This window comes from Lactiplantibacillus paraxiangfangensis (assembly GCF_036246185.1).
GTDB lineage: Bacteria > Bacillota > Bacilli > Lactobacillales > Lactobacillaceae > Lactiplantibacillus > Lactiplantibacillus paraxiangfangensis.
This window is the reverse complement of the sequence record NZ_BTPW01000006.1, coordinates 1-57,671: the sequence shown is the minus strand read 5'-3', so window position 1 is coordinate 57,671 and position 57,671 is coordinate 1. Positions and strand designations below refer to the sequence as shown.

The window sequence follows — 57,671 nt, the reverse complement described above, 5'->3', positions numbered from 1 at the left end:
AGTTAGGTTCTTTTTCAAGGATTTCGATAGTGACTTGAAGTTAGTGGTAATGGTTGTAATGGCCTTTTGATTATCCGTGGGGTGCGCTTTAATGATTTTTAGTGATTTAACGTACTTTTTCCCAGTGGGGGTAATCGTGAAGGTCTTAGAAGCTTTGTCGAACGCAACTGTGCCGACACCCTTATAGTTGCTTTGCAACTGTTTGAGAATATTTTCTTCCTTCAACTTAGTGGTGGCAGCGGCCCGTTTTTGGCTGTCTTCATTGAAGATGACTTGTGAGGATCCTAACTTAGCACGACTGCTTTTATTGGTGACTGACGACGAAGAAGCGGCTTTCTTTTTGGCCGTAGTCGATGACTTTTGGTTATAGGGCCAATAAGGTAACTTAACAATCGCGTAGCCGGTCACCAGGGCGCTTAAAACCGCAACCCCGGCTAAAAACTTCCAGCCCCCACCACTTTGACGAGCGGAAATAACTGAAAATAGAGCTAATAAAAAAACAAGAAAGCCAATAATGGCTAAAAATAACATGAGACCAACTCCCGACATTTGAAATAGTATAACTATTATACCATTGAACTATTCGCTCACCGGTATAGAATTGGAAAATAATGTGTAAAGTTCTAAAAACAGCGGAATGGAAGTGGTAGGGTGCCAAACTTATTTTTGCCAAGTCATCCAGAAAATCAAGCGGCAATGGCCGCCTATATGCGTGATCAGTTTGATTTCTTGGGAGTCAAAACTCCCGAGCGTCGTCAACTAACTGCGCCAGTTCAACGGCAAAGCAAACAACTTTCTTCAGAAGAGCTGAGCCAGTGGTTGGCGTTTTACTACCAGCAACCGTACCGCGAATATCAGTACGTCGCAATCGACCTTGCGCTGGCTAATGTTCGGCGACTAACGGCCGAACAGTTTCAATGGTGCGTGCAACAAGTGACCGTTAAGCCGTGGTGGGATAGTGTGGATGCCTGGCGCAAAGTCATAGCGACCTGGATCTTTCAACACTCGGTGTTAGCTGATTTTGGCTCACAATTTTTGACGGCGGACGACTTATGGGTGCGTCGGGTTGGGATAACGCTTCAGTTAGGTCAAAAGGGTGCCACCGATAAAAATTATTTACGACGTGCAATCGAGCTAAATCATGCCGACAACGCCTTCTTTATTCAAAAGGCGATTGGCTGGGCACTCAGAGACTATGCGAAAACGGACCCAGCGTGGGTCAAAGCGACCTTAGCCACGGTGTCTTTATCCAAATTGGCCCAACGGGAAGCCCAAAAACATCTAAAAAAATAGCCAACCCGTAAATGGGTTGACTTTAAATCGTCAGACTAATAGAGCATGTCGCGATATAAACCGACAACTTTACCTAAAATTGAAACGTCATTTAAGATGATTGGGGCCATCGTGTCGTTTTCTGGTTGCAACCGGTAATGGTCAGCTTCCTTGAAGAATCGTTTACACGTGGCTTCGTTTTCGTCGGTCATCGCAATGACAATGTCGCCGTTATCAGCGGAACTTTGACGACGAATAATGACTTGGTCGCCGTTTAAAATTCCGATGTTGATCATACTTTCACCACGGATGGTTAGCATGAAGAGGTCCCCGCCAAAAGATTCTAAGTCCTTTGGAATTGGGAAGTAGTCGGTGGCATCTTGAACGGCTAAGATTGGTTGGCCGGCGGTAACCGTTCCGAGTACCGGAATTTGATGGGGCGTCGTTTCAACGCCGAGGGCTTCAAAACCGGCGGCTGTAACTTCAATTGCCCGGGGCTTCGTTGGGTCCTTTTCAATGAACCCTTTCTTTTCTAGTCGTGCAATGTGACCATGAACGGTTGAAGTCGAAGACAAGTCAACGGCTTCGCCAATTTCACGGACGGTTGGCGGATATCCTTTTTCATTGACGCGTTCATAAATAAAACGAAGAACGGCCATTTGTTTGCTTTCCGATGTTTTACTCATCTTGGCACCTCATTTAATATTTTCTTTAATGATTTGTCCCAATTGTAGCATAGCTTTTCGACGCTTTCAAACAAATGTTCGGTTGACAAATACTTTTAATTGATTTAGGGTCAATTCTCGTGTATTCTATTCTTGTTTTGAAAGGAGCACTTACATTGATTTCAAAAGAATTATTAAATCGAATCAACGAGTTAGCCCACAAAGCGAAGGCTGAGGGTTTAACCGAATTAGAAGAAGTTGAACGTAAGGATTTACGTCAGAAGTACTTAAAGGAATTTCGGGCCGGTTTTCGGCAACAAGTTGAATCGCTACAAGTTTTTGACAAGCAGGGTAAGGAAGTTACACCAGAAAAAGTTCGCAATATTCAACGCGAACGGGGCTTGCGGAATGATTAACCGTTTTCAGGAAAATTTGTTATTCGACAAATTTTCCTTTTCTTTTATTATTAATTTGTGTAGACTAGTTTATTGAAGACTGTAATAAGGGAGGGAACAGGGAATGACTTTATCTACAGGTGTTTGGATCTTAATTGTGGTCCTTGGCATTTTAGTTGGGTTGACTGGTGGTTTCTTTGGTGCGCGTCACTACATGCAAAACTACTTGAAACAAAACCCACCGATTAGTGAAGAAATGCTACGCAGCATGATGATGCAAATGGGTCAACGCCCATCCGAGAAGAAGTTGCACCAGATGTTGAACTCTATGAAGGCTGCTTCACGTAACGATAGCAAATAAGGTCGCTATGTTTAGTTTAGGCTACGGGGTGCTGGAAATTTTCCGGCACTTTTTTTGATTCAACGTAAAAAAGTGCGATTGCTTCTATAAATAAGCACGCACTTTTCTAAAGTTTATAAAAAAGCACGTCCTTATTGGGCGTGCTTTTGAGTCGCTGGATCGACGTATTTGAAGTCAGGATCAATTTGTTGATCGAGACTATCGAAAGCGGCCAGCATTTGCTGTTCAATCGTTTTTTGCCCGGCATCATCGAGCTTTAATTTCCGGTCAACATAAATTGGCTCGCCAAAGCGAACGGTGACTTTTTGGCGGCTGAATAACCGCTTGAAAGTTAGTGGCCCTTGATAAACCGTTGGGACTAGTGGTACGCCAGCCATTTTAGCGATGACCGTCGCGCCACCCTTTAGTTCCTGTGAATGACGTGTCCCGGATGGGAACATGATCAAGGAAAGGCTACCCTTACGTAAAAACTTAACGGGCGTTTTGATTGCGGACGGACCAGGATGATTACGATCAACTGGAAAAGCATTGGCGTGCTTCAAAATATAGCGTAGTACGGGGTTTTTAAAGAGTTCTTCTTTGGCCATAAAACTGAACTTCATGGGACTGCCAGCAAGTGCATAGTACAACGGGTCGAACCAAGTCCGGTGCGGACCCACTAAAATATAAGTGCCCTTTGGCAGATTTTCGCGTCCCTGAAAACGGGGACGACCGTTAATGAGGGTGACGATCAGCCGAACGAGGCCACGCATAAATGAGTAAAACATCACGATCTTCCTTTCGTTAAATAACTGCTCACAGTATGACGAAATTTTTGAAATTCTGCAAGTAGATTATATGGTATGCTTGCAATGATATTTTTAGAGAAGGGGGTCACGTTATGACCCAAGTAGCGTTAAACGCTGGCGAGCGGATTGACCAACTATATAGTAAAAACATTCAAATTATTCAAAGTTCCCAAGTGTTTGCCTTTTCACTTGACGCTGTCTTGTTAGGCGCGTTTGCACAGGTCGCTAAAACCGCCAAGAGTCAGATTGTTGATTTGTGCGCGGGTAACGGTGCAGTCGGTTTGTTTGTTAGCGAACGAACGCATGGCCACATTACCGCGGTTGAGTTACAGCCGCGCTTGGCAGACATGGCACAACGGAGTGTGACGCTCAACAATTTAGAGCAACAGGTCACGGTGTTGAATGAAGATCTATTGAACGTGACGACGCGATTGGCAAAGGATTCGATCGATACCGTCTTGTGCAACCCACCATATTTTAAAAACCAACCAAGTAGTGTCAAAAATCCTAATCCACACTTAGCCATTGCCCGTCACGAACTGACTGCTAACTTAGACCAGATCATGGCGGTGACGAGTGACTTACTGAAAATGAACGGTAAAGCGTACTTTGTGCACCGTCCGGAACGGCTAGATGACTTATTTGCAACGATGGCAGCCCACCGGTTAGCGCCTAAACGGTTGCGGTTTGTACACCCGAAAGCGGACCGAGAAGCCAACATGGTCCTGATTGAAATGATCAAAGATGGCAGAGCCAACGGTGTCCGGGTGGTGCCGCCGGTCGTTGTTTATCAAGCGGATGGCACGTATGGAAAAGAGGTGCACCAGCTCCTCTATGGCAACTAAAACAACTAAAAACTACTATTTCTACGTCCTGTTATGCGCTGACCAGACGCTTTACGGCGGCTTTACGGATAACTTGCAGCGGCGACTCGCCACTCATAACGCGGGGAAGGGCGCCAAGTATACCCGGCCCCGCACCCGGCGACCTTTACAATTAATTTATCATGAAGTTTTCAATGACAAGTCATCTGCCTTGAAAGCTGAATATGCCTTCAAACACCAGTCGAGAGCTGCCAAGTTAAAATACTTGGCACTTCACAATGTGAATATTTAGCAAAGTTTTCATAATTTGTCATACTTTTTCTGACATTTACTGTTATAATATTTAATGTATCAATATATAGGAGGAATTTTTGTAATGAAAATTATTGCATATGCTGTACGTGATGACGAACGTCCTTTCTTCGACACATGGATGAAAGAAAACCCAGACGTTGAAGTTAAATTAGTTCCAGATTTACTTACTGAAGAAACTGCCGAATTAGCTAAAGGCTTTGACGGTGCCGATGTATACCAACAAAAGGATTACACCGCTGCTGTTTTAAACAAGTTAGCTGACGAAGGTGTTAAGAACATTTCTCTTCGTAACGTTGGTGTTGACAACGTGGACGTTCCTACTGTTAAAGCTCGTGGCTTAAACATTTCTAACGTGCCTGCATACTCACCAAATGCGATTGCTGAATTATCAGTTACACAATTGATGCAATTATTACGCCAAACCCCTAAGTTCAACAAGAAGTTGGCTAAACAAGACTTCCGTTGGGCACCAGACATCGCTAAAGAATTAAACACGATGACTGTTGGTGTTGTTGGTACTGGTCGTATCGGCCGTGCCGCTATCGACATCTTCAAGGGCTTCGGTGCTAAAGTTATCGGTTACGATGTTTACCGTAACGCTGAACTTGACAAAGAAGGTATGTACGTTGATACCTTGGACGAATTATACGCCCAAGCTGACGTTATTACTTTACACGTTCCTGCTTTGAAGGATAACTACCACATGTTAAATGCTGACGCATTCAGCAAGATGAAAGATGGTTCATACATCTTGAACTTTGCTCGTGGTACGCTCGTTGATTCAGAAGACTTGATCAAGGCCTTAGACAGTGGCAAAATTGCCGGTGCCGCCCTTGACACTTATGAATACGAAACTAAGATCTTCAACAAGGATCTTGAAGGTCAAACGATTGATGACAAGGTCTTCATGAACTTGTTCAACCGCGACAACGTTTTGATTACACCACATACTGCGTTCTACACGGAACCAGCCGTTCACAACATGGTGCACATCTCAATGGATAACAACAAACAATTCATCGAAACTGGTAAAGCTGACACGCAAGTTAAGTTTGACTAATTTTGATTAAAATTTAGTTGAACGGCACTACTCATGACATTAGTCACGGGTAGTGCCGTTTTTTTTGTTCTAAAACTAGAATAATGGGCAAAAAAATTCCCTAATCACACCAAATGCGGTGGATTAGGGAACGCGGCGTGAATGCCTAAAAATAAATACAGATGGGTAAATATTTCATGGATTACAGCGTTGCTGCTTGGAGTAACGCGAGTAATAATTCGTTGAGCTCTTCAGGGCTCTGAATTATTTGGTCGGGAATCACCGTCGGCTTGACTTGGTCATTTTGCCGGTGGTTGAACCAAAAGGTCTGCCAACCAGCGTGCTTGGCGCTAGTCATGTCGAGTGAGGCGTTATCGCCCACGTAGACGGCTTCGTTGGCTTTGATGCCGACCTGGTGCGCCCAAGTTGTAAAAATCGACGGGTCCGGTTTAGCAATCCCGAGTTCTTCAGAGATGAAGATGTGGTCGGGATGAACGTAGTGCTCAATTTGTAACTGATGCAACTTATGACGTTGAATTTGAGCGGGACCGTTGGTAATGATGCCGATTTCAAAACAGTGACTAAGGCGGGTCAACGTCGCTGGCAAGCCAGCAAACAACTGAATGTTAGATAGCGCATTTTTATACGCCATTTCAAATTGGATTGCCCAATCCGTACTAATGGGTTCCGTGGTCAACTGGGACAGCGCGTAGCGAATCCGCGCGGTTTGCCAAGCTTCAAGACTCAGTGTTTGGTCTTTAACTTGGTCAAAAGTTTGATCATTAAAATCATGGAACCGTTTGAAAACTTGAGCCGCTTCGTCTGCCGACAAGGGCCGCGAAAAAGTTGCGGACAATGCGGCGACGAAGGGAGATTTTTGATCGTACAACGTATCGTCGAGATCAAAAATGATGGCTTTTATCATGTTGAATTGAGCCTCCTATGCGAGATAGTATTTTAACACACTTCGAGCAAATCACAAATTACCGGTAAAATAGCTTGCATGGGGCGTTAATTTTCGTTATACTAATTTTCGGTGTTAAAACCAATTTCACACCCATGGTGATGGTTATGGTAGTGCCCGGGAGGGTTCCGTAACCAAGTGAGGCATGGGGATGAGCAAAACAAATTTTTTGGAGGAACATTTATCATGGCTGTTATTTCTATGAAACAATTGCTTGAAGCCGGTGTCCACTTTGGTCACCAAACTCGTCGCTGGAACCCAAAGATGAAACCATACATCTTTACGGAACGTAACGGGATCTACATCATTGACTTACAAAAGACGGTTAAGATGATCGATTCAGCTTACAACTTCGTTAAGGATGCTGCAGCTGACGATGGTGTTATTTTGTTTGTTGGGACTAAGAAACAAGCCCAAGACTCAATCGAAGAAGAAGCTACCCGTGCTGGTCAATACTACGTTAACCATCGTTGGTTAGGTGGGACTTTGACTAACTGGAACACCATCCAAACTCGGATCAAGCGTCTTAAAGATTTAAAGAAGATGGAAGAAGACGGAACTTTCGAACGTTTACCTAAGAAGGAAGTTTCATTATTGATCAAGCAACGTGCTAAGCTTGAAAAATTCCTTGGCGGTATCGAAGATATGCCTCGGATTCCAGACGTTATCTTTATCGTTGACCCTCGCAAGGAACAAATTGCGGTTAAGGAAGCTCAAAAGTTGAACATTCCGATCGTAGCGATGGTTGATACCAACACTGATCCAGATGACATCGACGTTATCATCCCATCAAACGACGACGCTATTCGTGCCGTACGTTTGATCACTTCTAAGATGGCTGACGCTGTCATTGAAGGTCGTCAAGGTGAAGACGAAGACGTTACTGAAGACTCATTCAAGGGTGCCAAAGACGCAAAGTCTGCTGACTCATTGGAAGATATCGTTGAAGCCGTTGAAGGCGACAATGATAAAAAGTCTGACAAATAATTAATTCGAAATAATTAGGCTGTCTAAAAAATCGCGGACCTCATCGGCCTGATTTTGAGGGCAGCCTTTTATCTAAAATCTACCTACTCAAAGGAGAGTAAACTATGGCAAAGATTTCTGCAGCACAAGTTAAAGAACTCCGTGACAAAACCGGTGTTGGTATGATGGACGCTAAGAAAGCGTTAGTTGAAACTGAAGGCGACATGGAAAAGGCCGTTGACGTTTTACGTGAAAAGGGCGTTGCTAAAGCTGAAAAGAAGAGTGGCCGCGTTGCTGCTGAAGGGATGGCTGCCATTGCTATTAAAGGCAATAAAGCTGCCATCGTGGAAGTTAACTGCGAAACTGACTCCGTTGCTTCAACTGACAAATTCAAGGCATTAGTTGCTGAACTTGCCGACAAGATTGCTACCGAAGAACCAAAGACGGTTGACGAAGCATTAGCTTTGAAGACGGCCAATGGGACTGTTAAAGATGACGTTATCGAAACGACTCAAGTTACTGGTGAAAAGATCAGCTTACGTCGCTTCCACGTGATCGAAAAGGGCGATGACCAAAACTTTGGTTCATACTTGCATAACGGTGGTTTAATCGGTGTTTTAGTTGTCTTAGACGGCGCTGATGAAGCAACTGCTAAAGACGTTGCCATGCACGTTGCTGCGATTAACCCAGAATACGTTAACCGTTCACAAGTGCCTGCTGAAACGTTAGCACACGAAAAAGAAGTCTTGGTTAAGGAAGCCTTAAACGAAGGCAAGCCTGAAAAGATCGTTGAAAAGATGGTTGAAGGCCGTTTGAACAAATGGCTCTCAGAAATCAGCTTAGACGACCAAGAATTTGTTAAGGATTCTGACCAAACCGTTTCACACTTTGTTGAATCAAAGGGTGGTAAGGTCAACACCTTCGTTCGTTTCGAAGTTGGTGAAGGAATCGAAAAGAAGACTGACAACTTCGTCGATGAAGTTATGGGTCAAATTAAAGACTAATTAACATTCAGAGGGGAGATTATGGCAGATTTAGTTTTTGCCATAATCTCTTTTTTTTGTAAAACAAACTATTTTTTATCCGTGAATCCGTGCGATGCTATAACGGCTATTGATAATATGGTAGAATGGATACAGATAATCTCGAGGAGGACAAAACGATGTCGGAAGTTAAATACAAGCGTGTGATCCTAAAACTTAGTGGTGAAGCCTTAGCTGGTAAAAAAGGTTTTGGGATTAACCCACCCGTTATTAAAACGGTCGCGGAAGAATTGAAGGACGTCTATGATATGGGCGTACAGATTGCCATCGTTGTTGGTGGTGGTAACATGTGGCGTGGCGAAGCTGGTGCCCAAATGGGTATGGAGCGAGCACAAGCTGATTACATCGGTATGCTTGCAACCATTATGAACGCCTTAGCACTTCAAGATAACTTGGAATCAATCGGGGTTCCAACCCGGGTCCAAACTTCAATTGAAATGCGGCAAATTGCTGAACCATATATTCGTCGGAAGGCAATGCGGCACTTAGAAAAACGTCGGATTGTCATCTTTGCTGGTGGGACGGGTAGCCCGTACTTCTCAACTGACACCACGGCTGCTTTGCGCGCTGCTGAAATTAATGCGGACGCAATCCTAATGGCTAAAAATGGGGTTGACGGGGTTTACTCAGCTGACCCTAACAAGGATAAGAGTGCCGTTAAGTTCGACACCTTAACTCACCTTGATATTATCAACAAGGGCTTACAAGTTATGGATACGACCGCTAGTTCATTATCAATGGATAATGATATTCCAGTCGTTGTCTTCAACTTGAACAAGCCAGGCAATATTCGGAAAGTCGTTGCCGGTGAACACATCGGGACGACAGTCAGGGGGAAATAACATGGCAGTGACAGAACCAATCTTAAAAGATGCACAACAACGGATGAAAAAAGCAGAAGAAGCCCTTCAACGGGAACTCGGTAATATTCGGGCCGGACGTGCGAACGCTTCATTACTGAACCGAATCTCCGCAGACTATTACGGCACACAGACACCTTTGAATCAGATGGCGTCAATTACCGTTCCAGAACCACGGGTCTTAATGGTGACACCATTCGACAAGAGCGCTTTGAAGGAAATCGAAAAAGCTATCTTGGCGTCTGACTTAGGGATTAGCCCAGCTAACGATGGTTCCGCTATTCGCTTAGTTATTCCACAATTAACGGAAGAACGGCGTAAGGAACTTGCTAAGGACGTTAAGGCTGAAGGTGAACGTGCTAAGGTTGCCGTTCGGAATGTTCGACGTGATGCAATGGAAGCCTTGAAAAAGGGCCACAAAGACGGCAATTTTACCGATGACCAGTTACATCAGCTAGAAGATCAGACGCAAAAGATTACTGATCAAGCTGGTAAAGACGTTGATGGCATCGTCGCAGATAAAGAAAAAGAAGTTTTAGCAGGCTAGTAAAGCTTACTAATTCGTTAAGGCTTGAAGAAATTCAAGCCTTTTTTTGTTGACTAATAGTTAAACGGGCCGTTTTTTGGTAAAATAGTGCATAGTTAAGCTATTTTTGTGGAGGTGCGATTTGTTCGCTTTTTTTAATAAAAATGATCCCGCAGATGAAACGGACGTGCAACTTGATCCAAATCGAATCCCAGCGCACGTCGCTATCATCATGGACGGGAATGGTCGTTGGGCCAAGGCGCGACATTTACCGCGGATCGCCGGTCATAAGGAAGGCATGAATACCGTCAAGAAAATTACGGTGGCAGCGAGTGATCTCGGTGTGAAGGTACTGACGCTTTACGCTTTTTCGACGGAAAATTGGAAGCGGCCGAGCGATGAAGTTAACTACTTGATGCAACTACCAGTTAGCTTTTTTGATACCTTTGTCCCAGACTTGATCAAGAATAACGTGCGGGTCGCGGTCATGGGCTACACGGACCGGTTACCCGCAGCGACGCAAAAGGCGGTACACGATGCCATTGAAGATACGAAAGATTGTGATGGCATGGTGTTAAACTTTGCGCTGAATTATGGGTCACGCGCAGAAATGGTGACTGGCGTTCAGTCGATTGCGCAGGCCGTTTTAGATGGTCGGTTAAAACCAGAAGAGATTACGGATAAAACGGTTGATCAAGCTTTGATGACGGCGCCGTTAGCCCCGTATAACGATCCAGATCTTTTGATTCGGACTAGTGGCGAGGAACGAATTTCCAACTTTTTACTCTGGCAAATTGCGTACAGTGAACTCGTTTTCACTGATGTTAAGTGGCCAGATTTTACAGCGGCAACCCTGCAAGCGTGCATCGCGGACTTCCAAAGTCGTGATCGCCGGTTTGGCGGGTTGACGGATAAAAAATAGAGGGAGTTTTGTAGATGAAACAACGGGTCATTACAGCGGTAGTTGCCTTAATCTTGTTTATCCCGGTAATCTTTATCGGGGGCATCACGTTAGACATTGTGGCCATGCTTTTAGGTGCGGTTGCGATGAGTGAACTACTGGTTATGCGGAAAAAGTTATTAATCTCGTTTGAAGCGATTGTTAGTATGTTGGCGGTCATGATTCAGATTGCCCCTAACAAGTGGTTTAACGGCTTACCAGATCAACTCAACAAGTCGTACGTCGTTTACTTCTTAGTTATTTTATTATTGTTGCACACGGTTTGGTCACGGAACCGGTTCTCATTTGACGATGCCGGGGTCTTAACGCTAGGCGTGTTATACATCGGGATGGGCTTTAATTACTTCACGGCCGCCCGGGGTGTAAACGTGGAAATGTTACTGTTCCTAATGTTTATCGTTTGGGCAACTGACAGTGGCGCTTACATGGTTGGCCGTAAGCTTGGTAAACATAAAGTGACGCCCATTAGTCCTAATAAGACGTGGGAAGGCTGCATTGGTGGTAGTATCATTGGTGTGATCATTGCCGGTGCCTTTGCCATTGGTTTCCACGTAGGTTACGCGAACGCATTGAGTATGATTGTCATTACGATTATCCTTTCCGTAGTCGGTCAATTAGGTGACTTAGTTGAATCCGCTTTGAAGCGTTACTACGGCGTAAAGGATTCTGGTAAAATCTTACCTGGTCATGGTGGAATCTTAGACCGGTTTGATAGTATGTTGTTAGTTTTCCCAATTGCACACTTATTTGGCCTCTTTTAACGCTGATGGCCCCCAGCAAGCCTGGGAGAAAGGAGCGTATATTTGATAGTTACAATAATTACGTTCATCATCGTTTTTGGAATCCTCGTGATTGTCCACGAGTTTGGCCACTTTTACTTTGCGAAACGCGCCGGCATTTTAGTCCGCGAGTTCTCAGTTGGGATGGGGCCTAAGGCGGTTGCTTTTCGGCGGAATGCCACGACCTATACGTTACGGTTCCTCCCAATTGGTGGGTATGTTCGGATGGCCGGTGTCGCTGACGATGAAGATGAAGAACTTAAACCTGGTACCCCGGTCAGTTTGATGATTGGTGAAGACGGGCTCGTTCATTCAATCAACGCCAGCAAAAAGACGACCTTGTTCAATGGTATTCCGCTTTCCGTGACGGGGAGCGACCTTGAAAAGGAACTCTGGATCGAAGGTTACGAAAATGGTGACGAAAGTGCGGTTAAGCGCTACGCTGTTCATCACGACGCAACCATCGTTGAAAGCGATGGGACCGAAGTCCAAATCGCACCGGTCGACGTTCAGTTCCAATCTGCCAAGCTATGGCAGCGGATGCTGACTAACTTTGCTGGGCCAATGAATAACTTTATTTTGGCGATCATCACTTTTGCCATCCTTGCTTTCATGCAAGGCGGCGTTACCACGGTGACGACGAACGTTGCTAGCACCACGAGCAATTCAGTGGCGCGGCAAGCCGGAATTAAGGCCGGTGATCAAATTACCGCGGTGAACGGTAAGAAGATGACCAGCGCCCAATCCATCTCGATTTTGATTCAAGACAGTCCTAAACAAAAGTTAAACCTCACCGTCAACCGTAACGGCCATAATAAGACCGTTGCGGTGACCCCGGCAGCGAAGACCGTATCCGGTAACCGGATTGGTCAAATCGGGGTCGTGTGGGACACCACGACGAACAAGGGCTTAGGCGCTAAGCTAGCGTACGGGTTTACCGGGTCCTGGGGCATCACAAAACAGATCTTCCAAGTGCTGGGCCGAATGGTGACCCACGGGTTTAGCTTGAACGATTTGGGCGGGCCGGTCGCAATTTTTGCCACGACTTCGCAAGCGGCGAAATCGGGCCTGCGCCAAGTGATTTACCTATTAGCCGTGTTATCGATCAACTTAGGAATTGTGAACCTCTTACCAATTCCGGCCCTCGATGGTGGTAAACTGTTATTGAACATCGTGGAAGGCGTGCGCGGGAAACCGTTGCGGGTCGAAACGGAAAGTGTCATTACCCTGATCGGGTTTGGCCTATTAATGCTGTTAATGATTTTAGTAACTTGGAATGATATTCAACGTTATTTCTTCTAAGCTATTGTTATTGATTAAATTGGAACTATAAGGAGACGTTTAGTAGATGAAACAATCGAAACTGTTAATCCCAACTTTAAAGGAAGTGCCGAATGATGCTGAAGCCCTCAGCCATCAAATGATGTTGCGGGCCGGCTATATTCGCCAGATTTCTGCTGGGATGTACGCTTATTTACCGTTAGCCTACCGGGTTTTAACGAATATTGAAACCATTATTCGTGAAGAAATGGAAAAAATTGATGCGGCCGAGATGCTCGTGCCAGCAGTGATTCCGGCAGAACTTTGGAAGGCGACGGGGCGTTACGAAACGTACGGTCCCGAACTCTTTAAGCTCAAGAACCGGCATGACCGGGACTTTATCTTGGGCCCAACTCACGAAGAAACGTTTACGTCGATTATTCGTGACGAAGTGAAATCGTACAAACGGTTGCCATTAACGTTATATCAAATTCAAGCCAAGTATCGTGATGAAGACCGTCCTCGTTACGGTCTGTTACGGGGCCGGGAATTTATCATGAAGGATGCCTATTCCTTCCACGCGGATGAAAGTTCGCTAGATGATACTTTCCAAGATATGGCGCAAGCCTACCAAAACATCTTTGAACGTTGTGGCTTACAATTCCGTTCCATTATTGGTGACGGTGGGGCCATGGGTGGTAAGGATTCTCGTGAATACTCCGCCATTGCACCGGTCGGAGAAGATACGATCGTTTATTCTGATGCCAGTGACTACGCAGCGAACCTTGAAATGGCACGGAGCCTTTACGTTCCTAAGAAATCGCACGCGTCATTAAAAGACATGGAAAAAATCGACACCCCAGGCGTTGGGACAATCGATGAATTAGCGGACTTCTTGAAGGTTGGCGCTGATCAACTCGTTAAGAGCATCTTGTTTATTGCGGATGATCAGCCCGTCATGGCCCTTGTTCGTGGCGACCACGAAGTCAACGACGTTAAGTTGAAGAACTACTTGGGTGCGGACTTCTTAGATATGGCGACACCAGAACAAGCCCAAGAATACCTTGGCGCAAGCTTTGGGTCACTTGGTCCGGTCAACGTTAGTGACGATGTTAAAATCGTCGCCGACGTTTACGTTAAGGATATGGCCAACATTACGGTCGGCGCGAATGAAGATGGGCATCACTTCACCAACGTTAACCCAGAACGGGACTTCCACGCTGAAGATTACGTGGACATCCGCTTCGCACAGGAAGGTGAATTATCACCAGACGGTGCCGGCGTCCTGAAGTTTACGAAGGGGATCGAAATTGGTCACATCTTCAAGCTTGGGACCCGTTACTCTAAAGACTTGCACGCTGAAGTCTTGGATCAAAACGGTCGTAACATCCCAGTTATCATGGGTTGTTACGGGATTGGTGTTTCACGTTTGTTATCTGCAATTGCAGAACAACGTGCCGATGAAAACGGTTTGATCTGGCCAAAAGCGATTGCACCGTTTGACGTTCACGTCATTCCAGTTAACCCTAAGAAGGCCGACCAAGTCGAAGTTGCTGATCAAGTTGAAAAGCAATTAGAAGACGCTGGTTATAAAGTGTTATACGATGACCGTAAGGAACGTCCCGGGGTTAAATTTGCTGATTCTGATTTGATGGGGATTCCTGCCCGGATCACGATCGGTAAGAAAGCCAGCGAAGGCATTGTGGAGATCAAACTTCGCGCAACTGGCGAAACCTTGGAAGTTAAGACTGAAGAAATTGCGAATAATTTAGCAGTTTTGCTTAAAAATATCGATTAGTCGTAACGGTTCAATCGTTGCATGTTGACTAAAAAATGCGTACACTTAATCATTAGTGGATGCGGAAATCACCTAGTTTCGGCAACTTAGAAACTAGGTGATTTTAGTTAGGTATTGAATCAAAGGAGGAGCACGTGTGAGCTTAAATCAGCAAGAAATGTTTGAGAAACTCCTCGAACAAATTGAGATGCCAACGGGGCCGGACTTTGAAGACGCGGCCGTCACGAAGTTAACGGTTCACCAGGCGTCTAAGGTTTGGGAGTTTCACCTGCATTTCCAACACGTATTGCCATACACACAATTTATGACGTTCCAAAATAAATTGCAGATGGCGTTTAAAGACATTGCCCAGGTCACCATGGCGGTTCAAACCGATGACCAGGAAATCAATTCGCGGGCGTTGGCCGACTATTGGGAATGGATCGTACAAAATAGCGGAATTGCCTCTCCGTTAGTCCAGTCGCTTTGCAATAGCAACGTGCCTTCGTTAGACGATGGCCGGGTCATCCTGTTAGCCGAAAATGAAGTGATTCAGAACTTTTTGACTAATCAGGCCCTCGGTCCAATTGAAAGTACCTATCAACGGCTCGGTTTTCCGAAGTTTTCGATTCATACGATGATTGACGAAACCGCGTCGCAGGCTAAAATACAAGAGTTCCATGCCCAGAAGGCCAAATCTGATCAGGCGTTGGCCCAAAAGGCGGAAGCAGCCATTAAAAAGGCGAATGAAAAACGGGCTAAGCAAGCCGATGCACCGGCGCCAGTGGATGGTCCGGTTCAATTAGGTAAACAGATTAACCCGCAGGAACCGGCTAAGCAACTGGTTCAAATTACCGAAGAAGAGCGCTCAGTGATTGTTGAAGGGTACGTTTTTGACATGGAAGTCCGGACGTTACGCTCACAACGACAACTGTTAATTTTGAAAATTACGGATTATAGTTCGTCAATGGTCGTTAAGAAGTTCTCCCGTAACGCCGATGATGAGGCCCAGTTTGCGGCACTCAGTACCGGGATGTGGGTTCGTGTGCGTGGTTCCGTACAAGAAGATAGCTTCATGCGGGATTTGACGATCAACGCTTATGACATTAACGAGACGAGTCATGCGAGTCGCCAAGATAAAGCTCCAGCTGACGAAAAGCGGGTCGAACTGCACGTGCATTCTAATATGAGTACGATGGACGCGACGAACAGTGTCAGCGACTACGTTAAGCAAGCGGGAAAATGGGGGATGCCGGCGATTGCCATCACCGACCATTCCGGTGCCCAAGCCTTTCCCGAAGCTTTTGCCGCGGGTGAAAAGAATCACGTCAAAATTTTATACGGTGTCGAAGCCAACATGGTCGACGACGGTGTGCCAATTGCTTATAACGACGCACCGGACGACTTAAAAGAATCAACGTACGTGATCTTTGATACTGAAACGACGGGACTATCCGCGATTTACGACCGGGTCATCGAACTTTCAGCGGTGAAGATGGAAAAGGGAAACGTGATCGATCAGTTTGAAGAATTTATTGATCCCGGGTTTCACTTATCCGCACAAACCACTAATTTGACCAGTATCACCGATGAAATGGTGCGGGGCTCGAAATCAGAGGAAGAAGTCTTTCGACTATTCCGTGAATTTTACGGCGACGCCATCATCGTTGGGCATAACGTGACGTTTGATATGGGCTTCATGAATACCGGTTACGCCCGGCACCACATGGAAGCTATTACCAATCCAATCATTGATACGCTAACGCTAGCCCGCTGGTTATACCCGGATTTCCGGCGCTACACGTTGGATTCACTGTCCAAAAAATTCAACGTTAACTTGGAACACCATCACCGGGCGATCTATGATGCGGAATCGACGGGACATTTGAACCACATCTTTTTAAAGGATGCGGAAGAACGTTACGGCGTACAACGGCATAATCAATTGAATGACCATATGAGTGAAAACGGGGCGTATAAACACGCCCGGCCTTTCCACGCGACCCTGTACGCAACGACGCAAGCGGGATTAAAGAACTTGTTTAAAATCGTCTCACTATCCAACGTTCAGTACTTTGCGGGTGTGCCACGGGTCCCACGTAGTGTTTTGAACAAGTATCGCGATGGCATCTTGGTGGGATCTGCTTGTCATAACGGTGAAGTCTTTACGGCGATGATGCAAAAGGGGCGGGCTGAAGCAAAGCAAAAGGCCGGTTACTACGACTTTTTAGAAGTCCAACCTAAGGGCATCTACGCTGACTTGATTGAAAGTGGCTTGATTGCAGATAATAAGCACTTAGAAGAAATTATTAAGAACATGGTTGATTTGGGTCACGAACTCAATATCCCGGTTGCCGCAACTGGGGACGTCCACTACTTGAATAAAGAGGACAAAATCTACCGGACGGTATTGATTAAATCGCAACCAAAGATCGCGTTAGGGCGTAAACGAACGGAATGGCCCGATGCGCACTTCCGCACGACCGATGAAATGCTGAATGATTTCCGTTTCTTAGGCGAAGAGACCGCGCATGAAATTGTGGTGGATACGCCTAGAGCGATTGCGGACCGGTTCGAATACGTTCGTCCCGTGAAGGATAAGTTGTATACGCCACGAATGAAGGGTGCCGAAGCCGAAATCAAGCAATTGACGATGGACCGGGCGCACGCGTGGTATGGCGATCCGTTACCAGAAATTGTTCAGGCGCGGGTGGACAAAGAATTAAAGAGTATCATCGGCAACGGGTTCTCAGTTATTTATCTGATTGCCCAACGACTCGTGTTTAAGAGTAATAAGGACGGGTACTTAGTTGGTTCTCGTGGGTCCGTTGGGTCTAGTATCGTGGCGACGTTGTCCGGGATTACTGAAGTTAACCCGATGCCGCCCCATTACCGGTGTCCAAATTGCCAGTATTCAAAATTTTATACAAATAATGAATTCGGTTCGGGTTACGATTTACCGCCAAAGGACTGCCCTAAGTGTGGCACGAACATGGTGCGGGATGGTCAAAACATTCCTTTCGAAACCTTCTTAGGGTTTTATGGGAATAAGGTGCCCGATATTGATTTGAACTTCTCTGGTGACTACCAACCAATCGCCCATAACTACACCAAGGTCTTGTTCGGTGAAAAGAACGTGTACCGTGCGGGGACGATTGGGACGGTGGCTGACAAGACCGGTTATGGTTACGTTAAGGGCTACGAACGCGATACGGAACAAAACATTCGAACGGCTGAAATTGACCGTTTAGCAAAAGGGATGACCGGCGTTAAACGGACGACCGGACAACATCCGGCCGGAATTATCGTTGTGCCCGACTACATGGACATTTACGATTTTACGCCGGTTCAATATCCAGCCGATGATCAAACGGCGGCTTGGCAAACGACCCACTTTGATTTCCATTCGATCCATGACAATATTTTGAAGATCGATATTTTAGGGCATGATGACCCGACGATGATCCGGATGTTGCAAGATCTGTCGGGAATCAAGCCGGAAAGTATTCCACCGGTCGATCCCAATGTCATGAAGATCTTCTCGAGCCCTGAAGTTTTAGGCGTAACGGAAGATCAAATCTTTTCGAAAACGGGGACCCTTGGGATTCCTGAATTCGGGACCCGGTTCGTCCGGGGAATGTTGGAAGAAACGCACCCGTCGACCTTTAACGAACTACTACAAATTTCGGGACTTTCCCACGGAACCGACGTGTGGTTAGGAAACGCCGAAGAACTGATCAAAGATGGTACGGTCACGTTGGCCGAAGTTATTGGGTGTCGTGATAACATCATGACCGACTTGATCCACTACGGAATGGAATCTGATATGTCCTTCCAAATCATGGAACACGTGCGGAAAGGCCGGGGGATTCCTGATGAGTGGCAACAGGCCATGAAGGATGCCAACGTGCCCGACTGGTATATCGAGTCGTGTTTGAAGATCAAGTACATGTTCCCACGGGCGCATGCCGCGGCTTACATTTTAATGGCGTTGCGGGTGGCTTACTTCAAAGTTTACTTTCCACTGGTTTACTACTCCGCTTACTTCTCCGTTCGGGCTGACGATTTTGACCTGGTTGCAATGGCCAATGGTAAGGACGCTACTAAGGACGCCATGAAAGTGATTACCGATAAGGGGATGGACGCTTCCGCTAAGGAAAAGAACCTTTTGACGGTGTTGGAGCTAGCGAACGAAATGTTGGAACGGGGCTTTAAGTTTAAGATGGTCGATCTTTATAAGTCAGATGCTTCGGACTGGTTAATTGACGGCGATACGTTGATTGCGCCGTTCCGGGCAGTCCCTGGCTTAGGCTTAAACGTTGCCAAACAGATCGTCGCTGCTCGGGCTGACAAGCCGTTCCTATCTAAGGAAGACTTGTCAAAACGGGGTAAGGTTTCCCAAACGTTGATCGACTTTATGACGGAAAACGGTGTTTTAAGTGATTTGCCGGATGAAAACCAATTGTCGTTGTTTTAGCGTAAATGAGCGTTATTTAAGGTTTGAAAAGGACTTTTTAAAAGAAAATTGTAAAAAGATTCTAATTTTTTGCGGATAATTCTCATGAAAATGCCAGTATCAGGGATGGGTTTAAGCCCCGATAGTTGCTAAGATATCGCGTATAAACGGCGTAGAGTTGCGGTTTCATCATAATTGTGATAGTATATGAGTGTAATTTAAAACTCGTTAACGAGTGAGCAGCGATGCTCACTCTTTTTATTGGACTAATCTGAATAGGAGGCGCAATCGTGAGCAATAATGTTGTTGAGACGATTCAGCCGATCGCGGGTGCGATCGTCACTGCTCATCAATTTGAACTCGTTGATGTAGAATTTGTCCGGGAGGGCCAGAGCTGGTACCTGCGGATTTATATCGATAAACCAGGCGGCATTAACATTGAAGAATGTGCGATGGTTAGTGATGAATTAAGTGAAAAGTTAGATACAATGGATCCGGACCCAATCCCCCAAGCCTACTTCTTAGAAGTGTCGTCGCCTGGTGCGGAACGGCCATTAAAAAAAGAAGCCGACTATCAAAATGCTGTCGGCAAGTATGTCCACATCGGTTTGTATCAAAAACAAGACGGTAAAAAAGTTTTTGAAGGTGACTTAAAAGAAGTTACCCCGGATACTTTGACACTGGACTATTTGGATAAGACACGTCACAAGACCGTTACGATTGACCGGAAGCAGATCTCACAAGCCCGCTTAGCGGTGAAGTTCTAAATTGACGAAGGAGTTTACTTATGAGTAAGGAATTATTAGGGGCTTTAGACACCCTTGAATCAGAAAAAGGCATCAAAAAAGAAGTTGTTATCGATGCTTTGGAAGCGGCGTTAGTTTCCGCCTACAAGCGTAACTATGGCCAAGCGCAAAACGTTGAAGTTGACTTTGATCAAGTTAAGGGTAATATTCATGTTTATGCGGTTAAAGAAGTCGTTGAAGACGTCTTTGACTCCCGTTTGGAAGTTAGTTTGCAAGATGCATTAGCCATTAACAAGGCTTACGAAATTGGCGATGACATTCGTTTTGAAGTCACACCTAAAAACTTCGGTCGGATTGCAGCTCAAACGGCTAAACAAGTTATTATGCAGCGGGTTCGTGAAGCGGAACGTGGTATTATCTATGACGAATACAGCCAGTACGAAAATGAAATCGTCACGGGTGAAGTTGAACGTCAAGATAACCGGTTTGTTTACGTTAGTTTAGGAAAAGTTGAAGCGGTTATGGGTCGTTCTGACCAATTACCAGGTGAAACTTACCGAATTCACGACAAAATCAAGGTTTACGTTTCTAAGGTTGAAAATGCGACTAAGGGACCTCAAGTATTCGTCTCACGGACCGCACCAGACTTATTGAAACGATTATTTGAACAAGAAGTTCCTGAAATCTTTGATGGTATCGTTGAAATTGTGTCGATTGCTCGTGAAGCCGGGGACCGTGCCAAGGTTGCTGTTCGATCAAATAACCCTAACGTTGACCCAGTCGGAACCTGTGTGGGTCCTAAGGGGCAACGGGTCCAAACAATCGTTAACGAACTACACGGCGAAAACATGGACATCGTGGAATGGACTGATGATACGGCCGTCTTTATCGCCAACGCGTTAAACCCAGCTGAAGTTTTGGATGTCATCTTCGATCCTGAAAACGAACGCGGTTGTACCGTGGTTGTGCCAGATTACCAATTATCATTAGCTATCGGTAAGCGGGGACAAAACGCACGTTTAGCTGCGAAATTGACTGGTTTTAAGATTGATATTAAATCTGAAACCGAAGCATCTGATATAATGGAAGCAAACCCTGAGAACGTTGCGCAAGCTGAAACGGGAAATGAAGCTCCCGTTGATGATGAGCAAACGGAATCAGAAGTCAGTGACGACGTCGTTAGTGACGCAGCTGATGCTGAAGCAACGTCCGAAGCAGACGAACCAACTTCTGCCGATGACGCCGAATAAGTAAGCAAAGTAACTAAAGGAGGTCTGGGATATGAAAAAAAGAAAAGTGCCGTTACGCAAGGACATCGTAACGGGTGAGATGCATCCCAAGAAAGACTTAGTCCGGGTTGTTAAGAACAAGCAAGATGAGGTGTCCGTTGACGCTACCGGTAAAAAACCGGGACGGGGTGCCTACATTGCCCTTGATGTTAAAGTTGCCAAGCGTGCCCAAAAGGAGAAGACCTTTGATAAGGCCTTTGGAATTAAGGTTGGCGCGGACTTTTACGACGAGTTAGTGGCTTACGTTGATCATCAACAAGCCCGAAAGGAACTCTTCGGTAATGACGCCTAATCAAGCTTGTTTAAACCTGCTGGGCCTATCGCGGCGTGCCAGAAAACAGATTGCTGGTGAGGGGCTGACCCTTGCCGCAATCCGTAACCAATCGGCCAAACTCGTGTTTATCGCGAGTGATGCCGGTCCCACGACTGCCAAGAAATTCCATGATAAGGCCCAATCTTATGATGTTCCAGTGATCGATACCTTTACTAAAGCGGAATTAAGTGCCGCATCAGGCAATCAACGGACGGTAATTGCAATTACCGACCGCGGATTTGCCAGAAAAATGGTCGCGATCATGACAAAGTAAAGGAGGGTGAAGATATGGGGAAAAAGCGAATTTATGAATTAGCGAAGGAGCTCAACGTCCCAAGTAAACAGTTGATCGCGCAAGCACAACAGTTGGGATTCTCCGTCAAAAATCATATGTCGACACTCGGTGACACCGAAGCAAGCCAACTAAAGGGTGCTACTTCGGGCGCCACCCATCCTAATCCTAAAGCTACAACGGCTAGTAACACTGGCCGCGTTGCGCCTAGCGCAGCGAAAACTGTGACACGAACTGCTAATCAGCAGCAATCCAACTCGCGTCATCAACAGAGTGGTGATTCTTTGAATAATAATCGTAATAATAACAATAATCAGAGTCGGTCGAACAATAGTCAAAGTCGTTCCAACAATACAAACCGTTCCAGTAACGGTAGTAGCCGGACGACAAATAGCACCCGGAGTACTAGTAACAACACCAACCGGAGTAGCAATACGAGCCGACCAAATAGTAATAACAGTAACCGGTCAAACAACAGCCAGAACCGTTCTAACAACAGTCAGAATCGGTCGAATAATGGCCAAAACCGGTCCAATAATAGCCAGAACCATTCCAACAATGGTCAAAATCGTTCGAACAACAGCCAGAACCATTCTAATAATGGTCAAAACCGTTCAAACAGTTCACAAAATCGTTCCAGCAACGGTAACAGTAGTAACCGGAGCAGTTTGACAACGAACAGTTCACGTAACGGGAGCGGCCGGTTTGGTGGCGGCTTAGGTAGCAACAACAATAACAACGGTGGCGGTAGCCGTTACCGTGGTAACAACAATAGCCGTCGGCGTAATAACCGCAATAACCGTGGTCGTAACAACAAGAACCAACGGATTCGCCAAGTAAGCAACAAGCCTGTTTCTGTTCGTAAGGATAAGCCGTTACCAGAAACGTTGGTTTACACGGTTGGGATGAACGCACAGGATCTGGGTAAGATTTTGCACCGTGAACCAGCTGAAATTATCAAGAAGTTGTTCATGTTAGGCGTTGCCGTTAACCAAAACCAATCATTGGATAAAGAAACCATCGAAGTCTTAGCGGCTGATTATGGTATCGATGCTCAAGAAAAGGTTCAAGTTGACGTTACCGACTTGGATAAGTTCTTCGACGACGAAAACAAGAACACCGAAAACTTAGAAACCCGGGCACCAGTTGTTACCGTCATGGGTCACGTTGATCATGGTAAGACGACGTTGCTTGATAAGTTACGTCATACGCACGTGACTGCGGGCGAAGCCGGTGGGATCACGCAAGCAATCGGTGCTTATCAAGTTAAGCACGATGGCAAGACAATCACTTTCTTGGATACACCAGGACATGCGGCCTTCACTGAAATGCGGGCGCGTGGTGCTGATATTACTGATATCACCGTGTTAGTTGTTGCGGCCGATGACGGTGTAATGCCACAAACAATCGAAGCGATCAACCATGCGAAGGCGGCTAAAGTGCCAATTATCGTCGCTGTTAACAAGATTGATAAGCCAGGTGCTAACCCGAACCACGTGATGGAACAATTAACCGAATATGGTTTAATTCCTGAAGACTGGGGTGGCGATACGATCTTCGTCCAGATTTCGGCTAAGTTCGGTAAGAACTTAGATGAATTATTGGATATGATCCTACTACAAGCCGAAGTGCTGGAATTAAAGGCTAACCCTAAGCAAAACGCTGCTGGGTCTGTCTTGGAAGCTAGTTTGGATCGTGGTAAGGGGTCAACGGCAACCTTGTTAGTTCAACAAGGGACGATGCACGTTGGTGACCCAATCGTTGTTGGGAATACTTACGGTAAAGTTCGGACCATGACAAATGATCATGGAAAACGAATTAAGGAAGCCGTTCCATCAACCCCAATTGAAATTACTGGGTTAAGTGATGTGCCAGATGCTGGGGATCGGTTCGTAGTCTTTGACGACGAAAAGACCGCTCGTGATGCTGGTGAACAACGTGCTAAGCAAGCCTTAATGGACGAACGGAAACAGACGAACCACGTAACGCTTGATAACCTGTTTGATTCAATGAAACAGGGTGAATTGAAGGAAGTCGACGTTATTATCAAGGCCGACGTTCAAGGTTCCGTTGAAGCGTTAGCTGGGAGTTTACGTAAGATCGAAGTTAAGGGCGTTCGGGTTAACATTATCCATACTGCCGTTGGGGCCATTAACGAAAGTGATGTTGCCTTAGCAGAAGCAAGTAACGCCATTATCATCGGGTTTAACGTTCGACCAACGCCACAGGCTAAGTCACAAGCTGACACTGATGACGTGGACATTCGTTTGCATCAAGTCATCTACAACGCAATCGATGAAATCGAAAGCGCGATGAAGGGGATGCTTGAACCTAAATACGAAGAAAAGATTACTGGTCAAGCCGAAATTCGTGAAATCTACAAGGTTTCTAAGATTGGTACGATCGGTGGTGGGATGGTCACTGATGGTGTCATCCACCGCGAATCTGGTGTTCGGGTTATCCGTGACGGTGTCGTTATTTACGATGGTAAGTTAGCTAGTCTACGTCGTTTCAAGGATGACGTTAAAGAAGTTAAACAGGGCTTTGAACTTGGTTTACGGATTGAAGACTACAACGACATTAAAGTGAACGATGTAATTGAAGCTTATGTCATGAAGGAAGTTCCGATTGAATAAGCACCTTAATTGGGAGGTAAACTAAGATGGCACAACATTATCGAGTTGGTCGGCTAGAACAAGAAATTCAACGCGAAGTCGATGATATTTTGTTAAAGCGTGTCCGTGATCCCCGGGTTGCGGGACTCACCATTACTGGTGTGACCGTAACGGGTGATTTACAGCAAGCCACCATTTACTACAGTATTTTATCTGACAAAGCGTCGGATGGTGAAAAGACGGCAGCTGGCCTGGAAAAGGCAAAGGGCTTAATTCGGAGTGAATTAGGTTCCCGGCTGAGCATCTATAAAACACCAGAACTCATTTTTGAACGGGACCATTCTGTTCAATATGGGAGTCATATCGACGAACTAATCAATAATTTAAAACGTCAGGATTAGCCTGATGACTTTAAGCCGCCACGAACTTTCGTGGCGGCTTTTTTTGTGCTAGTGGTAAACTATTAGGCTTAACTGTTGACAATAAAGTAACAACTAGTTATGATAATGGTTGTGCTTAATAAAACAACAAATAATGGTTTAAAAGAAAGAAGACGTTTAATTATGAAATACGCAATTTCAGCAGCAACTGGTCGTTTTGGTCAAATTGTCATCAATGAACTTTTGAAGACGGTCGCACCGTCCGACGTCATCGCAATTGTCCGGAACCCCGAAAAAGCAGCAAAGGTCCTTCCAACGGCGATTACGGTTCGCCAAGCCGATTACACGGATGAACCTGCGCTAGAACAGGCCCTGGCCGGTGTTGACCGCTTCCTGTTTATTTCATCAGTACCAGGTGGTGCCATTTCACGGGAACAACAACATCAAAACGTCGTTACGGCTGCCAAAGCAGCTAGTGTCGGCTACATTGCCTACACGAGTTTTGCTAAAGCGGACACGGCCAAATCTGCGTTATCCACGGATCACGTTTTTACTGAAAAACTGATCAAGGATAGTGGGATGGCTTATTCATTCCTACGTAACGCTTGGTATTTGGAAAATGAAACGTCTTACTTACAAGCTGGTGCCGCTGGAAAAGATGCCATTTACGCAGCTGGTGATGGCAAGGTCAGCTTTGCATTGGAACGGGAATACGCCGTTGGTGCAGCTAAAGTCTTATTGTTGGCAGATCCAAAGGCAGTCTACGAATTTGGTGGGCAACCACGTTCGTACGCGGACTTAGCCCAAGCAATCAAGCGGGCAACGGGACGCGACGATTTCCAGTTCAAAGCAGTTAGTCCCGCTGAGTATCAACAAGCTCTGATTGCTGGTGGCATGGATGCTAACATGGCGCCAGTGATGGTTAGCATGCAAACAATGATGGCTGATAATGAATTAAACGTCAGTTCTGACGACTTGGCAACGGTCTTAGGCCACCCGTTGACCCCAATTGAAACGGCAATTAAAGAGATCTTAGCGCGGTAACTTATGATTAGCTGTCAACGGCATCTTCGGGTACAATGAATAAAGATTAAAATGGGTTACAGGGGAGGTGCCAGTTGCATGAAATACTCTTATAAATTGAGCGATGCTATTCACGTTTTGGCGTACGTCGCAATTATTGATGATCAAAAGATCACTAGTAACGATATTGCGGCTAGTATTGAAGCTAATGCTAGCGTTGTTCGGCGACTAATGGCTGATTTGAAACGTGCGGGATTGTTGAGCAGTCAAGCTGGATCGGCCCGCCCCCGGTTAGCCAAACCTGCCGATGAAATCACTGTGCAAGACGTTTTTAAAGCCGTTGAAACCAATCACGACCTGTTACATGTGGATCCGCGGACAAACATGGATTGTCCGATTGGTGCTAACATTCAGCAAACGTTGGATAGTCTTTACGACCGGGTCCAGGCCGCAGCGGAAGCAGAAATGGCGCGCCAAACGTTGGCTGATGTGATTAATGGTATTCAGACTCGGCGGGCACAAATTAGTTAGTCAGAAAGCTGTCATCATTTACGGTGATGGCTTTTTGTGCGTTTTCGCAGTGTGGTATACTGAGAAAAGTTATTTTAAAATGAGGAGCAGTCTAAAATTATGCCAAACGGAATTTTACCGCTATATAAACCTCGTGGTCTAACGAGTTTTGACTGCGTGGCTAAAATCAGAAAATTATACCAAACGCGTAAGGTTGGCCATTCGGGTACCTTGGATCCCAATGTCGATGGCGTTTTGCCAATTTGTATTGGCAACGCTACCAAGGCCGTACAGTTTTTAGTGGCTTCAGGAAAACAATACCAAGGAAGCATTACCCTCGGATTTGCAACGACGACCGAGGATCTTGACGGTGATGAGATTGACCGTAAAGCCATTACAACGCCGTTTACGACTGAACAGATCGACGCGGTTCTTCAGCAGATGACCGGTGAACTGACCCAGATTCCACCCATGTTTTCAGCTGTGAAGGTCAACGGTCGGCGGCTGTACGATTACGCCCGTCACGGTGAGACCGTCGAACGGCCCGTTCGTCACATCACCATCACCAGTTTTGAGCAACGCAAACCAGCGACGTACGATACGGAACAGCAGACCCAGACCATCTACTTTACGGTCGCTTGTAGCAAGGGGACCTATGTGCGGACACTCGCCGTTGACGCGGGGAAAGCTTTAGGCGTTCCAGCCGTCATGAGTGATCTAACCCGTTTAAAGAGTGGTGGCTTTACGCTGGATGAGACGGTGACCTTTGAACAAATTGCTGAGCGAGTCGCCGAAGGAACGGAAGACGAGCTGCTATCACCAATCGATAAGGCGCTCAGTCAATATCCACGGATCACCATTGAAGATGAGCTGTGGTCTAAAGTAAAAAACGGGGTGTGGCTGACGGCGCAAGATTTACAAATAACAGCGCCAGATGCGAGCCCAATGGTTGCGTTGATTTATCAAGACGGCCTAAAATGTCTATATAGTTATCGACCAGATGAACAGCGGTACAAGCCGTTTAAAATGTTTGCGGTCAATTAAGGAGTTCTTTTTCATGCAGGTGATTAATTTACAGTACCCGGTGGATTTCAAGCAAATCCCCGCTGGTCCAAGCGTCCTCGCTCTTGGTTTTTTTGACGGGGTACACCAGGGCCATCAACAAGTCGTTGCGACCGCTAGAAGAGCCGCACGCGCAAAGCAGGCACAACTAGCCGTGATGACGTTTGATCAACACCCGTCCGTCGTCTTTGGAAATGCTGATCCGCAACACGTGCGGTATTTGACAACGGTGGATCAAAAAGCAACGTTAATGGCGGAAATGGGCGTTGATATCCTTTATGTGTTGCACTTTGACCGTGTCGTTGGGGCGTTACCACCCCAAACGTTTGTTGATCAATTGATCGTGGGCTTACATGCCCAGACGGTGGTCGCCGGTTTCGACTACACGTACGGTCCTAAGAACGTTGCAAATATGCAACACTTGGGTGAATATGCGCAGGGACGGTTTGACATTATCGAAGTGCCAAAAGCGGTTCTTGGTGATCAAAAAATTAGTTCAACGCGAATTCGAACGGCGTTGGATGCGGGTGACATTGACCTCGCCAATGACTTGCTCGGTTACCAGTACGAAACGGCTGGTGAAGTGGTTCACGGGGAAGCCCGCGGCCGGACCCTCGGTTTTCCAACGGCTAACGTTGCCCACGGGAGCAATGCCCGGGTACCAGGCATTGGGACGTACGTCACGATGGTCCAAGTAGGCAATCAGTGGGTCATGGGGATGGCATCCGTTGGGCGTAACGTGACGTTTGGTGATGACCGGCCCATCACGGTTGAAATCAACTTACTCAATTTTAGTGGCGATATTTATGGCCAGACGGTGACGGTTCGCTGGGCACACCGGATGCGCGGGGAAGTTAAGTTTGCTAGCGCGGATGAATTAGTCGACCAGTTGAAGCGTGATGAACAGGAGACGCGTGACTATTACGTGGCGCACCCATTTCTAGTGACGCCCCGGTTAACGGCAGTGCAACAACAAAAGCAATCAAAAACGGAGGAAGCATAATGGCAGCGACGGATAAAATCTTTCAACATGGTACTTTAGGATTGTTAGTTCCCGGTTTGTTCGACGGAACGATTACGGCCGGTGAATTGCTGACCCATGGGGATACTGGGATTGGGACGCTTGATGGTTTGAACGGGGAAGTAATTATCATCAACGGCCATGCCTACCAAGCACGTGAGGATGGTCAGGTACGAGAAATCGCTTCTGATGAGACCTTACCGTTTGCATCGGTCCACTTTGAAAAGCCCGATATCAGCGCGCCAATTGAAACGACGAACCAGGCGGACTTTGAGACCCAAGTTGTCCGTGATTACCGGTTAAGAAACGTTTTCGCTGCAATTCGGATTGACGGAACGTTTAAAACCATTAAGACGCGGGTAGCGCCAAGACAGCAGCCGCCTTATAAGACGTTGGTTCAAGCGACGGCAACTCAGCCCGAGTTCAGTGGGGAGCACGTTCAGGGGACCATTGTCGGCTATTACGCGCCGCAGCTCTTTCAAGGTGCCACGGTCGGTGGGTTCCACTTACACTTTTTGAGTCAGGACCATCAATTAGGCGGGCACTTATTAGGCTTTGAAATTGAACAAGCCGAATTGAAAATTCAACATTTTGCTGATTTTCAAGTTCATTTGCCAATTGATAACGAGGCCTACTTACAAGAAGAATTTGATAACGAAACGATCGACCACGCCATTAACAAGGCGGAACGTTAAGCAAACGACCTTTTGGCTATAGTGGTATAAAAATAACGGTTCAGAAATTTTACTCAACAGATTTCTGAACCGTTATTTTAATTTGGCTTAATTTCGGTTTTGGGTAAAAAAATTAGCACGATTTGCGTTTATTATTAGCACTCTAATAATAAGAGTGCTAATATAGACGTTGTGAAAGGGAAAAGGTCATGGTAAGGGTGCCAAGTATCAGCTAGTTTTGCTAAATCTTGTTTCAAAATCATCATGGCTAGACCACCGTTTAGCAAGGGATTGAGACCTGATTCAATTAGTTGGTAGTGGATATAAAAAATACTTTGCCCTTCCTTGACTTTCACCTGAAGGGTTGTTATATTAGTAATTGTGTTAGCACTTAACTTAACAGAGTGCTAAAAAGAGGTGATGATCACGTTAACTGAACGACAAAGCCTGATTTTGAAGGCCATTGTTCGTGACTATACCGAAGGCGGTAATCCCGTTGGATCCAAGTCGCTGGTGCAAGAGTTGCCAGTGAAGGTCAGCTCCGCAACCATCCGTAACGAGATGGCACGACTTGAAGACCTTGGGTTGATCGTTAAGACGCACCTATCATCAGGTCGGATTCCATCTATTAAAGGGTATCGGTACTACGTTGACCATATTTTGAAACCAGAAAAGGTTGACGGTCAAGATTTGAAAGTCATCCAGCATTCGTTGGGTGGCGAGTTCCATAAGATCGACGAAATTGTTGCGCAATCTGCCGACATCTTGTCACAATTGACTAGTTACACGACGTTTACGTTACGACCAGAGTTAAAAGATAGTCGGTTGAGTGGGTTCCGTCTCGTGCCACTTGGCAACCATCAAGTGATGGCGATCCTTGTGACGAACAACGGCGACGTTGAAAATCAGACGTTTACGATTCCCAATGATTTATCTGGTGATGAGCTCGAACCGGTTGTTCGGTTTATCGATGATCAATTGATTGGCCTGCCGTTACAAGACGTCCTGCAAAAATTACAAAAGGAAATCCCACTGAAGCTTGCGAAGTACTTGCAAGATCCTAAGGGGTTCTTAGATATTTTTGGCAGTGTATTGTCCAAGGCAGCCTCTGAACGATTCTACGTCGGTGGTAAGTTGAATCTTTTCAACTATACGAGCCAACAGAATCCGCGAGAATTGCAGTCATTGTACTCGTTGCTTGACCAAACGGACAACTTAGCGAATGTGATTGGGCCACCTGGTCAACACATTCAGGTTCGTATCGGTAATGAGATCACCAACGATTTGTTGAAGGATTACAGTTTAATCACTGCGACGTACGATGTTGATCAGCACGGTAAAGGGATGATTGCCATCCTGGGCCCGACAGCGATGCCGTATTCGCGGATGATTGGACTGATGGGTGCGTTCCAACAGGAGCTTGCCCGCAAATTATTAGATTATTACCGGTACTTTGACGAGTGACGGACAGGGAGATGAAAGCATTGGCTAAAGAAACAAAGAGTGCTGAAGCAGCTGAAGAAACAACTTCAACGGCCACCAGTACGACTAGTGAAGCTAGTCAAGCCGCGACTTCGACTGCCAGTGAAACAGCAGGTGCAGCGGACAAACAGTCGGCCAAAGATCCACGCGATGAACAGATCCAAAGTTTGAAAGATCAGCTTAATCAAAAGGATGACCAGTTACTTCGTGCCCAAGCGGAAATTGTGAACATGCAAAACCGCAACAAGAAGGAACAGGCCGCAATGATCAAGTATGATGGTCAATCGTTAGCTAAGGATGTTTTACCCGTTTTGGATAACTTGGAACGGGCATTATCAACGCAGGCAGACGACGAGGCAGCACAACAGTTGAAGAAGGGCGTTGAAATGGTCTATGGTCATTTACAAGACGCTTTGAAGAAACACAGTGTTACCGAAGTGCCAGCTGATGGTGAGAAGTTTGATCCAAACGTTCACCAAGCTGTTCAGACAGTACCTGCTGACAAGGATCATCCGGCTGATACGGTTGTTCAAGTCTTACAAAAGGGTTACCTTTTCAAAGACCGGACGCTCCGCGCAGCAATGGTCGTTGTCGCACAATAAATAATTAAAAATAAAAATAAATTAAAAAGAGGTTTGTTGATTTATGGCAAGTAATAAAATTATCGGTATTGACCTCGGGACGACGAACTCTGCAGTTGCCGTTCTCGAAGGTAATGAACCTAAGATTATCACAACTCCTGAAGGTGGCCGGACGGTCCCATCAGTCGTTGCGTTTAAAGATGGCGAAACTCAAGTTGGTGAAGTTGCCAAACGGCAAGCAATCACTAACCCTAACACTGTTTCATCAATCAAGCGTCACATGGGTGAAGCGGGCTACAAAGTAAATGTTGATGGCAAGGACTATACGCCACAACAAATTTCTGCGATGATTTTACAATACATCAAGGGCTTTGCTGAAGACTACTTGGGTGACACGGTTGAAAAGGCCGTTGTAACCGTTCCTGCATACTTTAACGATGCGCAACGGCAAGCAACCAAGGATGCTGGTAAGATTGCCGGCTTAAACATCGAACGGATTATCAACGAACCAACCGCCGCTGCATTGGCTTATGGTTTGGATAAAACCGACAAAGATGAAAAAATCTTAGTCTATGACCTTGGTGGTGGGACTTTTGATGTTTCCATCCTTGAATTAGGCGACGGGGTCTTTGAGGTGTTATCAACCAATGGTGATACGCAACTTGGTGGTGACGACTTTGACCAAAAGATTATCGACTGGTTAGTTGCTGACTTTAAGGCTAGCAACGGTGTCGACTTATCCCAAGACAAGATGGCCTTACAACGGTTAAAGGATGCTGCTGAAAAAGCTAAGAAAGACCTTTCAGGTGTTTCTGAAGCCCAAATCAGTTTGCCATTTATTTCTGCCGGCGCAAACGGCCCATTACACTTGGAAACCACGTTAACTCGTGCCAAGTTTAATGAATTAACGGCTGACTTAGTTGAAAAGACGCGGATTCCTGTTGAAAACGCGTTGAAGGATGCTAAGTTATCTGCCAGTGATTTGGACGTTGTGATCTTAAACGGTGGGTCTACTCGGATTCCAGCCGTTCAAGACGCCGTTGAAAAGTGGACTGGCAAGGAATCAAACCACTCCATTAACCCTGACGAAGCCGTTGCTTTAGGGGCTGCCGTTCAAGGTGGTGTCATTACTGGTGACGTTAAAGACGTTGTTTTACTTGACGTTACGCCACTTTCCCTTGGAATTGAAACCATGGGTGGGGTCTTCACTAAGTTGATCGATCGGAACACGACGATTCCAACAAGCAAGTCCCAAGTCTTCAGTACTGCTGCGGATAATCAACCTGCCGTAGATATTCACGTTTTACAAGGTGAACGTCCAATGGCTGCTGATAACAAGACGCTGGGCCGTTTCCAATTAACGGACATTCCAGCTGCACCCCGTGGTGTTCCTCAAATCGAAGTTAAATTCGATATTGATAAGAACGGTATCGTGAACGTTTCCGCTAAGGATATGGGCACGAACAAAGAACAAAAGATTACCATCAAGAGTTCATCGGGTCTTTCTGACGATGAAATTGATCAAATGGTCAAGGAAGCTAAAGAAAACGAAGACGCCGACAAGAAGCGTAAAGAAGAAGTTGACTTGAAGAACGAAGTTGACCAATTGATCTTCACGACTGACAAGACGTTGAAGGAACTCAAAGGTAAGGTTTCTGATGAAGAAGTCAAGAAGGCGCAAGATGCCCGTGACGCTTTGAAGAAAGCCCAAGACGACAACAATGTTGACGAAATGAAGGCCAAGAAGGACGACTTGAACAAGATCGTGCAAGACTTGTCAGTTAAACTTTATCAACAGACCCAACAAGCTGAAGGCGCAAAAGCTGGCGCTGATGGCAAGGCTGCTGATCAAGGTAAGAGTGACGATGACAATACGGTTGACGGTGACTTCGAAGACTTAGATAAAGATAAGGATAAGAAGTAATACCGAGTAAACAAAAAAGGCCAGGGCCGCGCGGTCTTGGCCTTTTTGCTTTAAATATGCTAATATTAATGAGACTTTAAAGGGATCATTAGGAGGTTACGATGGCAGAACAAGACTTATATAAGGTTCTGGGTGTTGAAAAAGACGCCAGTCAGGATGAAATCAAAAAAGCTTACCGCAAGCTTTCAAAGAAGTATCATCCCGATTTGAACCACGAACCCGGTGCAGAAGAAAAGTTTAAAGCTGTCAATGAAGCGTATGAAACGTTAGGTGATCCGCAAAAACGGAGCCAGTACGATCAATTTGGATCCGCTGGCGGGCAGCAAGGTTTCGGTGGTGGCGCTGGCGGCTTTGGCGGTCAAGACTTTGGTGGTTTTGGCGGCGGCGGTGGTTTCGACGACATCTTCAGTCAGTTTTTCGGTGGCGGGGGCGGTGGTAGCCGCCGTCCTAACCCGACGGCGCCGCAACAAGGCCGCGACTTACAATATGAGATGACGCTAGAATTTGAAGACGCCATCTTTGGTAAGAAGACTAATATCACCTATAACCGTGAAGAACAATGTGAGACTTGTGGTGGTTCCGGTGCTAAGCCAGGGACTTCACCAGTTACTTGTTCTAAGTGTCACGGGAGCGGGTATATTCAAGTTCAAACGAATACACCACTTGGTCGCATGATGAGTCAGCAAGTTTGCGACGTTTGTCATGGGACTGGGAAAGAAATCAAAGAAAAATGTGCAACCTGTGGTGGTTCTGGTCATACTGAACAGAGCCATTCCATCAAGGTTACCGTTCCTGCTGGGGTTGAAGAAGGCCAACAAATGCGTCTTCAAAACCAAGGTGAAGCTGGGGCTAATGGGGGTCCTTACGGGGACTTGTTCATTATTTTCCGGGTTGAACCTAGCAAAGACTTCGAGCGGGATGGTGCGACGATTTACTTCAAGTTACCAATCGATTTTGTACAAGCCGCGTTAGGTGACGAAGTTGAGGTCAAGACCGTGCACGGTGACGTTAAACTCAAGATTCCAGCCGGCACCCAAACGGGCACAACTTTCCGCTTACGTGGGAAGGGTGCACCGCGGTTACGGGGTAATGGTAATGGTGATGAGCGGGTAACCGTCGCAATTGAAACACCGACCCATCTAAATAAGGGACAAAAAGAAGCTTTGAAGACTTTTGCCAAAGCCAGTGGTAAAACCGTTGCTGGTAATGGAAAGAGTTCACTTTTCGATAAGTTACGTGGTGTTTAAGGGTTTCTTAACCTTTTCAGCACTGTACAAATGAAATTTGATCAAAGGGACCGTCCAACCGACACCAATCGGCTGAATGGTCCCTTTTGTTGTGGGTACCCGCAAGTGGCCACTACCGTTTATTAACTAACCTTTCAGAGTGCTTGATTTGAGACAAACCGTTTCGTTCTGCTGTAATTGGGATGCGGTCCAGTGCTAGAATTAATCAAGGAGGTAAAGGAAAGCCAATCTTTGTGGGGGATGGTTTAACGGTTATGTTACAAAATCGTTACAGTAATGTCAGTGGTTAAAACGGACGTGCAGGGTTTTTATCCTTTTCGAATGGAGTTGTGAATTTGCTAGGATGATTGTTAGAATTATCCTTGAACTTAGCGTACTCGCAGTGAAGCTATACGCGGATCAAAAAGAGTCCGTGATAAATTAGACTAGTGGGGAAGTTAATAATTTGAAGTCAAATAAGGGATTAATCGTAATCGTTCTTGGGCTGTTAGTGCTTGGTGGTGCCGGAACGTGGTTTGTTCGACACCAAGCACGCACCGCAAAGACCGAGCAAATTCAACGCAAAAAGAAAAAGACGGCCAAGGCCGTTGCAAAGAAAAATTCGCAACTGAGTCGTAAAGTTAACCGAACAGAATTTGTGAATACAAAGTCGCCGAAAAAACAAATTACTAAGACGCTCGAATTGAGCCATTTTGTTGGGACGGCGCTGGTCATCAAAAATGATCAGGTGATTTACCAAAAAGGATTTGGATACGCTGATCAAGCGATGGCAATCAAGAACACGCCAGCATCTAAGTACCAAATCTTATCGATTCAAAAGTCGATTACCGCGGTGGGCATTATGCAACTGGTTCAAGCGGGAAAGATGAAGCTAAGTGATCCGGTGACGAAGTACTATCCAACTATCAAGTACGGTCGCAATACGACCATTCGTCAGATGTTAGATATGACGACCGGTTACTGGTTAAAAAAGGGCTCTAAGAAGCCGTTATCTGAAGCACAAACGGTTAATTACGTCTTAGATCACATGGTTTATCGTAAGCAAAAGGTCGGCATCTTCAACTATTCCGCGGCGAACTACGTTTTACTCGCTGGGATTATTCGCAAGGTATCCGGTCAATCTTACCAACACTTTATTAATAAACAGATTATTCATAAGCTGGGATTGAAACACACCGGTTTTGTGGTTAACGGGATGGGAACTAATGCGACGACGGGCTACAAAGCGTCGGCTAAGCAAATTCTCCCTAAGTATAAACACCAAGAGCATGAGACGAAGGCCCAAATGCATAGTGAACTTGGTACTGGTCAGATTTATATGTCGACCGGTGACCTATTCAAAGTTGAAAGTGCAATTTTAAAGGGCAAGTTGATCAAGAAGGCCAACGTCGCGATTCTGCATACGCGGACCGCGACCGGCGAATATGGCGGTGGGGTCTATAACATCAGTAACGGGATCCGCTCACACGGGTTGGGTTACGGCTATGAGTCCGACGTCCACGTTTCGGCAGATGGTCGAAGCGGCGTGGTACTACTCAGTAATTACCGACGCCGTTCGGCTAGTATCGAATTTGCCGCCAACAAAATATTTAGTGAATTAATGATTGGTGATTTATAAACGCCATTGGGATGAATAATTTGAGGAGGTGAAGGCATGTTCGCAAAATTGAAAAGCTGGTTTCAACGTCCGGTGGTTCAATTCATTGCGCTAACAGTATTTTATTTTGCTGTCATGCTGGCTTTGGTTTACCTATACGGGTACAGTGGGATCAACCAGGCCAAGTTCATTTACAATGAATTCTAGTAGGTGGACGCGTTAATTTATTGTTTGGGGGAAATTAATAATGATTAAAAATGTCATCAAAACAATCGATGATTACGCACGGACGCAACCCACTAAAGTGGTGTATGACGTCCAAGGCGTACAGCACACGTATGCTGAATTAAAAGCTTATTCAGACGCACTAGCAGCGCATTTAGATACCTTAGATTTACCAGCCAAAGCACCAATTATTGTCTTTGGTGGGCAAACCTTTGAAATGATTGCCACCTTCTTAGGCGTGGTTAAGTCTGGTCGGGCTTATATCCCGATTGACACCCATTCGCCTAACGAACGGTTGACGATGATCAACGAAATTGCAAAGCCAGCGGCGGCCATTGCCGTTGTTGATTTACCAACTGGTGTCGGCACGACGCCAGTGATTACGCCAGATCAATTGGACGCCATTTTCAAGACGACCGTTGATTATCAGGCTGATCATGCGGCCGAGGGAGACGATGATTACTATATTATCTTTACTTCCGGGACTACTGGTAAGCCTAAAGGGGTTGAAATCAGTCACGACAACTTATTAAGTTACGTTAACTGGATGCTCAGCGATGATTTTGGTCTACCAAAGCAACCAAACTCATTATCGCAACCACCGTATTCTTTTGATTTATCCGTGATGGATCTTTACCCAACCCTTGCAATGGGTGGGACGCTCTACGCGTTACCAAAGGCGGTTACTGATGACTTCAAGCAATTATTTGCCGCTTTACCAACGTTGCCAATCAACGTTTGGGTCTCAACGCCATCGTTCATGGATATCTGTTTGTTGGAACCCAAGTTTGATGCTGAACACTTACCAAGCTTGACGCACTTCTTGTTCTGTGGTGAAGAATTGACGCATAAGACCGCGGCAACGTTAAAGAAACGTTTCCCAGATGCGCGGATTTTTAACACTTATGGTCCAACTGAAACGTGTGTTGCGGTGACCCAGATCGAAGTTACTGATGACGCGTTAGCTAAGTTTGACCGGTTACCAATTGGTTACGCTAAAGCTGATACTAAAATGATGATCGTTGACGAGGACGGTCACGAAGTTCCTAACGGTACGGAGGGCGAGTTAATTATTTCTGGCCCTAGCGTTTCAAAGGGTTACTTGCACAATCCTGAAAAGACTGAAAAAGCGTTCTTCAGCTTAGATGGTCAACGCGCTTACCATTCCGGTGATATCGGGACGATGGATGACGATGGGTTGTTCCGTTACCGGGGCCGGGTCGATTTCCAAATCAAGATGCACGGTTACCGAATTGAATTGGAAGAAGTTGACCACTTCTTAGGACAACAACAACATATTAAACAAGCCGTTGCGGTTCCAAAATATAATAAAGAGCATAAAGTCACACAGATGATTGCCTACGTTGTGCCGAAGTCAAATGATTTTGAAACGGATTTCGCGCTGACAACGGCGATTAAAAAGGACCTTCAAGGAATGATGATGGAATACATGATTCCCCAACGGTTCGTCTACAAAGAGAGCTTGCCATTAACGCCTAACGGTAAAATTGATGTCAAGTCGATCATTAAAGAGGTTAATCCAGAATGATGTCTTTTGACCCATACGGTAACCCGACGTACTTTGTATTGCTCTTTATTGCGTTGCTACCGTTAATGATTGGTCTACTTTACGGGCGACGTTCGCACGTTTACGAATCGATCATTTCATTCATTTTCTTACTGTTAACGTTCGGTGGTGTCAAATGGCATACCGGGATTGCGTTAATTTGTTACCTGATTTACCAGATCACACTGGTGTGGCTGTATTCCAAGTATCGTCAGCGACCGGATTCACCCAATAAGGGTTGGATCTTTGTGGTCAGTGTTATTTTGGCGATTGCTCCGTTAGCGGCTGTTAAAATCACGCCAGCGGTCAGCCATGGCGCTAGTTCAATCATTGGTTTCTTGGGAATTTCTTATTTAACCTTTAAAGTGGTTCAAACCATCATGGAAACTCGTGATGGTGTGATTAAAGAGTTCCATCCGGTCTTGTTCGGGCAGTTCTTACTGTTCTTCCCAACCATCTCATCTGGTCCAATCGACCGTTATCGGCGGTTTGTTAAGGATTATGATAGTGTACCAACCCGGAGTAAGTACTTGGGATTAGTTGAAAAAGGGGTCCGCTATATTTTCTTGGGCTTCCTTTACAAGTTTATCCTGGCTTACATTTTTGGGACCCGGATGTTACCCGTTGTTGAACACGCTGCTTTACAAGCACACGGTATTTCATGGGCGCTTGTCGGTGTCATGTACGTGTACAGTATGGACTTGTTCTTTGACTTCGCCGGTTACAGTTTGTTTGCCGTCGGGATCAGTTACTTGATGGGTGTGGAAACACCAATGAACTTTAACCAACCTTTCAAGTCTAAGAACATCAAAGACTTCTGGAATCGTTGGCACATGACGTTGTCATTTTGGTTCCGTGACTTTATCTACATGCGGTTAGTTTTCTTCTTCATGAAGCATAAGGTCTTCAAGAGTCGGATCACGACTGCCAACGTTTGTTATGTCATCAACATGCTGATTATGGGGTTCTGGCATGGGGAAACGTGGTACTACATCGTTTATGGGCTGTTCCATGGTTTGGCAATGGTCGTCAACGATGCCTGGCTACGTTACAAGAAGAAGCATCAGGCGCAGATTCCGTCCAATAAGTTTACGGAATACTTTGCGATTTTCCTGACGTTTAACGTGGTTTGTTTCAGTTTCTTGATTTTCTCAGGATTCCTGAACACGTTATTCTTCACAGCTCGGCCATAAATTTAATTTAAGGGAGTAATTTATTATGGATGATACAAAAGCAACGGTCTTATCAATTTTACAAGATTTAACTGGTGAAGACGTGTCAGGTAACATGGACACGAACTTGTTTGACGAAGGTATCCTTGATTCAATGGGTTCAGTTCAACTCTTATTGGAATTACAAAACCAATTAGGAATTGAAGTGCCGGTCTCAGAATTCGAACGGTCAGAATGGGACACACCGGCTAAAATTGTTGCTAAGGTCGAGAGTATGCAATGAGTGTTTCCAAACGCCTTTTTAAGATTTTTGGGCCAATTATTTTGGCGGCAATCTTATTATTGGCCGTTCTGCTTTCACCATTCTCATTTGGATTAAACCACGTTTCTAAAGATACTGAACGTAGCGCAGCGGTGTCCTTGTCAGCCAACGTTTTAAAGGGCCGACAGATTAAGCGCCAAGCGTTGAGTGATGGTTACGTGCCGTTCTTCGGTTCATCTGAATGGTCTCGGTTTGACCCGATGCATCCATCCGTATTGGCAGAAAAGTATCACCGTGATTACCGCCCGTTCCTGCTGGGTGCACGGGGAACGCAATCTTTGACCCAGTACTTCGTGATGCAATCGGTTAAAAAGCAGATTACAAATAAGAAGGCCGTCTTCGTAATTTCGCCACAGTGGTTCGTCCCACAAGGCACTGCGAAAGATGCTTTTGCTTACTACTACTCACCACTACAAACCATTGACTGGCTCCAGACGGAAAAAAACACTGAGATGGATCGTTACGCGGCAAAACGCTTGTTACAGATGCCATCCGGTTCTTCCGACAAGGTGTTAGCAGGTGCGTTAGCGCGGGTCGCCGCTGGTTTTAAACCAACTGGTGCACAGATGGCTTACGTGAACTACAAGGCGCGGGTGTTAGGTAGTGAAGATGAATTCTTCTCCCGGTTTGGGATTGCCGGTAAGAACTTGAATACCGTCAATCAGCAGGCTAAACAGTTACCAGCAACTTACGATTTTAATAAATTAGATGCGTTAGCTGGTAAAATTGGGAAGGCCCAAACGACTTCTAATAGCTTGGAAATCAGCAACCGGTTCTGGAAGACCAAGCTGAAGCGTAACTACAAACGCTTAGAAGGTTCCCAGACGCACTTGAACTATACCAAGTCACCAGAATTTGCTGACTTCCAGTTAGTCTTGAACCAATTTGCCCAGACGCATACCGACGTATTATTCATTATTCCACCAATTAACCAACGGTGGTCGGATTACACCGGTTTGTCGATGGACATGATTGCAAAATTCGATCAGAAGATTCGTTACCAGTTAACCAGCCAAGGGTTTAACAACATTGTTGATTTAACCCAAGACGGTAACGAAGATTACTTCATGACCGATACAATTCACTTAGGTTGGCGTGGATGGTTAGCGGTTGATCAAAAGGTCAATCCGTTCTTAAGCAAGACCAATACACCGAAACCAAAATATAAAATCAACGACGACTTCTATTCGAACAAGTGGCAACAGTTGGATCCGGATGAGTTGGGCACGTTTGAAACTAAATAGTGATGACAAATCGCACTAGCCAATTGGTTAGTGCGATTTTGAGTTTTGCGGATAAATTGAGATTACTTGCTTTAGTTGGTATAATTGTAAGGATTAGGAATTAGGAAGAAAGTAGGAAAATCAATGGATAAAGCGACAATGCAGGATCGACAAAAGCACATCCGGAATTTTTCAATCGTCGCCCATATTGACCATGGTAAATCAACATTGGCGGATCGGATTCTTGAATTAACGGATACCATTTCGAAACGAGAAATGCAGGATCAGGTACTGGATTCAATGGATCTAGAACGAGAACGTGGGATTACCATCAAGTTAAATGCGGTGGAGTTGCATTACCAGGCCAAAGATGGTGAAACGTATATTTTTCACTTGATTGACACCCCGGGACACGTCGATTTCACGTACGAAGTTTCGCGGAGTTTAGCGGCCTGTGAAGGCGCCGTATTGGTTGTGGACGCAGCCCAAGGGGTTGAAGCCCAGACACTGGCAAACGTCTACTTGGCAATTGACGATGACTTGGAAATTGTTCCGGTAATCAACAAGATCGACTTGCCATCTGCGGAACCCGAAAAGGTCCGCAAAGAGATCGAAGACGATATCGGGATTGACGCAGAAGACGCTGTGCTAACTTCTGCTAAGGCCGGAATCGGGATTGAGGACCTCCTTGAACAAATCGTGAAGAAAGTCCCAGCACCACAGGGCGATATCGACGCACCGTTAAAGGCGTTGGTCTTTGATTCAGTGTACGATGACTACCGCGGGGTTGTTTTGAGTATCCGAGTGCACGAAGGAATTGTTCGTCCTGGTGACCGCATTCGGTTGATGAATAGTGGTAGTGAGTACGAAGTAACCGAAGTTGGAGTTAACTCGCCCAAACCACTGGCGCGGGACTTCTTAATGGCTGGAGATGTTGGTTACATCACGGCCAGCATCAAGGACATTCAGGATACCCGGGTGGGTGATACGGTGACTAACGCCGCACGCCCAGCTGAAAAGGCGTTGGAAGGTTACCGCGAAATGCACCCAATGGTTTACGCTGGGATTTATCCAACCGATAATGCCAAGTTTACCGATTTACGTGAAGCGTTAGAAAAGCTGAAGTTAAACGATGCGGCGTTGGAATTTGAAGCCGAATCGTCACAGGCGTTAGGGTTTGGGTTCCGGTGTGGTTTCTTAGGGTTATTGCACATGGATGTCGTTCAAGAACGGCTGGAACGTGAATTTAACTTAGACTTGATCACGACCGCACCATCAGTAACGTACCACGTTCTGATGACTGATGGAACTGAAAAAGACGTCGAAAACCCAGCTGAAATGCCGGAAGCGTCGTCAATTAAAGAGATTCGGGAACCTTACGTTAAGGCGCAGATCATGGTGCCAAACGAATACGTTGGGGCCGTCATGGAATTGGCCCAACGTAAGCGGGGCGAGTTCGATACGATGGAATACTTAGATAATAACCGGGTCAATGTGGTGTACTACATTCCGTTATCCGAAATTATCTTTGATTTCTTCGATAAGTTGAAGTCCAATACGCGGGGGTATGCTTCCCTTGATTACGATATTGACGAGTACCGTGCAAGTGATTTGGTCAAAATTGATATCTTGTTGAACGGTGATCAAGTTGATGCGTTGAGCTTTATTGCGCACCGGGACTTTGCGCCGGCACGTGGTCGGGAAATTGCTTCGAAGTTGAAGACGATTATTCCACGACAAAACTTTGAAATTCCAGTTCAGGCGACGATTGGTTCTAAGGTCATTGCCCGGACGAACATCAAGGCTTACCGGAAGGACGTTACGGCCCACTTATACGGTGGTGACCGAACTCGCCGGATGAAGTTACTTGAAAAGCAAAAAGCAGGTAAGAAGCGAATGAAGGCTGTCGGTCGGGTAGAAATCCCACAAGAAGCGTTCATGGCAGTTTTGAAAACTGACGAGGAAGAAAACCCGTCATAGAAGGGTTCCGCTGAGGCGGAGCTTTTTTATTTGGGTGTTTTGCCAACATTGAGACTGTAATGTTGGCAAAATAGACATAGTCTTTGTTTAAAAAAACGCTCAAAGCTATTTAAAGTAGCCTTGGGCGTGAAAGTAAGAAAATTTTAAATGCAGATACTTCTGAAATTTCAAAAATTATCTCAGTGATTTAAAAGGATCTCTTTAAGTGCTTCTTTAACAAGTCGGGTTTGAGTTGCAGAAACAACGAGAGCAATCTCCGTGATTTCCTGAATCTGATCGTCGTTAAATGAGGAACTATGGGAAGTTGCTTTTGCAATGTGTTCAGCGAATTTACTTTGAAGATTTGAATCTTTAGCTGTTTTTTCCAATGCAGAGCTAAATGCATTATTAATATCATTAGCGGTTAACTGGTTCACAAGTATCACCTCCTTAAGTTGATTATCGCATAAAGAACGGATGTGGTAGTGATGAAAGCTTGTCGTGAAAAAAGTTAGCACTATCATTAATACCTGAAAAAGTATTTTAGCTAACATAATCAAGCAATCTAGGGACTCACTAGTACAACAGATAGCCATTTTCTGGATTTGATGTATTACGTGTAGACAAGTTAATTAAGCTGAGTTGTACGCATGATAATGCGAGATCTACTTGGTATCCCTTTGAAAGGGTTTATGATGATGCTTACTTGGAACATGCGCCTGGACCGGAGTATGAACCTGACAGTATCGGCTTACGGTTAGAGCGGATATCTGATAATTTGGTATATCAGAGTCATCATCAGTAAGTAGTATATGAGTGTCTCTTTCGGTGGCAGGCTTTAAAGAACAGCTGATTTTGGCTTTAAGGTGCAAAATAATCCCTCACTAGTCATAAGGATAGTGAGGGATTATTTAGTTTTGATCATTTTGAAGTGTCTTCAGTGTTTAAAGGCAGTGATTTTGATCTTTCAGCAATTAGGTCAGTTAGTTCGGCCAAGTCATCTGCTGTAGCCATTTTTTTAATGAAGTTACGGGCTACGGAACGCCAATTAATATACTGCGTGCGCTCTTTGTTTTTTGTATCCCATTTTTTATTGGCGCGTTTTTTTGCTTCAGTGTATTCAGCCATATTTAAGCCCCTTTATATTTTTTATGTAGAACGGCCCCTTACTAGTTTTCCTTTCATTTGACATGATTAGTCCGTGACAAGAAACAATAGTTCTGTTGTTCTTATATAACTATTATAATGTTTAGAGATGTATTTCGGGTCGAAAAAATATAATTAAAACTAGAAAAACAGTCTACCGATAACTAGTAGACTGTTTTTGCTTTAAATAATGATCTTCACCAGAGTGGTTTTAGAATCGCTTAGCCAGTGCCTTAGTCTTGAAGTAGTACTTCGTTGGGGCACCTTCATCTTCCATGGTTGCGGGCCGGCTTGCCCGTAAAGAAGCGTGGTGGTGACGCGTCACCTTTTTCCAAAGGGGACCGCCATCCGTGGCGTACTTGCCCACGATGTAATTTCCGTGATACTTTTTGACACCTAGTTCAGAATGACCGTAAGCGTACCGTGGGAACTTCTTGCCTGATACCTTGTACCAGTGGGAACTCGTCGCACTCTTAGTATAAAAGTGGTACTTGGTTGCCTTAACCTGGTCATACTTATGCCGACGACTATTATAGTGATACCAATGTCCCCGCAATGAAGTTGGCACGGTCGTGTAGTGGTGACGCTTAGCGCTAGCCGTTGTCGTTCCCACGGACAAGGTTAACCCTAACGTCGCAACTAATAGTAAAATTGCTAAAAAATGTTTGCGCATGATACTCCTCCAATAAAATAAGTTATAAATGTAACTTTATAATTATATCAAAAACCCATTCAAGCAGGGCGCCTGAATGGGTTTTTAAGGTTATTTAGTTATCCCAAATAAGATTTTGTCCAGGATTTTCGTGTGCAATCTGAGAACCATCAGACAATTTTACAACTAGTGTAGGTGACTTTTGATTGTATTTTGGCGATTGTTGATAGGTAATTGTTTCTAGAAATGCGATTAGTTTTTCAAGTTCTGGGTGCGTATAGTCCTTCCAAGCATCGAAACCGGTCCAAGTAACTGTGTGGCCGGAGTATGAAACGCCAGTCGCATGTGTAGGAACGCCTAAATCCATAATTTTTTTTGCATAATTGTCCGAATTATTTGAGGTTTTGTGTTTGTTATTGTCACTATTTGAAATACTTGCCAGTTCCTTTTTAGTTGACTCACTACGGTATTTTGCTAATGATGACTCTTCAGCTTTTGTTTCAGGATTGGTAACGGTTGGATTTTGTGCTTTAGCGAGTGACTTAGCTTTAGAAATCAGTTTTTCCAGGCTAGTATGGCCTTTTGATTGAGGCAAGTCGTCAACGGTTTCCTTGACACTTTCTACCTCGTCCACTGATACGAACTCAGAGAAAAGCTTGGTGTGGTCGGTGTCTTCATCAAATAATTCGTCTACTTCAAATTGTGCCTCAGCTAGATCACTGCTAGCTTTTTTACTAGATGATTTAGCTTTTGATATTGAGACTGCTTTTTTTGATGATGCAATGCTTTCTTTATGTTGCTGAGCCTGTTTATTTGACTGTCCACAGCTTGAAAATAACAATAATGATGCTACAAGAGCAGTCCCTGCGACTACTTTTTTCATAAAAGATCCTCCAAAAATTTGATTTCCCAATACAAGTACCTTCCCCAAAAAGTAAATCTAACTTATAGCTTTTAGTGACTTCCTATCTGGTTAACTATCTTAATATACTTCTAATAGTAAAATTGCTAAAAACCGTTTTTTCATGATACTCCTCCAATAAAATAAATTATAAATGTAACTTTATAATTATATCAAAAACCCATTCAAGCAGGGCGCCTGAATGGGTTTTTAAGATGATTTATTTCGTCCATGGTAACAGCGGCTTGAGCCCGCGGAGTAGCCAGTAGAAAATCTGACTAGCAAGGAAGGTGACGCCCATGGTCCAAAAGAAGTTCGGAAGCGACGTCAATTGGAGACTGATGATGTTTTGCAGGAGCAGTGAACCACCGAAAAACGCGATTACGGATGACCCTAGCAGCAAGGTGCGAAAGGCGTTGAATGGGTAACAGGCCTTGGCTAACGCGTACAGCGTGACCCAGCCCGTGTAGAAGAACATCAGACTAGTCATTTGACCAGTGCCAATGCCTTGCCACTGAGCGACGCCATAGGTCACGATGATGCCAACGGTAATCATAATGGCGAAGTTAATGGCCCGCTTTAAGGCCCACATGATGGACCGGTTACCGAGTTTCTGATTATTGACTTCAAATTGAAGGAAGAACGTTGGGTAGCCTTCGACTAGGGCGTCGATCATCGAAATCTGAATCGGTAAAAATGGAAACGGCATGTTAATCAGCAAACAGAAAATTGACAACGCAATTGAGTATAAACATTTCACAAAGAAGATACTGCCGACCCGGGTCAAGTTATTGATCACGCGGCGACCTTCCTTAATGATGTGTGGTAACACTTTGAAATTCGAGTCGAGTAGGACGACTTGGGCCACGTGTTTGGCCGCGGAACTGCCGCTGTTCATCGCGATACTACCAGCGGCTTCCTTTAGGGCCAAAACGTCGTTGACCCCGTCCCCGACCATTGTCACCTTATGACCTTGCGACTGCATGGCTTGAATCAGTTGCTTTTTCTGAGCCGGGGTCGCCCGACCAAAAATCGCGTACTGAGTAGCGACGGCTTCAAGTTCCGACTGGGTCGTAATCTGTGACATGTCGACGTAGTCTTGATATTGCTGAATGCCGGCCTGCTTGGCAATTTGGGACACCGCAATCGGGTTGTCACCCGAAATGATTTTAACCGCAATGTTTTCACGGTCAAAGTAGGCGAAGGTGTTCGCCACGTCTTGCCGAATCACGTCTTCAAGGATGACGGCCGCCACGATTTGATTAGCCGGTAACTGGTTATTAGCCGGCGTTTTCGTGCTGTACGCGATACATAGGACCCGTTTACCCGCTTGCTCGGCATCAGCCACAGCAGCGGGGAGTTGCTCTAAGTGGTGCGCCACTAAGACTTCGGGGGCACCAAAGATCAACGTTTCTTGCCCATCAAAAGTCACTGAGCTCCATTTACGTTCGGATGAGAACGGGGTGGTTGCTGTTACGACCAATTGAGCGTCCGCAGCGTGTCCAAAATAGTTTTGTAGGGCCGTAAAGGTTGCGTTGTTGTCTTCCGTCGCGTTTAAAAAGGCCCGGATCCCCGTTTTTAGCTCAAAGGGTAGCGGCTCTGAGTCAACGGTGGTCATCGATTGAACGGAGATTTTACCCTCAGTGATTGTTCCAGTCTTGTCCAAACAAACAATGTCAGTACGCGCAAGATTTTCTAACGAATACAAGTTTTGAACTAAGACTTTGCGTTGGGACAATAAGACCTGACCAGAAATAAACGAGACACTGATCAGCAGTTCCATCCCCATCGGCAGAATCCCTAATAGGGCGGTTGCGGTACTAACCACCGTATAGGTCGTAGTTTGGTCGCGTAGAAACAAGGCTTCGAGAATCAGCAGAATCCCAATTGGAAAGACCAGGTAGCTCGTAAGACGGATGATTTTACGCATAGTGCGCATAATCTCTGAAGCGACCCCGTCACTTTTTTGAGCGGCGATTGAAATGCCGGCTGCAAAGCTGTCCTTACCAACTTTAGTGGCCTGGGTGAGGGCTTTGCCGCTAACGACGAAGCTCCCTGATAATAGGTCATCCCCGGGATGCTTGACGATGGGATCAGCTTCACCCGTTAGTAGGGACTCATTGACTTCGACGGCACCGGATAGGACCGTTGCGTCCGCAATAATTTGATTGCCGGCAGTGAGCTGAATGACGTCATCTAAAACCACGTCCGTGAATTGAATGTCACTGAACTTAGCGTCGCGTAAAACGACTGTGGTCTTATTTGAAAGAATCGATAAATCGTCAATCAACTTTTTAGCGTGAAGTTCTTGATGAATATTGATAACCAAGTTAATGCTGATGATGACTAAGTAGAGTAGGTTAGTGTAGGCGTGAACACCGATTAAACCAATGGCGACGATCAAGTAAAAAAAGTTGATCCAGCTAAATAGGCTCCGTTTAATAATTGCAGCGGTCGTCGGGGTTTCCGGACTATTGTACCGGTTGATCTGACCACGATCGATCCGTGTCTGGACCTCGGCCGTGGTTAAGCCCGTGATTGGCCGCTGAGAATTCACTTCCAATGTATTTGACACCTCCGAGTTAAGTCCGATTAGCCGCTCAGCTTATTGGAATTTGACCAGTAAACGTGAGGCCCGGTAGCCCGTGACAGTCAGAAAACGCCCCAGTCTGGTTGGCAGGTAGGTCCAAGCGCTGACTGAGTGTAGTCGTAAACGCCAGTAAAGCTGTTTGTCGACTTTTTTAACGTATTGCCACATGGCGTGCCGTTTGGCGAGGGCTTCGTCCGTCCCCATCAGAAGCAGGTGAACGGATGAGACGGCTAACATGACCGAAACGCTCCGGTCGAGGTACGTCCGTAACTTCGATGACGGATTGTCGTTATGTTGGGTACAATCCGCAACTAACTTAGTCACGCGAATTTGTTGGTCGATCCGGCTAATCATAACGTCTTCGTTAATTGATTGATCGGCACGACCGATAAAGTAGCGGTATAAGTCTAAATCTAAGTAGCAAATCTTATGGACCAGCGGTAACGGCTGATCGGCAAAAAGGTTGTCAACGTAGAAGGTATGTTCAGGTAATTTAACCCCACTCCGCCGTAAAATTGCGGTTTTAAAGATCAGTGAGTGCATGATTAAGTATTGGGTGACACCGAAGCGCTTCGTGTCGTCCCACCCGCAAATTTGGTCATTGGGGAAGACGTGTCGGTAGTTAACGACAAAACTCTTATGTTGATAATAATTTTCGTAAACGTAATTGCAGACCAACATGTCGACGTTTTGGCCATATTTATCCCAATCTTTAATGTGGGCGAGGACCGACTGCAGAGCTTTTTCGTCCAGCCAATCATCAGAATCGACCACCTTAAAGTATTTCCCGGTTGCGTGAGCTAACCCGTTATTAACGGCACCACCGTGGCCGGCATTTTTTTGATGAATCGCTTTGACGATGTTGGGGTATTTGGCCGCGTAATCGTCGGCGATGGCGGGAGTTTGATCCGTTGACCCATCGTCAATAATTAAAATTTCGACCCCGTCGCCACCCTTGAGTAATGAGTCAACGCAGCGTTGAAGATAATCCTCAGAATTGTAGCTCGGAATGGCAAACGTTAGGTACTTCATAGCTAATTTCCTCTCTGTGTTCAATAATAAAAAATCGTTTGTTAAGTTAATATATGCGTAAGGACGCCTTTTTCATTATATATGAAATTACGTATGAATAGCATTAAACAATGATAAATACTTTCGAATCATAAGATTATAAAGGTAAAGTGGATAAAATAGAGACAAAAAAATGATGAGCTGAGGCAACGTCCCTCGGGCCCATCATCGTTTTGTGATGATCAACTAAAAGTTGAAAGTTAAATTTTAGGATTAAGTCCTGTTGTATCAGTATCTAGACCAGTAAAAATTAGCTACTTGTAAGCTATTCCGGTTGCCACTGATGACATGCGGTCGTGGGACCGGGTCAAGCCTGAGGAGCGGTCTTGCCCCTCGCCCGGAACAATTGCAAAAAACACAATTGTCCCGGACCGTCCGTGGTGTAAGCCCGGCAAAAGAAACGCCGCGTCAACACCACCAGCACGACCGATGCCATCAGTGGCAACCTCCGAGCGTCCGATTGAAGCAACATTTTATCATAGCAACTTTCAACCATATTGAGGGTGCTATCTTGTTTTTAAAACAATCTTAACGTAGCCGGCAGAACCAGCGGGCCGTGTCGGCACTGTTTGCTGGCGTTTTTTGCCAGGTTACAGTGCGGGGCGACTTGGAAGACTCGTCTTTTGAGACTTTCAAGCGAGGCGGAAGACCGTTCTTTGTCTGTAGCCGACCCCATGGCCCACTGATTCTGCCGGCGAAGCGCCGAAAAAATGCTGGACTTCTAACGATAAGCGGTGCCATGGCAACGCTTGACCTGGTTTTAGCACTTTCAATCTTTAGATGGTTAAGTGATCCAATTACTTAACTTTTAGATAATTCGATTAGTTTCAACAAAAATAATGGCGTCTAGTCGGACCAAGTATAAGGAAGAACTACTAGATGATTCGCATTCAATCGTAGTGGAACTTGTGGATTTAACTGTGCGAACGTCCAATGATTGGCCCGTTGATAGGTGGAGTGTGACGCCTAGTTTATGATCTAGTGCTTCTGTAATATAGTTTAGCAATTTAAAGCCCCCTGTGGTTCATTATGGCACAAAAAGGCTAAGGAAACGCATTGGTCTACTAAACAGGCCAGCAAAATACTTCTGAAAATAAAAATAGCCGGATTAGAAGTAATCCGGCTGCAAAGCGATTTAGTGGCGTTAGCCCCACACATTTTCCATGTGTGGTAATTTGAGTAAGCCGTCGGTAGTGGGGTCACTAGTCCCAACTGTCTGTAAGTGCCAGACGCCCGCGTCATCTTTTTTGGCAAGCACTTTTTTACGCTTGCCTTCTTCGTTTTTGTAAAAACAGTTTTCACGATCAGCGCCAATTTCGCGCGCTAAGACGCGGTTAGATGTCACGTAACCGTCGTCGGTTTGAAACTTTTCAATTTGGTCGACACTGGTCAATTCTTCGTGACCGTGGCGGTAAATCTTTTCAATTAAAACCATGTTGTTTCCCCCTGAGTATTAACCTAATACGTTGTCGTTATTTTACCATACATCTAGCAACCATCGCTTAAGCCGGTGTCTTTTTAGCAAATATTCAAGAATTAATAATGGTTTGTTGCGAAACCGGTGGCAAATTGGTACAATAGTCGTTTAAAATCTGTTATAATATCATTCAGATATCAATAAAACGTTCGAAAAGAATTAATTTATTATTCAATCAATTTCACGTTGTGAAGGAGAGATCACCGACATGTTAAAACGCACGAAACAGTTTCTGCGATCGCAGCATTATGAATACGACAAAACATATATCCGACCGCTGATGGTGCCAGACAGCGTTTACGTGTTGAAATTCGGTAAAGACCATCGAAATAATCGCGTGGTCGTGAAGTATAGTCATACTTGGACAGGTCGCGTCAAAATCAATGAGATTGCGGTGCGATTGCATAAGCAGAAACACCCACGAATTTTTAAGCACGAAGCGGATATGGTCAAGTATTTAAATAAACATTTAACAAAACGGACGCTTGAATAGGCTTTTCAATAAGCGTCTAGGAAGCTGACCTGATCTGAAGATTGGGTCGGCTTTTTGTTTAGTTTGGCCCGCGTCTGGTTTGAATTGAAATGCTAACGACGCTTATTATATAATGGCTAAGCATGCGGCGCATCCGTTGTATTAGATGCGGGTGCGCGAATGGAATCGTTAATCAGTATTTAATGGAGGAATTTAAATGAAGTGGACTGAAGTTACAGTTAGTACCTCGAATGCGGCTGTGGAAGCTGTTTCTAACATCTTAATGGAGGCTGGTGCCAGTGGTGTCAAAATCGACGATGCTTTAGATTATCAAAACTTGAAGCCCGACCGCTACGGTGAAATCATCGATTTAGACACGATTCCACACATTACGAGTGGTGCCGAAATCTCAGCGTATTTCCCAGAGACAGTCTTTGTTCCGGAAATCTTGCCAACCATCAAGCAACGGGTTGCTAAGTTAGCTGAGTACGGCTTGGACCCAGAGCCAGGGACGGTCAGTATGGCAGCCATTTCTGATGAAAACTGGGCAACGGCTTGGAAAAAGTATTACCATCCAGTGCGGGTCACGCGGTATTTAACGATCGTTCCTAGCTGGGAAAGCTACACGGCAACGCAACCTGGTGAAGAAGTCATCAAGCTAGATCCCGGGATGGCCTTTGGGACGGGGACACACCCGACCACTAAGCTATCACTCCAAGGATTGGAGACGGTTATCAACGGTGGTGAACATCTGATTGACGTGGGGACCGGCTCGGGCGTTTTAAGCATTGCGGCCAAAGCAATGGGCGTCGGTGACGTGGAGGCTTACGATTTGGATGACGTGGCCGTCCGTTCCGCACAGGCCAACTTAGACTTGAACCCCGTTGCTAAGGACATAAAAGTCGCGGCAAACGACTTATTAAAGGGGATTCATACCCAAGCTGACATTATTGTGGCGAATATCTTAGCAGAAATTATCATTCCGCTCGTTCCGCAAGCCAAGGCTAACTTAAAGCGTGGTGGCTACTTCATTACGTCGGGGATTATTGATGATAAGTTCCAGACGGTCATGGACACCATTTTAGCAGCTGGGTTTAAAATTACCCAGCATACCCAAATGGGTGATTGGCACAGTATTGTGGCGTACTTGCCGACTGATGAAGATTAGCGAGGGATTACAATGCAACGATACTTTTTAAATGAATCCGTGACAACGACCGTTGGACAGACGTTTGCCGTGCCGACAGATAGCGTCAAACACTGGGTCAAAGTGATGCGCGCTCAGCCCGGGGATGCCGCCGAATTTGTGACGGTTGAACATGCCGTCTTAGTGGCCAAATTGGTTGCGACGGATGGCCGTGACGCGACGGCGCAGGTCGTCAGTGTTCAGCAACCCCAAGTTGAATTACCCTTGCCAGTCACGATCGCGTGCGGCTTATCCAAAGGTGATAAGCCAGAACAGATCGTTCAGCGTGGAACTGAGCTGGGTGCGAGTGCTTTCGTCTTCTTTGACAGTCAGTGGGCGGTTGCAAAGTGGGCCGCCAACAAACGTGAACGCAAACTAGCCCGGCTAGCGAAAATCGCTCAGGGTGCGGCGGAACAGTCGCACCGCACGATGATTCCAACGGTCAGTTACGAAGCTAACCTCGCACAGTTGCTCACTAACGTCTCGTACGATGCTGGCGTCGTTGCTTGGGAAGAATCGGCCAAGCAGGGTGAAAGTAGTCAGTTAGTTCAAACGTTAAAACAAATGACGCCACCACAACGCTTATTGGCAATCTTTGGTCCGGAAGGCGGTTTGACGCCGGATGAAGTCGGTCAATTACAGGCTGCTGGTGTGACGGCAGTCGGTTTGGGACCACGGATTATGCGGGCTGAAACCGCGCCGCTTTACTTGTTAAGTAGCGTTTCTTTTTGGTGCGAACTAGTGTAATTTAATGGCTGGTGGTGTACAATAAATAATCATAGTCATTTAGCAATTAAGCGTAAGTGAGGGAGTAAGTTTGACGGAGAAGTTTCTTAAATACAGTGGTCAGTATTGGCTCATTGCGTTTGTCGTTGGGGTGGTATTACCGTGGGGATTGAAGCTTGTGGGTGTCAGTCGCTTTCATCAGATCGTGTGGCTGTTATTCGTGATGGACTTCGTCTTAGCGGCAGTCGTTGGTTGGTTGATTCGTAAATCCGTACGGACGGGATGGCTAGTATGGTTATTTCCAGTCTTCTGTTTTGTCGGGTTGTACCTATTTTTCCCAACCTATGTCTATTATTTGGCATTAGTCGATCTAGGCATCTCTTACTTAGCATACGGGTTGACCGCACCTCGCGAAGATTAGTGTAAAACCGGTCACTAAGGCACGTTGGGTGAATAACTGACGTGCCTTTTATGCAATTATAATTCTGTGGAAGTCGTGGTGATATGAATGCCAAAACAACCTACTTGGACGGCTCAAGACGTCCTTAATATGGTTCAAGATTATATGAATGAAGATCACGTGGCGCTCGTAAAGCGGGCGTGCGATTTTGCAACCTACGTTCACCGTGACCAGTACCGTCAGTCCAGTGAACCTTATATTATGCATCCGATTCAGGTCGCAGGAATCTTAGCCGAGTTAAAAATGGATCCGGAAACCGTTGCGTCTGGTTTTTTACACGATGTCGTTGAAGATACCGGTGTGACGCTCGGAGATGTCGAAGAATTATTCGGTAAAGACGTCGCGGTCATCGTGGATGGCGTGACGAAACTGGGTAAGATTCGGTATAAATCCAATAAGGAACAGTTAGCTGAGAACCACCGGAAACTGTTGCTAGCGATGTCCAAAGATATTCGGGTCATGATCGTTAAACTAGCGGACCGGTTGCATAATATGCGGACACTTCAGCATTTGCGCCCGGATAAGCAGCGCCGAATTGCAAATGAAACGTTGGAAATTTACGCCCCAATTGCTGATCGTTTAGGGATCAGTACGATTAAGTGGGAACTGGAAGATATTTCGTTGCGGTATTTAAATCCACAACAGTATTACCGGATCGTTCACTTGATGAACTCGCGGCGTGAAGACCGTGAAAAGTACATCGAAATCGCAATTCAAGATATTAAAGAAGCTTTGACGGATTTAGAATTACCGGATGCGGAAATTTATGGCCGACCGAAGCATATTTATTCGATTTATAAGAAGATGCGGGACAAGCATAAGCAGTTCAGTCAAATGTACGACTTGTTAGCAATTCGGGTCGTGGTTGATTCCATTAAGGATTGTTACGCCGTTTTGGGTGCCATCCATACCCAGTGGAAACCAATGCCTGGTCGGTTTAAAGACTACATTGCGATGCCTAAGGCCAATATGTATCAGTCCCTACACACGACCGTTGTGGGTCCCGAGGGTAAGCCCCTGGAGATTCAGATTCGGACGTTTGAAATGCACCGGGTCGCTGAATATGGGGTTGCTGCGCACTGGGCTTACAAAGAAGGTAAGCGGGATGAAGTTCAAGCCACCCAGTCTGGCAATAAGCTAAACTTAGTCAAAGAGATTATTGAACTACAAGACGAAAGTAAAGACGCCGCGGACTTTATGGAAGGCGTTAAGGGCGACCTCTTTAGTGACCGGGTCTACGCGTTTACCCCTAAGGGTGACGTGACCGAATTGCCAAAGGGTGCCGGCCCACTGGATATGGCTTACTCCATCCATACCGAAGTAGGTAACCATACGACGGGTGCCAAGGTCAACGGGAAAATCGTGCCGTTGGATTACCAGATCAAAAATGGGGACATTGTCGACATTTTGACGTCAACGAGTTCGACGGGACCAAGCCGTGACTGGCAAAAACTTGTTTATACCCGCCGTGCACGTAATAAGATCAAACAGTTTTTCCGGAATGCTGATCGGGAAGAAAACATTGTCACTGGACACGAATTACTAGAAAAGCAGTTACGTGAATTTGAATTTAATCCTAAGACGATTATGACTAAGGATAAACTCGATGCCGTTGCTAAGAAGATGCACTATGCCGGCGAAGATGACTTATTCGCTGCGTTGGGTTTTGGTGACATACAGCCGGTTGGGATAGCTAATCGGCTAACGAGTGACGTTCGCAAGCAACGTGAAGCTGATCGGCAACGTGAACGTGAAGAAGCAATTTTAGCTGAACCGACCGAACAGTCGCCAAAGAAGAAAACCAAAGAAAAATCAGAAGATCATGATAAAAAGGATAAGAAACGCCAAAAAGTTTCGTCCTCTGGTGGGGTTATTATTCAAGGCGTCGATAATTTGTTGGTTCGCTTGAGTCATTGTTGTTCACCGATTCCGGGTGATGAGATCGTTGGGTACATCACTAAGGGCCGGGGTGTCTCCGTCCACCGGGTTGAATGTCCGAACGTTCGAAGTGCTGAAGCGCAAGGCGAACGGCTCATCGATGTGCAATGGGAAGACGTTGAGGGCGACCGCACGAACTATAATTCTGATCTAGAGATTCAGGGTTATAACCGGAACGGGATGTTAAATGACGTCTTAAAAGTCATCAATAACAATACGAAGTTTTTGACCAACGTTAACGGAAAAGTTGACCATAACAAGATGGTGATTATCAGTGTTTCTTTGGGGGTTCGTAACTTGGACCATTTACAACGGATTATTGATAGCTTGAAGAACGTTCAAGACCTCTACGTCGTTGAACGGAAACTATCTTAGGAGGACTGACAATGCGCGTCATAGTACAACGTAGTCAGCAGGCCACGGTCACCATTGACGGCCAAGTTCGGGGTCAGATTGACCACGGCTTGGTATTGTTAGTCGGTTTTAAAGATGGTGATGGTCAGGCTGAGATTGATTATTTGGTACACAAGATTATCAATTTGCGGGTCTTTAGTGATGAGGCCGGCAAAATGAATTTGAACGTCCAGCAAGTCGGTGGTGCAATTTTATCGATTTCACAATTTACGCTCTACGCCGATACGCGGCATGGCAACCGACCTAGTTTTACGGATGCGGGTGATCCGCACGTGGCTAGTCAGTTGTACAATACATTTAATCAGCAATTAGCTGAAAACGGTGTGTCGGTTGCGACGGGTGAGTTCGGGGCCGATATGCAGGTTCAATTGGTTAACGATGGACCGGTGACAATCGTGTACGATACAGAACAAAAGTAAGTCAAAAGCTGAAAGCTCGCAATTGAGTTTTCAGCTTTTTGGTTATGACAATTAAATTTGGAGGCAATTGAAATGCGAGAATTCTTATGGGACTTAGACGGGACACTGTTGGACACGTATCCAGCGATGGTCGCTGGTTTTCAGCGAGCCGTCACTAATCTGGGTGGGACGGTCGATCGGCAGGAAGTCTATACGATGATGCGACAGCACTCGTTGGGATACGCACAAGCTGAGATTGCAACCCGGTTTGGCTGGGACAAAGCTGTGCTCAAGGCCGGTTATCAAAAGTATGAACCAATGCTTCAAGTAGCCCCGGCCTCGTTTGAGGGTGCTAAGGCGGTGTTGCAACGGGTCCAAGAAGTGGGCGGTCATAATTATTTAATGACGCACCGTGACCAGAGTGCGCAGCGATACTTACAACGAGCGGGATTAGCGACGTACTTCACCGATGCGGTAACGGCGGCGCAACCCTTCCCACGAAAACCAGACCCAGCGGCGTTAAACTATTTACTTGATAAACATCACGTTGACCGTAAAGCAGCCGTGATGGTCGGTGACCGTAACTTGGACATTGAAGCGGGCCATAATGCTGGTATCGCGGGTTACTTGTTTGACTTGGATCACTTGATTGACGTGACTAGTCAGCCAGAAGTCCAAGTTGTTAGCTTAACGGCCCTATTACCATACGTGAAATAAGTTTCCGGTTAATAGCGCTGTAAAATTCGGTCGACGGCGGGACCGTATGTTTCACCAAACAAATTGAGGTGCGCCAATAAATAGTAAAGCTGATACTGTGGCAGTCGTTCCTCAAATCCGGGTGCAAACGGGTAAATTTGTTGGTAACCGGCATAAAATTCGTCGTCAAAGCCCCCAAAGATCGTCGTCATCGCAAGGTCCATTTCCCGGTCACCGTAAAAGATGTCGGGGTCAATTAAGGCCGGGGTACCAGTGGCCGTAAATAGATAGTTACCCGACCACAAATCACCATGCAATAAACTTGGTTGTACGGTTTGCATGTGTTTTTCTACTAGCAGCTGTTGCCGGAGCCGTTGATAGTGGTCGTCACGGACAGTTGACCATAAACCTTGTTTTTGCGCCAACTTGACTAATACATCAAGCCGTTGCTGCGTATAAAAAGTCGCCCAATTTGTTTGCCACTGATTATATTTTGGAATCTTACCGATTGTAAAATCGTGGTCCAAGCCGAAGCGGGGGGCGTGTTGTTGATGCACCCGTGCCACGGCCTGTCCCAATCCAAATTGACTACCGTGACCACTCGTTAGCCAGCTAAGTAGGAGGTAACCGTCACCGTTGATGGTCCCAGTGGCAATCACCTTAGGGGTGGTTACGACGGCCCCCAGCTTGATTAAGCCCGCAACTTCGTGACTGAAGAAGGCTGCGCCACGCTGGGGCTGGACCTTAAGAAAGTAACGAGTCTGATCCGTTTGAACGGCGTAAGCGGCGTTAATGTCGCCACCGCTGACGGGCGTGACCGTTTTAATATTGGTTAATGGTAATTGTGCTAACCAAGCTTTTGATAATGACATTTCAAATAACCCCTTTTAGATTGTTGTAACACGAAAACCGAGTGTTGCGAATAGAAGTGTTATAAATTTCGGCTCTTTGTCAACGGCTGTTGATGAGGAACTTTATGAGGAAACCAATTCATTTTCGAATTGGTTTCCTTTTTTTGTTCTGAATTGTAAATTCAATCCGAATTCGTGTGTAAAAACGCGACCAATTT

Annotated in this window: 56 protein-coding genes (1 of these 56 running past the window's edge); 44 read left to right on the top strand and 12 right to left on the bottom strand. The window is 45.7% G+C overall.

Going from position 1 to position 57,671, the window contains the following annotated elements; translation table 11 throughout:
- Positions 1 to 531, bottom strand: the 5' portion of a protein-coding gene (locus AAA939_RS04245; protein ID WP_338209425.1) for a hypothetical protein. 99 nt of this gene lie to the left of the window's left edge; 531 of the gene's 630 nt are visible here — the first part of the coding sequence; its start codon is at positions 529 to 531; its stop codon lies off the left edge, out of view.
- 120 nt (positions 532 to 651) lie between these two features.
- Here AAA939_RS04245 and AAA939_RS04240 point away from each other — a divergent pair, with 120 nt between their 5' ends.
- Positions 652 to 1,293: a DNA alkylation repair protein gene (locus AAA939_RS04240; protein WP_338209423.1), complete on the top strand. Its 642-nt coding sequence runs from the start codon at positions 652 to 654 to the stop codon at positions 1,291 to 1,293.
- A gap of 35 nt (positions 1,294 to 1,328) precedes the next feature.
- Here the strand turns inward: AAA939_RS04240 and lexA are convergent, their stop codons facing one another.
- The gene (gene lexA / locus AAA939_RS04235; protein ID WP_338209421.1) at positions 1,329 to 1,958 is read right to left on the bottom strand and encodes a transcriptional repressor LexA; all 630 of its coding nucleotides are present in this window, start codon (positions 1,956 to 1,958) and stop codon (positions 1,329 to 1,331) included.
- Between the two features lie 155 nt (positions 1,959 to 2,113).
- Here lexA and AAA939_RS04230 point away from each other — a divergent pair, with 155 nt between their 5' ends.
- Positions 2,114 to 2,353 carry a DUF896 domain-containing protein gene (locus AAA939_RS04230; RefSeq protein ID WP_057707306.1) on the top strand — a complete coding sequence of 80 codons (240 nt, stop codon included), beginning with the start codon at positions 2,114 to 2,116 and terminating at the stop codon, positions 2,351 to 2,353.
- Between the two features lie 103 nt (positions 2,354 to 2,456).
- On the top strand, positions 2,457 to 2,693 hold the full coding sequence (locus AAA939_RS04225) for a YneF family protein (RefSeq protein WP_057707305.1): 237 nt from the start codon (positions 2,457 to 2,459) through the stop codon (positions 2,691 to 2,693).
- A 131-nt stretch (positions 2,694 to 2,824) separates the two neighbouring features.
- Here the strand turns inward: AAA939_RS04225 and AAA939_RS04220 are convergent, their stop codons facing one another.
- Complete coding sequence (locus AAA939_RS04220) at positions 2,825 to 3,460, bottom strand: lysophospholipid acyltransferase family protein (RefSeq protein WP_057707304.1); 636 nt, start codon at positions 3,458 to 3,460, stop codon at positions 2,825 to 2,827.
- A 113-nt stretch (positions 3,461 to 3,573) separates the two neighbouring features.
- On the opposite strand from AAA939_RS04220, the gene AAA939_RS04215 reads away from it, so the two are divergent.
- From AAA939_RS04215 to AAA939_RS04205, 3 genes are all read left to right on the top strand, one after another.
- On the top strand, positions 3,574 to 4,326 hold the full coding sequence (locus AAA939_RS04215) for a tRNA1(Val) (adenine(37)-N6)-methyltransferase (protein ID WP_338209417.1): 753 nt from the start codon (positions 3,574 to 3,576) through the stop codon (positions 4,324 to 4,326).
- A complete protein-coding gene (locus AAA939_RS04210) occupies positions 4,316 to 4,597 on the top strand; it encodes a GIY-YIG nuclease family protein (RefSeq protein WP_338209415.1) in 282 nt (93 codons plus the stop codon). Before AAA939_RS04215 ends, AAA939_RS04210 begins: the two co-directional genes overlap by 11 nt.
- 84 nt (positions 4,598 to 4,681) lie before the next feature.
- Positions 4,682 to 5,680 carry a D-2-hydroxyacid dehydrogenase gene (locus AAA939_RS04205; protein WP_057707301.1) on the top strand — a complete coding sequence of 333 codons (999 nt, stop codon included), beginning with the start codon at positions 4,682 to 4,684 and terminating at the stop codon, positions 5,678 to 5,680.
- Between the two features lie 181 nt (positions 5,681 to 5,861).
- Here the strand turns inward: AAA939_RS04205 and AAA939_RS04200 are convergent, their stop codons facing one another.
- Entirely contained in the window at positions 5,862 to 6,584 is a 723-nt protein-coding gene (locus tag AAA939_RS04200; RefSeq protein ID WP_338209413.1) for an HAD family hydrolase, read from the bottom strand.
- A 225-nt stretch (positions 6,585 to 6,809) separates the two neighbouring features.
- Here AAA939_RS04200 and rpsB point away from each other — a divergent pair, with 225 nt between their 5' ends.
- From rpsB to lepA, 31 genes are all read left to right on the top strand, one after another.
- Positions 6,810 to 7,610, top strand: a complete 801-nt coding sequence (rpsB, locus tag AAA939_RS04195; protein WP_057707299.1) for a 30S ribosomal protein S2 — start codon at positions 6,810 to 6,812, stop codon at positions 7,608 to 7,610.
- Between the two features lie 104 nt (positions 7,611 to 7,714).
- Positions 7,715 to 8,593 carry a translation elongation factor Ts gene (gene tsf / locus AAA939_RS04190; RefSeq protein ID WP_338209412.1) on the top strand — a complete coding sequence of 293 codons (879 nt, stop codon included), beginning with the start codon at positions 7,715 to 7,717 and terminating at the stop codon, positions 8,591 to 8,593.
- A gap of 158 nt (positions 8,594 to 8,751) precedes the next feature.
- Positions 8,752 to 9,474 (top strand): UMP kinase, encoded by a 723-nt coding sequence (pyrH, locus tag AAA939_RS04185; protein WP_338209411.1) that lies wholly within the window; start codon positions 8,752 to 8,754, stop codon positions 9,472 to 9,474.
- A 1-nt stretch (position 9,475) separates the two neighbouring features.
- On the top strand, positions 9,476 to 10,039 hold the full coding sequence (frr, locus tag AAA939_RS04180; protein WP_057707296.1) for a ribosome recycling factor: 564 nt from the start codon (positions 9,476 to 9,478) through the stop codon (positions 10,037 to 10,039).
- 121 nt (positions 10,040 to 10,160) lie between these two features.
- On the top strand, positions 10,161 to 10,940 hold the full coding sequence (locus AAA939_RS04175) for an isoprenyl transferase (RefSeq protein WP_338209408.1): 780 nt from the start codon (positions 10,161 to 10,163) through the stop codon (positions 10,938 to 10,940).
- Between the two features lie 14 nt (positions 10,941 to 10,954).
- Positions 10,955 to 11,740 carry a phosphatidate cytidylyltransferase gene (locus tag AAA939_RS04170; RefSeq protein WP_338230501.1) on the top strand — a complete coding sequence of 262 codons (786 nt, stop codon included), beginning with the start codon at positions 10,955 to 10,957 and terminating at the stop codon, positions 11,738 to 11,740.
- A gap of 42 nt (positions 11,741 to 11,782) precedes the next feature.
- Positions 11,783 to 13,060: an RIP metalloprotease RseP gene (gene rseP / locus AAA939_RS04165; protein WP_338209404.1), complete on the top strand. Its 1,278-nt coding sequence runs from the start codon at positions 11,783 to 11,785 to the stop codon at positions 13,058 to 13,060.
- Between the two features lie 46 nt (positions 13,061 to 13,106).
- Complete coding sequence (locus AAA939_RS04160; protein WP_338209402.1) at positions 13,107 to 14,816, top strand: proline--tRNA ligase; 1,710 nt, start codon at positions 13,107 to 13,109, stop codon at positions 14,814 to 14,816.
- 136 nt (positions 14,817 to 14,952) lie between these two features.
- Positions 14,953 to 19,272, top strand: a complete 4,320-nt coding sequence (locus AAA939_RS04155) for a PolC-type DNA polymerase III (RefSeq protein WP_338209400.1) — start codon at positions 14,953 to 14,955, stop codon at positions 19,270 to 19,272.
- A gap of 269 nt (positions 19,273 to 19,541) precedes the next feature.
- On the top strand, positions 19,542 to 20,018 hold the full coding sequence (gene rimP, locus AAA939_RS04150; RefSeq protein ID WP_338209398.1) for a ribosome maturation factor RimP: 477 nt from the start codon (positions 19,542 to 19,544) through the stop codon (positions 20,016 to 20,018).
- Between the two features lie 20 nt (positions 20,019 to 20,038).
- The gene (gene nusA, locus AAA939_RS04145) at positions 20,039 to 21,247 is read left to right on the top strand and encodes a transcription termination factor NusA (RefSeq protein ID WP_338209397.1); all 1,209 of its coding nucleotides are present in this window, start codon (positions 20,039 to 20,041) and stop codon (positions 21,245 to 21,247) included.
- A gap of 31 nt (positions 21,248 to 21,278) precedes the next feature.
- Positions 21,279 to 21,578 carry an RNase P modulator RnpM gene (gene rnpM, locus AAA939_RS04140; protein ID WP_057707288.1) on the top strand — a complete coding sequence of 100 codons (300 nt, stop codon included), beginning with the start codon at positions 21,279 to 21,281 and terminating at the stop codon, positions 21,576 to 21,578.
- Complete coding sequence (locus tag AAA939_RS04135; protein ID WP_057707287.1) at positions 21,568 to 21,873, top strand: L7Ae/L30e/S12e/Gadd45 family ribosomal protein; 306 nt, start codon at positions 21,568 to 21,570, stop codon at positions 21,871 to 21,873. Before rnpM ends, AAA939_RS04135 begins: the two co-directional genes overlap by 11 nt.
- A gap of 14 nt (positions 21,874 to 21,887) precedes the next feature.
- Positions 21,888 to 24,527 (top strand): translation initiation factor IF-2, encoded by a 2,640-nt coding sequence (gene infB, locus AAA939_RS04130; RefSeq protein ID WP_338209394.1) that lies wholly within the window; start codon positions 21,888 to 21,890, stop codon positions 24,525 to 24,527.
- Between the two features lie 26 nt (positions 24,528 to 24,553).
- Entirely contained in the window at positions 24,554 to 24,907 is a 354-nt protein-coding gene (gene rbfA / locus AAA939_RS04125; protein WP_338209392.1) for a 30S ribosome-binding factor RbfA, read from the top strand.
- Positions 24,908 to 25,069: 162 nt separating this feature from the next.
- Positions 25,070 to 25,930: an NAD(P)H-binding protein gene (locus AAA939_RS04120; protein ID WP_338209390.1), complete on the top strand. Its 861-nt coding sequence runs from the start codon at positions 25,070 to 25,072 to the stop codon at positions 25,928 to 25,930.
- A 78-nt stretch (positions 25,931 to 26,008) separates the two neighbouring features.
- Positions 26,009 to 26,440: an Rrf2 family transcriptional regulator gene (locus AAA939_RS04115; protein ID WP_338209388.1), complete on the top strand. Its 432-nt coding sequence runs from the start codon at positions 26,009 to 26,011 to the stop codon at positions 26,438 to 26,440.
- 99 nt (positions 26,441 to 26,539) lie between these two features.
- On the top strand, positions 26,540 to 27,463 hold the full coding sequence (gene truB / locus AAA939_RS04110) for a tRNA pseudouridine(55) synthase TruB (protein WP_338209386.1): 924 nt from the start codon (positions 26,540 to 26,542) through the stop codon (positions 27,461 to 27,463).
- A gap of 13 nt (positions 27,464 to 27,476) precedes the next feature.
- Entirely contained in the window at positions 27,477 to 28,484 is a 1,008-nt protein-coding gene (gene ribF / locus AAA939_RS04105; protein WP_338209385.1) for a riboflavin biosynthesis protein RibF, read from the top strand.
- On the top strand, positions 28,484 to 29,197 hold the full coding sequence (budA, locus tag AAA939_RS04100) for an acetolactate decarboxylase (protein WP_338225933.1): 714 nt from the start codon (positions 28,484 to 28,486) through the stop codon (positions 29,195 to 29,197). Before ribF ends, budA begins: the two co-directional genes overlap by 1 nt.
- A gap of 399 nt (positions 29,198 to 29,596) precedes the next feature.
- Positions 29,597 to 30,640 carry a heat-inducible transcriptional repressor HrcA gene (gene hrcA, locus AAA939_RS04095; protein WP_338209381.1) on the top strand — a complete coding sequence of 348 codons (1,044 nt, stop codon included), beginning with the start codon at positions 29,597 to 29,599 and terminating at the stop codon, positions 30,638 to 30,640.
- An 11-nt stretch (positions 30,641 to 30,651) separates the two neighbouring features.
- On the top strand, positions 30,652 to 31,260 hold the full coding sequence (gene grpE / locus AAA939_RS04090) for a nucleotide exchange factor GrpE (RefSeq protein WP_338209379.1): 609 nt from the start codon (positions 30,652 to 30,654) through the stop codon (positions 31,258 to 31,260).
- A gap of 43 nt (positions 31,261 to 31,303) precedes the next feature.
- Positions 31,304 to 33,163 carry a molecular chaperone DnaK gene (gene dnaK, locus AAA939_RS04085; protein ID WP_338209377.1) on the top strand — a complete coding sequence of 620 codons (1,860 nt, stop codon included), beginning with the start codon at positions 31,304 to 31,306 and terminating at the stop codon, positions 33,161 to 33,163.
- Between the two features lie 101 nt (positions 33,164 to 33,264).
- Positions 33,265 to 34,410 carry a molecular chaperone DnaJ gene (gene dnaJ, locus AAA939_RS04080; protein ID WP_338211316.1) on the top strand — a complete coding sequence of 382 codons (1,146 nt, stop codon included), beginning with the start codon at positions 33,265 to 33,267 and terminating at the stop codon, positions 34,408 to 34,410.
- A gap of 445 nt (positions 34,411 to 34,855) precedes the next feature.
- Positions 34,856 to 36,028 (top strand): serine hydrolase domain-containing protein, encoded by a 1,173-nt coding sequence (locus AAA939_RS04075; protein WP_338211314.1) that lies wholly within the window; start codon positions 34,856 to 34,858, stop codon positions 36,026 to 36,028.
- Between the two features lie 36 nt (positions 36,029 to 36,064).
- Entirely contained in the window at positions 36,065 to 36,214 is a 150-nt protein-coding gene (locus AAA939_RS04070) for a teichoic acid D-Ala incorporation-associated protein DltX (RefSeq protein WP_003640708.1), read from the top strand.
- 40 nt (positions 36,215 to 36,254) lie between these two features.
- Positions 36,255 to 37,781, top strand: a complete 1,527-nt coding sequence (gene dltA / locus AAA939_RS04065) for a D-alanine--poly(phosphoribitol) ligase subunit DltA (protein WP_338211309.1) — start codon at positions 36,255 to 36,257, stop codon at positions 37,779 to 37,781.
- On the top strand, positions 37,778 to 38,992 hold the full coding sequence (gene dltB / locus AAA939_RS04060) for a D-alanyl-lipoteichoic acid biosynthesis protein DltB (protein WP_338211308.1): 1,215 nt from the start codon (positions 37,778 to 37,780) through the stop codon (positions 38,990 to 38,992). Before dltA ends, dltB begins: the two co-directional genes overlap by 4 nt.
- Before the next feature lie 25 nt (positions 38,993 to 39,017).
- Positions 39,018 to 39,254 carry a D-alanine--poly(phosphoribitol) ligase subunit DltC gene (gene dltC / locus AAA939_RS04055; protein ID WP_057707272.1) on the top strand — a complete coding sequence of 79 codons (237 nt, stop codon included), beginning with the start codon at positions 39,018 to 39,020 and terminating at the stop codon, positions 39,252 to 39,254.
- A complete protein-coding gene (gene dltD, locus AAA939_RS04050) occupies positions 39,251 to 40,537 on the top strand; it encodes a D-alanyl-lipoteichoic acid biosynthesis protein DltD (protein WP_338211306.1) in 1,287 nt (428 codons plus the stop codon). The genes dltC and dltD overlap by 4 nt, the downstream gene beginning before the upstream one ends.
- A gap of 123 nt (positions 40,538 to 40,660) precedes the next feature.
- On the top strand, positions 40,661 to 42,496 hold the full coding sequence (gene lepA / locus AAA939_RS04045) for a translation elongation factor 4 (RefSeq protein WP_338211304.1): 1,836 nt from the start codon (positions 40,661 to 40,663) through the stop codon (positions 42,494 to 42,496).
- A gap of 179 nt (positions 42,497 to 42,675) precedes the next feature.
- Here the strand turns inward: lepA and AAA939_RS04040 are convergent, their stop codons facing one another.
- From AAA939_RS04040 to AAA939_RS04010, 7 genes are all read right to left on the bottom strand, one after another.
- Complete coding sequence (locus AAA939_RS04040) at positions 42,676 to 42,912, bottom strand: hypothetical protein (protein WP_338211302.1); 237 nt, start codon at positions 42,910 to 42,912, stop codon at positions 42,676 to 42,678.
- A gap of 484 nt (positions 42,913 to 43,396) precedes the next feature.
- A complete protein-coding gene (locus AAA939_RS04035; protein WP_338211300.1) occupies positions 43,397 to 43,603 on the bottom strand; it encodes a hypothetical protein in 207 nt (68 codons plus the stop codon).
- 229 nt (positions 43,604 to 43,832) lie between these two features.
- On the bottom strand, positions 43,833 to 44,294 hold the full coding sequence (locus tag AAA939_RS04030; protein WP_338211298.1) for a hypothetical protein: 462 nt from the start codon (positions 44,292 to 44,294) through the stop codon (positions 43,833 to 43,835).
- Positions 44,295 to 44,388: 94 nt separating this feature from the next.
- The gene (locus AAA939_RS04025; protein ID WP_338211297.1) at positions 44,389 to 45,156 is read right to left on the bottom strand and encodes a toxin Cry1Ac domain D-VI-related protein; all 768 of its coding nucleotides are present in this window, start codon (positions 45,154 to 45,156) and stop codon (positions 44,389 to 44,391) included.
- A 238-nt stretch (positions 45,157 to 45,394) separates the two neighbouring features.
- Positions 45,395 to 47,731, bottom strand: a complete 2,337-nt coding sequence (locus AAA939_RS04020) for an HAD-IC family P-type ATPase (protein ID WP_338226009.1) — start codon at positions 47,729 to 47,731, stop codon at positions 45,395 to 45,397.
- 48 nt (positions 47,732 to 47,779) lie between these two features.
- A complete protein-coding gene (locus AAA939_RS04015) occupies positions 47,780 to 48,796 on the bottom strand; it encodes a glycosyltransferase family 2 protein (protein ID WP_338211294.1) in 1,017 nt (338 codons plus the stop codon).
- Between the two features lie 1,183 nt (positions 48,797 to 49,979).
- Positions 49,980 to 50,270, bottom strand: coding sequence for a hypothetical protein (locus AAA939_RS04010; RefSeq protein WP_338211293.1), 291 nt, complete (start codon positions 50,268 to 50,270; stop codon positions 49,980 to 49,982).
- A gap of 250 nt (positions 50,271 to 50,520) precedes the next feature.
- Here AAA939_RS04010 and AAA939_RS04005 point away from each other — a divergent pair, with 250 nt between their 5' ends.
- The 7 genes from AAA939_RS04005 (at position 50,521) to AAA939_RS03975 (ending at position 56,623) form a co-directional block, all read left to right on the top strand.
- Positions 50,521 to 50,805: a hypothetical protein gene (locus AAA939_RS04005; RefSeq protein ID WP_057707262.1), complete on the top strand. Its 285-nt coding sequence runs from the start codon at positions 50,521 to 50,523 to the stop codon at positions 50,803 to 50,805.
- Positions 50,806 to 51,001: 196 nt separating this feature from the next.
- The gene (prmA, locus tag AAA939_RS04000) at positions 51,002 to 51,952 is read left to right on the top strand and encodes a 50S ribosomal protein L11 methyltransferase (RefSeq protein WP_338211291.1); all 951 of its coding nucleotides are present in this window, start codon (positions 51,002 to 51,004) and stop codon (positions 51,950 to 51,952) included.
- Between the two features lie 12 nt (positions 51,953 to 51,964).
- A complete protein-coding gene (locus AAA939_RS03995; protein WP_338211289.1) occupies positions 51,965 to 52,717 on the top strand; it encodes a 16S rRNA (uracil(1498)-N(3))-methyltransferase in 753 nt (250 codons plus the stop codon).
- 70 nt (positions 52,718 to 52,787) lie between these two features.
- Positions 52,788 to 53,117 carry a hypothetical protein gene (locus tag AAA939_RS03990; RefSeq protein WP_057707259.1) on the top strand — a complete coding sequence of 110 codons (330 nt, stop codon included), beginning with the start codon at positions 52,788 to 52,790 and terminating at the stop codon, positions 53,115 to 53,117.
- An 87-nt stretch (positions 53,118 to 53,204) separates the two neighbouring features.
- The gene (locus AAA939_RS03985) at positions 53,205 to 55,469 is read left to right on the top strand and encodes a RelA/SpoT family protein (RefSeq protein ID WP_338211286.1); all 2,265 of its coding nucleotides are present in this window, start codon (positions 53,205 to 53,207) and stop codon (positions 55,467 to 55,469) included.
- A gap of 11 nt (positions 55,470 to 55,480) precedes the next feature.
- A complete protein-coding gene (gene dtd, locus AAA939_RS03980) occupies positions 55,481 to 55,927 on the top strand; it encodes a D-aminoacyl-tRNA deacylase (protein WP_338211284.1) in 447 nt (148 codons plus the stop codon).
- Positions 55,928 to 55,999: 72 nt separating this feature from the next.
- Positions 56,000 to 56,623 carry an HAD family hydrolase gene (locus tag AAA939_RS03975; protein WP_338211283.1) on the top strand — a complete coding sequence of 208 codons (624 nt, stop codon included), beginning with the start codon at positions 56,000 to 56,002 and terminating at the stop codon, positions 56,621 to 56,623.
- An 8-nt stretch (positions 56,624 to 56,631) separates the two neighbouring features.
- Here AAA939_RS03975 and AAA939_RS03970 read toward each other — a convergent pair whose 3' ends face one another.
- Positions 56,632 to 57,474: a fructosamine kinase family protein gene (locus tag AAA939_RS03970; protein ID WP_338230499.1), complete on the bottom strand. Its 843-nt coding sequence runs from the start codon at positions 57,472 to 57,474 to the stop codon at positions 56,632 to 56,634.
- Between the last annotated feature and the right edge of the window lie 197 nt (positions 57,475 to 57,671).

Coding starts and splice junctions, on each gene's coding strand:
- lexA (WP_338209421.1), bottom strand. CDS start 1,958: ATGAGTAAAACATCGGAAAGCAAACAAATGGCCGTTCTTCGTTTTATT.
- AAA939_RS04225 (WP_057707305.1), top strand. CDS start 2,457: ATGACTTTATCTACAGGTGTTTGGATCTTAATTGTGGTCCTTGGCATT.
- AAA939_RS04220 (WP_057707304.1), bottom strand. CDS start 3,460: ATGTTTTACTCATTTATGCGTGGCCTCGTTCGGCTGATCGTCACCCTC.
- AAA939_RS04215 (WP_338209417.1), top strand. CDS start 3,574: ATGACCCAAGTAGCGTTAAACGCTGGCGAGCGGATTGACCAACTATAT.
- AAA939_RS04210 (WP_338209415.1), top strand. CDS start 4,316: ATGGCAACTAAAACAACTAAAAACTACTATTTCTACGTCCTGTTATGC.
- AAA939_RS04205 (WP_057707301.1), top strand. CDS start 4,682: ATGAAAATTATTGCATATGCTGTACGTGATGACGAACGTCCTTTCTTC.
- AAA939_RS04200 (WP_338209413.1), bottom strand. CDS start 6,584: ATGATAAAAGCCATCATTTTTGATCTCGACGATACGTTGTACGATCAA.
- rpsB (WP_057707299.1), top strand. CDS start 6,810: ATGGCTGTTATTTCTATGAAACAATTGCTTGAAGCCGGTGTCCACTTT.
- tsf (WP_338209412.1), top strand. CDS start 7,715: ATGGCAAAGATTTCTGCAGCACAAGTTAAAGAACTCCGTGACAAAACC.
- pyrH (WP_338209411.1), top strand. CDS start 8,752: ATGTCGGAAGTTAAATACAAGCGTGTGATCCTAAAACTTAGTGGTGAA.
- frr (WP_057707296.1), top strand. CDS start 9,476: ATGGCAGTGACAGAACCAATCTTAAAAGATGCACAACAACGGATGAAA.
- AAA939_RS04170 (WP_338230501.1), top strand. CDS start 10,955: ATGAAACAACGGGTCATTACAGCGGTAGTTGCCTTAATCTTGTTTATC.
- AAA939_RS04160 (WP_338209402.1), top strand. CDS start 13,107: ATGAAACAATCGAAACTGTTAATCCCAACTTTAAAGGAAGTGCCGAAT.
- nusA (WP_338209397.1), top strand. CDS start 20,039: ATGAGTAAGGAATTATTAGGGGCTTTAGACACCCTTGAATCAGAAAAA.
- rnpM (WP_057707288.1), top strand. CDS start 21,279: ATGAAAAAAAGAAAAGTGCCGTTACGCAAGGACATCGTAACGGGTGAG.
- AAA939_RS04135 (WP_057707287.1), top strand. CDS start 21,568: ATGACGCCTAATCAAGCTTGTTTAAACCTGCTGGGCCTATCGCGGCGT.
- infB (WP_338209394.1), top strand. CDS start 21,888: ATGGGGAAAAAGCGAATTTATGAATTAGCGAAGGAGCTCAACGTCCCA.
- rbfA (WP_338209392.1), top strand. CDS start 24,554: ATGGCACAACATTATCGAGTTGGTCGGCTAGAACAAGAAATTCAACGC.
- AAA939_RS04120 (WP_338209390.1), top strand. CDS start 25,070: ATGAAATACGCAATTTCAGCAGCAACTGGTCGTTTTGGTCAAATTGTC.
- AAA939_RS04115 (WP_338209388.1), top strand. CDS start 26,009: ATGAAATACTCTTATAAATTGAGCGATGCTATTCACGTTTTGGCGTAC.
- truB (WP_338209386.1), top strand. CDS start 26,540: ATGCCAAACGGAATTTTACCGCTATATAAACCTCGTGGTCTAACGAGT.
- ribF (WP_338209385.1), top strand. CDS start 27,477: ATGCAGGTGATTAATTTACAGTACCCGGTGGATTTCAAGCAAATCCCC.
- budA (WP_338225933.1), top strand. CDS start 28,484: ATGGCAGCGACGGATAAAATCTTTCAACATGGTACTTTAGGATTGTTA.
- hrcA (WP_338209381.1), top strand. CDS start 29,597: ATGATCACGTTAACTGAACGACAAAGCCTGATTTTGAAGGCCATTGTT.
- grpE (WP_338209379.1), top strand. CDS start 30,652: ATGAAAGCATTGGCTAAAGAAACAAAGAGTGCTGAAGCAGCTGAAGAA.
- dnaK (WP_338209377.1), top strand. CDS start 31,304: ATGGCAAGTAATAAAATTATCGGTATTGACCTCGGGACGACGAACTCT.
- dnaJ (WP_338211316.1), top strand. CDS start 33,265: ATGGCAGAACAAGACTTATATAAGGTTCTGGGTGTTGAAAAAGACGCC.
- AAA939_RS04070 (WP_003640708.1), top strand. CDS start 36,065: ATGTTCGCAAAATTGAAAAGCTGGTTTCAACGTCCGGTGGTTCAATTC.
- dltA (WP_338211309.1), top strand. CDS start 36,255: ATGATTAAAAATGTCATCAAAACAATCGATGATTACGCACGGACGCAA.
- dltB (WP_338211308.1), top strand. CDS start 37,778: ATGATGTCTTTTGACCCATACGGTAACCCGACGTACTTTGTATTGCTC.
- dltC (WP_057707272.1), top strand. CDS start 39,018: ATGGATGATACAAAAGCAACGGTCTTATCAATTTTACAAGATTTAACT.
- dltD (WP_338211306.1), top strand. CDS start 39,251: ATGAGTGTTTCCAAACGCCTTTTTAAGATTTTTGGGCCAATTATTTTG.
- lepA (WP_338211304.1), top strand. CDS start 40,661: ATGGATAAAGCGACAATGCAGGATCGACAAAAGCACATCCGGAATTTT.
- AAA939_RS04035 (WP_338211300.1), bottom strand. CDS start 43,603: ATGGCTGAATACACTGAAGCAAAAAAACGCGCCAATAAAAAATGGGAT.
- AAA939_RS04030 (WP_338211298.1), bottom strand. CDS start 44,294: ATGCGCAAACATTTTTTAGCAATTTTACTATTAGTTGCGACGTTAGGG.
- AAA939_RS04025 (WP_338211297.1), bottom strand. CDS start 45,156: ATGAAAAAAGTAGTCGCAGGGACTGCTCTTGTAGCATCATTATTGTTA.
- AAA939_RS04015 (WP_338211294.1), bottom strand. CDS start 48,796: ATGAAGTACCTAACGTTTGCCATTCCGAGCTACAATTCTGAGGATTAT.
- AAA939_RS04010 (WP_338211293.1), bottom strand. CDS start 50,270: ATGGTTTTAATTGAAAAGATTTACCGCCACGGTCACGAAGAATTGACC.
- AAA939_RS04005 (WP_057707262.1), top strand. CDS start 50,521: ATGTTAAAACGCACGAAACAGTTTCTGCGATCGCAGCATTATGAATAC.
- prmA (WP_338211291.1), top strand. CDS start 51,002: ATGAAGTGGACTGAAGTTACAGTTAGTACCTCGAATGCGGCTGTGGAA.
- AAA939_RS03995 (WP_338211289.1), top strand. CDS start 51,965: ATGCAACGATACTTTTTAAATGAATCCGTGACAACGACCGTTGGACAG.
- AAA939_RS03985 (WP_338211286.1), top strand. CDS start 53,205: ATGCCAAAACAACCTACTTGGACGGCTCAAGACGTCCTTAATATGGTT.
- dtd (WP_338211284.1), top strand. CDS start 55,481: ATGCGCGTCATAGTACAACGTAGTCAGCAGGCCACGGTCACCATTGAC.
- AAA939_RS03975 (WP_338211283.1), top strand. CDS start 56,000: ATGCGAGAATTCTTATGGGACTTAGACGGGACACTGTTGGACACGTAT.
- AAA939_RS03970 (WP_338230499.1), bottom strand. CDS start 57,474: ATGTCATTATCAAAAGCTTGGTTAGCACAATTACCATTAACCAATATT.